The sequence below is a fragment of the Paenibacillus foliorum genome (genome assembly GCF_013141765.1).
In the GTDB taxonomy this organism is placed as follows: domain Bacteria; phylum Bacillota; class Bacilli; order Paenibacillales; family NBRC-103111; genus Paenibacillus_S; species Paenibacillus_S foliorum.
Window position 1 is genome coordinate 1 of record NZ_WHOD01000106.1, and the last position, 57,671, is coordinate 57,671.

General features: G+C 44.3%; 53 protein-coding genes and 1 riboswitch (1 of these 54 running past the window's edge). Of the genes, 13 read left to right on the top strand and 40 right to left on the bottom strand.

Annotated features, from left to right (window positions below; all coding sequences use genetic code 11):
• Positions 1-19: 19 nt before the first annotated feature.
• Positions 20-442 carry a transcriptional regulator MntR gene (gene mntR, locus GC093_RS28485; protein WP_171655330.1) on the bottom strand — a complete coding sequence of 141 codons (423 nt, stop codon included), beginning with the start codon at positions 440-442 and terminating at the stop codon, positions 20-22.
• 195 nt (positions 443-637) lie between these two features.
• Here mntR and splB point away from each other — a divergent pair, with 195 nt between their 5' ends.
• Positions 638-1,699, top strand: a complete 1,062-nt coding sequence (gene splB / locus GC093_RS28490; RefSeq protein ID WP_171655331.1) for a spore photoproduct lyase — start codon at positions 638-640, stop codon at positions 1,697-1,699.
• Here the strand turns inward: splB and GC093_RS28495 are convergent.
• From GC093_RS28495 to GC093_RS28600, 22 genes are all read right to left on the bottom strand, one after another.
• Positions 1,696-2,406, bottom strand: coding sequence for a cytochrome c biogenesis CcdA family protein (locus GC093_RS28495; RefSeq protein WP_171655332.1), 711 nt, complete (start codon positions 2,404-2,406; stop codon positions 1,696-1,698). The genes splB and GC093_RS28495 overlap by 4 nt on opposite strands.
• 133 nt (positions 2,407-2,539) lie before the next feature.
• Positions 2,540-3,343, bottom strand: a complete 804-nt coding sequence (locus GC093_RS28500; protein ID WP_171655333.1) for a metal ABC transporter permease — start codon at positions 3,341-3,343, stop codon at positions 2,540-2,542.
• A gap of 27 nt (positions 3,344-3,370) precedes the next feature.
• Positions 3,371-4,165, bottom strand: coding sequence for a metal ABC transporter ATP-binding protein (locus GC093_RS28505; protein ID WP_171655334.1), 795 nt, complete (start codon positions 4,163-4,165; stop codon positions 3,371-3,373).
• Positions 4,166-4,200: 35 nt separating this feature from the next.
• Positions 4,201-5,190: a metal ABC transporter substrate-binding protein gene (locus GC093_RS28510; RefSeq protein ID WP_171655335.1), complete on the bottom strand. Its 990-nt coding sequence runs from the start codon at positions 5,188-5,190 to the stop codon at positions 4,201-4,203.
• Positions 5,191-5,406: 216 nt separating this feature from the next.
• Entirely contained in the window at positions 5,407-6,480 is a 1,074-nt protein-coding gene (locus tag GC093_RS28515) for a Gfo/Idh/MocA family protein (RefSeq protein WP_171655336.1), read from the bottom strand.
• A gap of 61 nt (positions 6,481-6,541) precedes the next feature.
• Positions 6,542-8,560 (bottom strand): methionine--tRNA ligase, encoded by a 2,019-nt coding sequence (metG, locus tag GC093_RS28520; protein WP_171655337.1) that lies wholly within the window; start codon positions 8,558-8,560, stop codon positions 6,542-6,544.
• A gap of 442 nt (positions 8,561-9,002) precedes the next feature.
• Positions 9,003-9,233 carry a membrane protein insertion efficiency factor YidD gene (gene yidD / locus GC093_RS28525; protein WP_171655338.1) on the bottom strand — a complete coding sequence of 77 codons (231 nt, stop codon included), beginning with the start codon at positions 9,231-9,233 and terminating at the stop codon, positions 9,003-9,005.
• 204 nt (positions 9,234-9,437) lie between these two features.
• Complete coding sequence (locus GC093_RS28530) at positions 9,438-10,253, bottom strand: inositol monophosphatase family protein (RefSeq protein WP_171655339.1); 816 nt, start codon at positions 10,251-10,253, stop codon at positions 9,438-9,440.
• 90 nt (positions 10,254-10,343) lie between these two features.
• Complete coding sequence (gene murA, locus GC093_RS28535; RefSeq protein WP_171655340.1) at positions 10,344-11,633, bottom strand: UDP-N-acetylglucosamine 1-carboxyvinyltransferase; 1,290 nt, start codon at positions 11,631-11,633, stop codon at positions 10,344-10,346.
• Between the two features lie 34 nt (positions 11,634-11,667).
• On the bottom strand, positions 11,668-12,375 hold the full coding sequence (locus tag GC093_RS28540) for an FHA domain-containing protein (RefSeq protein ID WP_246315577.1): 708 nt from the start codon (positions 12,373-12,375) through the stop codon (positions 11,668-11,670).
• Positions 12,376-12,596: 221 nt separating this feature from the next.
• On the bottom strand, positions 12,597-13,076 hold the full coding sequence (locus GC093_RS28545; RefSeq protein WP_312886626.1) for an NUDIX domain-containing protein: 480 nt from the start codon (positions 13,074-13,076) through the stop codon (positions 12,597-12,599).
• Between the two features lie 56 nt (positions 13,077-13,132).
• Complete coding sequence (locus GC093_RS35605; RefSeq protein WP_376768688.1) at positions 13,133-13,522, bottom strand: nucleotidyltransferase domain-containing protein; 390 nt, start codon at positions 13,520-13,522, stop codon at positions 13,133-13,135.
• A gap of 646 nt (positions 13,523-14,168) precedes the next feature.
• Positions 14,169-15,299: a glycoside hydrolase family 88 protein gene (locus GC093_RS28555; RefSeq protein WP_171655341.1), complete on the bottom strand. Its 1,131-nt coding sequence runs from the start codon at positions 15,297-15,299 to the stop codon at positions 14,169-14,171.
• Between the two features lie 89 nt (positions 15,300-15,388).
• Positions 15,389-17,245: a heparinase II/III domain-containing protein gene (locus tag GC093_RS28560; RefSeq protein WP_171655342.1), complete on the bottom strand. Its 1,857-nt coding sequence runs from the start codon at positions 17,243-17,245 to the stop codon at positions 15,389-15,391.
• Positions 17,246-17,331: 86 nt separating this feature from the next.
• Positions 17,332-18,945, bottom strand: coding sequence for a response regulator transcription factor (locus GC093_RS28565; RefSeq protein ID WP_171655343.1), 1,614 nt, complete (start codon positions 18,943-18,945; stop codon positions 17,332-17,334).
• Positions 18,938-20,740: a cache domain-containing sensor histidine kinase gene (locus GC093_RS28570; RefSeq protein ID WP_171655344.1), complete on the bottom strand. Its 1,803-nt coding sequence runs from the start codon at positions 20,738-20,740 to the stop codon at positions 18,938-18,940. The genes GC093_RS28565 and GC093_RS28570 overlap by 8 nt, the downstream gene beginning before the upstream one ends.
• Positions 20,741-20,888: 148 nt before the next feature.
• Entirely contained in the window at positions 20,889-22,265 is a 1,377-nt protein-coding gene (locus GC093_RS28575; protein WP_171655345.1) for an ABC transporter substrate-binding protein, read from the bottom strand.
• A 131-nt stretch (positions 22,266-22,396) separates the two neighbouring features.
• Complete coding sequence (locus GC093_RS28580; RefSeq protein WP_171655346.1) at positions 22,397-23,230, bottom strand: carbohydrate ABC transporter permease; 834 nt, start codon at positions 23,228-23,230, stop codon at positions 22,397-22,399.
• Between the two features lie 36 nt (positions 23,231-23,266).
• On the bottom strand, positions 23,267-24,205 hold the full coding sequence (locus GC093_RS28585) for a carbohydrate ABC transporter permease (RefSeq protein WP_171655347.1): 939 nt from the start codon (positions 24,203-24,205) through the stop codon (positions 23,267-23,269).
• Positions 24,206-24,497: 292 nt separating this feature from the next.
• Positions 24,498-25,376 (bottom strand): aldo/keto reductase, encoded by an 879-nt coding sequence (locus tag GC093_RS28590; protein WP_171655348.1) that lies wholly within the window; start codon positions 25,374-25,376, stop codon positions 24,498-24,500.
• 93 nt (positions 25,377-25,469) lie between these two features.
• The gene (locus GC093_RS28595; RefSeq protein WP_171655349.1) at positions 25,470-27,473 is read right to left on the bottom strand and encodes a GTP-binding protein; all 2,004 of its coding nucleotides are present in this window, start codon (positions 27,471-27,473) and stop codon (positions 25,470-25,472) included.
• The gene (locus tag GC093_RS28600; RefSeq protein WP_171655350.1) at positions 27,470-28,438 is read right to left on the bottom strand and encodes an aldo/keto reductase; all 969 of its coding nucleotides are present in this window, start codon (positions 28,436-28,438) and stop codon (positions 27,470-27,472) included. Before GC093_RS28600 ends, GC093_RS28595 begins: the two co-directional genes overlap by 4 nt.
• Positions 28,439-28,778: 340 nt before the next feature.
• Here GC093_RS28600 and GC093_RS28605 point away from each other — a divergent pair, with 340 nt between their 5' ends.
• Entirely contained in the window at positions 28,779-29,720 is a 942-nt protein-coding gene (locus GC093_RS28605) for an aldo/keto reductase family protein (protein ID WP_171655351.1), read from the top strand.
• 110 nt (positions 29,721-29,830) lie between these two features.
• Here GC093_RS28605 and GC093_RS28610 read toward each other — a convergent pair whose 3' ends face one another.
• From GC093_RS28610 to GC093_RS28620, 3 genes are all read right to left on the bottom strand, one after another.
• Positions 29,831-30,349 carry a hypothetical protein gene (locus GC093_RS28610; RefSeq protein WP_171655352.1) on the bottom strand — a complete coding sequence of 173 codons (519 nt, stop codon included), beginning with the start codon at positions 30,347-30,349 and terminating at the stop codon, positions 29,831-29,833.
• Positions 30,350-30,574: 225 nt separating this feature from the next.
• The gene (locus tag GC093_RS28615; RefSeq protein ID WP_171655353.1) at positions 30,575-32,023 is read right to left on the bottom strand and encodes a stalk domain-containing protein; all 1,449 of its coding nucleotides are present in this window, start codon (positions 32,021-32,023) and stop codon (positions 30,575-30,577) included.
• A gap of 145 nt (positions 32,024-32,168) precedes the next feature.
• The gene (locus GC093_RS28620; RefSeq protein WP_171655354.1) at positions 32,169-32,354 is read right to left on the bottom strand and encodes a hypothetical protein; all 186 of its coding nucleotides are present in this window, start codon (positions 32,352-32,354) and stop codon (positions 32,169-32,171) included.
• A 246-nt stretch (positions 32,355-32,600) separates the two neighbouring features.
• Here GC093_RS28620 and mgrA point away from each other — a divergent pair, with 246 nt between their 5' ends.
• Entirely contained in the window at positions 32,601-33,590 is a 990-nt protein-coding gene (gene mgrA / locus GC093_RS28625) for an L-glyceraldehyde 3-phosphate reductase (RefSeq protein WP_171655355.1), read from the top strand.
• A gap of 90 nt (positions 33,591-33,680) precedes the next feature.
• Here mgrA and GC093_RS28630 read toward each other — a convergent pair whose 3' ends face one another.
• The 8 genes from GC093_RS28630 to msrA all read right to left on the bottom strand — a co-directional run bounded on the left by GC093_RS28630 (position 33,681) and on the right by msrA (position 41,393).
• Positions 33,681-34,439: an SDR family oxidoreductase gene (locus tag GC093_RS28630; RefSeq protein WP_171655356.1), complete on the bottom strand. Its 759-nt coding sequence runs from the start codon at positions 34,437-34,439 to the stop codon at positions 33,681-33,683.
• A gap of 159 nt (positions 34,440-34,598) precedes the next feature.
• Entirely contained in the window at positions 34,599-35,573 is a 975-nt protein-coding gene (locus GC093_RS28635; protein WP_171655357.1) for a DUF4367 domain-containing protein, read from the bottom strand.
• A gap of 24 nt (positions 35,574-35,597) precedes the next feature.
• Positions 35,598-36,392, bottom strand: a complete 795-nt coding sequence (locus tag GC093_RS28640) for a hypothetical protein (RefSeq protein WP_171655358.1) — start codon at positions 36,390-36,392, stop codon at positions 35,598-35,600.
• Positions 36,389-36,970, bottom strand: coding sequence for an RNA polymerase sigma factor (locus tag GC093_RS28645; RefSeq protein ID WP_171655359.1), 582 nt, complete (start codon positions 36,968-36,970; stop codon positions 36,389-36,391). Before GC093_RS28645 ends, GC093_RS28640 begins: the two co-directional genes overlap by 4 nt.
• A 226-nt stretch (positions 36,971-37,196) precedes the next feature.
• The gene (gene fabF / locus GC093_RS28650; RefSeq protein WP_171655360.1) at positions 37,197-38,432 is read right to left on the bottom strand and encodes a beta-ketoacyl-ACP synthase II; all 1,236 of its coding nucleotides are present in this window, start codon (positions 38,430-38,432) and stop codon (positions 37,197-37,199) included.
• Positions 38,433-38,446: 14 nt separating this feature from the next.
• Complete coding sequence (locus GC093_RS28655; protein WP_171655361.1) at positions 38,447-39,469, bottom strand: ketoacyl-ACP synthase III; 1,023 nt, start codon at positions 39,467-39,469, stop codon at positions 38,447-38,449.
• A gap of 659 nt (positions 39,470-40,128) precedes the next feature.
• Positions 40,129-40,407: a YciI family protein gene (locus tag GC093_RS28660; protein ID WP_171655362.1), complete on the bottom strand. Its 279-nt coding sequence runs from the start codon at positions 40,405-40,407 to the stop codon at positions 40,129-40,131.
• Positions 40,407-41,393, bottom strand: coding sequence for a peptide-methionine (S)-S-oxide reductase MsrA (gene msrA / locus GC093_RS28665; protein ID WP_171655363.1), 987 nt, complete (start codon positions 41,391-41,393; stop codon positions 40,407-40,409). The genes GC093_RS28660 and msrA overlap by 1 nt, the downstream gene beginning before the upstream one ends.
• Positions 41,394-41,577: 184 nt before the next feature.
• Here msrA and GC093_RS28670 point away from each other — a divergent pair, with 184 nt between their 5' ends.
• From GC093_RS28670 to GC093_RS28680, 3 genes are read left to right on the top strand one after another with little or no spacing between them, the layout of a single operon-like run.
• Positions 41,578-42,672 (top strand): endospore germination permease, encoded by a 1,095-nt coding sequence (locus tag GC093_RS28670; protein ID WP_171655364.1) that lies wholly within the window; start codon positions 41,578-41,580, stop codon positions 42,670-42,672.
• The gene (locus GC093_RS28675; RefSeq protein WP_171655365.1) at positions 42,669-44,147 is read left to right on the top strand and encodes a spore germination protein; all 1,479 of its coding nucleotides are present in this window, start codon (positions 42,669-42,671) and stop codon (positions 44,145-44,147) included. Before GC093_RS28670 ends, GC093_RS28675 begins: the two co-directional genes overlap by 4 nt.
• Position 44,148: 1 nt before the next feature.
• Complete coding sequence (locus GC093_RS28680; RefSeq protein WP_171655366.1) at positions 44,149-45,303, top strand: Ger(x)C family spore germination protein; 1,155 nt, start codon at positions 44,149-44,151, stop codon at positions 45,301-45,303.
• A 10-nt stretch (positions 45,304-45,313) separates the two neighbouring features.
• Here the strand turns inward: GC093_RS28680 and GC093_RS28685 are convergent, their stop codons facing one another.
• On the bottom strand, positions 45,314-46,012 hold the full coding sequence (locus GC093_RS28685; RefSeq protein ID WP_171655367.1) for a queuosine precursor transporter: 699 nt from the start codon (positions 46,010-46,012) through the stop codon (positions 45,314-45,316).
• Positions 46,013-46,020: 8 nt separating this feature from the next.
• A riboswitch (PreQ1 riboswitch) is annotated at positions 46,021-46,066 on the bottom strand.
• 150 nt (positions 46,067-46,216) lie between these two features.
• A complete protein-coding gene (locus GC093_RS28690; RefSeq protein WP_171655368.1) occupies positions 46,217-46,726 on the bottom strand; it encodes a DUF6886 family protein in 510 nt (169 codons plus the stop codon).
• A gap of 161 nt (positions 46,727-46,887) precedes the next feature.
• On the opposite strand from GC093_RS28690, the gene GC093_RS28695 reads away from it, so the two are divergent.
• From GC093_RS28695 to GC093_RS28720, 6 genes are all read left to right on the top strand, one after another.
• Complete coding sequence (locus tag GC093_RS28695) at positions 46,888-47,904, top strand: metallophosphoesterase family protein (protein WP_171655369.1); 1,017 nt, start codon at positions 46,888-46,890, stop codon at positions 47,902-47,904.
• A 92-nt stretch (positions 47,905-47,996) separates the two neighbouring features.
• Positions 47,997-48,557 (top strand): hypothetical protein, encoded by a 561-nt coding sequence (locus GC093_RS28700; protein WP_171655370.1) that lies wholly within the window; start codon positions 47,997-47,999, stop codon positions 48,555-48,557.
• 78 nt (positions 48,558-48,635) lie between these two features.
• On the top strand, positions 48,636-49,055 hold the full coding sequence (locus GC093_RS28705) for a hypothetical protein (RefSeq protein WP_246315579.1): 420 nt from the start codon (positions 48,636-48,638) through the stop codon (positions 49,053-49,055).
• Between the two features lie 33 nt (positions 49,056-49,088).
• Positions 49,089-50,549: a metallophosphoesterase family protein gene (locus GC093_RS28710; RefSeq protein WP_171655371.1), complete on the top strand. Its 1,461-nt coding sequence runs from the start codon at positions 49,089-49,091 to the stop codon at positions 50,547-50,549.
• Between the two features lie 42 nt (positions 50,550-50,591).
• Complete coding sequence (locus GC093_RS28715; protein WP_171655372.1) at positions 50,592-51,029, top strand: hypothetical protein; 438 nt, start codon at positions 50,592-50,594, stop codon at positions 51,027-51,029.
• A 124-nt stretch (positions 51,030-51,153) separates the two neighbouring features.
• Complete coding sequence (locus GC093_RS28720; protein ID WP_171655373.1) at positions 51,154-51,534, top strand: PilZ domain-containing protein; 381 nt, start codon at positions 51,154-51,156, stop codon at positions 51,532-51,534.
• A 1-nt stretch (position 51,535) separates the two neighbouring features.
• Here GC093_RS28720 and GC093_RS28725 read toward each other — a convergent pair whose 3' ends face one another.
• Positions 51,536-52,438 (bottom strand): LysR family transcriptional regulator, encoded by a 903-nt coding sequence (locus GC093_RS28725; RefSeq protein WP_171655374.1) that lies wholly within the window; start codon positions 52,436-52,438, stop codon positions 51,536-51,538.
• A 277-nt stretch (positions 52,439-52,715) separates the two neighbouring features.
• Here GC093_RS28725 and dapA point away from each other — a divergent pair, with 277 nt between their 5' ends.
• Positions 52,716-53,594 carry a 4-hydroxy-tetrahydrodipicolinate synthase gene (gene dapA / locus GC093_RS28730; RefSeq protein WP_171655375.1) on the top strand — a complete coding sequence of 293 codons (879 nt, stop codon included), beginning with the start codon at positions 52,716-52,718 and terminating at the stop codon, positions 53,592-53,594.
• Positions 53,595-53,682: 88 nt separating this feature from the next.
• Here the strand turns inward: dapA and GC093_RS28735 are convergent, their stop codons facing one another.
• From GC093_RS28735 to GC093_RS28745, 3 genes are all read right to left on the bottom strand, one after another.
• Positions 53,683-54,738 (bottom strand): EcsC family protein, encoded by a 1,056-nt coding sequence (locus tag GC093_RS28735; protein WP_171655376.1) that lies wholly within the window; start codon positions 54,736-54,738, stop codon positions 53,683-53,685.
• Between the two features lie 434 nt (positions 54,739-55,172).
• The gene (locus tag GC093_RS28740; protein ID WP_171655377.1) at positions 55,173-56,306 is read right to left on the bottom strand and encodes an AbrB family protein; all 1,134 of its coding nucleotides are present in this window, start codon (positions 56,304-56,306) and stop codon (positions 55,173-55,175) included.
• A 135-nt stretch (positions 56,307-56,441) separates the two neighbouring features.
• A protein-coding gene (locus GC093_RS28745; RefSeq protein WP_171655378.1) for a Gfo/Idh/MocA family oxidoreductase crosses the window boundary here: on the bottom strand, positions 56,442-57,671 show its 3' portion. 57 nt of this gene lie beyond the right edge of the window; 1,230 of the gene's 1,287 nt are visible here — the last part of the coding sequence; the start codon falls outside the window, past its right edge — the gene reads right to left on this strand; it ends in the stop codon at positions 56,442-56,444.

Below are 57,671 nucleotides of genomic sequence, written 5' to 3' on the forward strand. Positions count from 1 at the left end.
TAAATATCGGATGCTTTTTCTATGTTTCATCCATTTCCTTTTTCAAATTCACAAGGTCTTGGATTCTTGAAGGTTCTCGCTTAAAATATTCGACTAGAGTTTCGATACATGTAATCGAATCCCAGCTTAAGTGATGCTCAATGCCTTCCACATCTTTATAGATCGTATCTTCCGATACGCCAATAACCGTTAAAAATTCCTCCAATAGCTGATGCCGGACAACCAGTCGTTTCCCCATCTTCTGTCCTTTAGATGTCAACACAAGACCACGGTACTTTTCATACACCAAATAATTATCCTTATCCAATTTCTGGATCATTTTGGTGACAGAGGAAGGGTGTACTTCTAAACCTTCGGCGATATCGGATACGCGTGCATATCCCTTCTCGTCTATTAATTTATAGATCCTCTCCAGATAGTCCTCCATACTCGGTGTAGCCATTAGCTTTCCTCCCGTAATTCATAAAACCTGGCAACAAATATTCCCATGAGTGAACCGCAGCGGTTCTGATTAAACTAGGCTCATTATAAGCGCCTCTTACTATAACACAGCCTAAAGGTTGAAGCAAGCTAAGCATTGTGGCTGAAAAAGCATGGCCCCAATAAGCATGAATCTTACACTAGGAGGCAACCAATAATGTCAACTGGGCTGCTCGTTCCCCCTATGCGACAAACGCAGGTTTTTGTACCTGAGCTCGTTTATTTTGAACCGGATGCTTTGAATTATTCCAAAGGGCAGCGCATATTCGAATGGGCACAGCAGCAAGGGCTCCCTATTCACATGACCACTTCCCACAATCGAATTACTAATTTGCCCGGTGACAGTGACATAGAGAAATATAAGATTGCTAAACGGACACTTGTTGTAGGTATTCGAAAAACATTGAAATTCGAACCCTCCAAGCCTTCCGCTGAATATGCAATTCCAATCGCCACAGGCTGTATGGCTCACTGCCACTATTGCTACTTGCAAACTACTTTGGGAGCCAAACCCTATATCCGCGTATACGTAAACACAGATGATATTATGAAAGCTGCCAAGCAGTATATCGAAGAACGTGCTCCCGAAATAACAAGATTTGAAGCAGCTTGTACCTCTGATCCTGTTGGACTTGAGCATATAAGCGGATCATTAAAAGAACTGATAGAATTCATGGCTCAAGAGCCCCTCGGACGTCTAAGATTTGTAACCAAATTCCATCACGTGGAGCCCCTTCTCCATTTAAAGCACAATAAGCACACTCGATTTCGTTTTAGCGTTAATGCAGATTATGTTATCAAAAACTTTGAGCCTGCGACCTCCAGCTTTTATGAGCGAATATCCGCGGCAGGCAAGGTAGCGCAAGCAGGTTATCCTCTTGGCTTCATTATTGCTCCAATAATATGGCATGAAGGCTGGGAGAAAGGCTATCAAGAGCTTCTCGAGAAATTAAAAGAGGCGCTTCCTTCAGAAGCTACCTCTGATTTAACCTTTGAATTAATTCAGCATCGATTCACCAAAACAGCCAAAACCGTTATCCAGCAACGCTACCCCAAAACAAAGCTAGAACTGGATGAAACGAAGCGTAAATACAAATGGGGCCGCTGGGGTCAAGGTAAATACGTATACTCTGATGACCAGGCCAACGCTCTTCGTGAATTCATCACAGAACAGATATTCGAGAAATTCCCGCAATCCAGCATTGATTATTTCACTTAAAATTTCAGGTAGTCGGGGGTTATTTGATTCAACCATATGGTAATTCGTGTCATCTGATCCGTATAAAGAAGAATCGCCATAATGATCATTAAGCCCCCGCCAAGCTTCATAATTAGCGATGAATACCGCAATATCCATTTGGTTGTACCGATAAAAAAAGACAGTATTAGAAATGGAATGGCAAAACCAAGCGAATAAGCTGTAATCAGTGGTACCCACGAATCTGGATTTGTTGCAGCTAATGCCAAAATCGCAGACAGAATGGGTCCTATGCAAGGAGACCAGCCTGCAGCGAAGCCGATACCAACTAGAATGGATCCGAGATAGCCTGCTGGCTTCAGCTTCAATTGAAACTTGCGCTCCCTCAAAAGCCATTGCGGTTGAAAAATTCCCAGCAAGAACAAACCCATTGCAAAAATCAACAGTGCCGCGATTTGCCGCAACAAATCTTTGTAATCAATAAATACATTGGATACAACACTGGCACCCCAGCCTAGGCTGTAAAAAATAATTGAGAATCCCGCGATAAAGCATAACGTATGTAAGATGGTTCTACTGCGCACTCCTGCTCCTGAGTCCGCATTCTTCAGCTGACTGACTGATATTCCCGTTATATAGGATAAGTAGGAAGGATACAGCGGTAAGCAGCAGGGTGATATGAATGATGCAAAGCCTGCCCATAAGGCAATCCACAGATTAATTTCCAATCATTACGCCCCCTAATTCAGAGGATACCCTCTGATCCTATCCCTCATTATATCGAAATATTCAACTCGTACGAATAACCTTTTCGAAAATTATGTGTCTCCTGTACTGTGAAACGAAAAGATCATATGTAAGTTACAAGCGAAAACCTCTTTTTATAAATAAGCTGAGAATCAACAAACCGATTAAAAATAAAACAATAGTAGCACCCGGTGCTAAATCCCACATGCCAGCAGCAAATAAGCCACCTACCACTGAAACCTCAGAGAATAGAACCGACCAGAAGATGGACTTCTTAAAGCTTTTGGCTACAAGCAAGCTGCATGCGACAGGTATAGTTAAAAGGGATGACACGAGCAGCGCTCCCACTATTTTAATGGCAACGCTAATAACCAGTGCAGTAAGCATCGTAATCATAATATTGTAAAAACGCAGCGGCAAACCGCTTACACCTGCAGCATCTTCATCGAAAAACATCAGAAAAAGCTCTTTATAGTTCAATACTATGACTCCAATAACGATAACGGTAACTCCAAAAACAACCCATAGATCGAAATTATCCAATGTGTATATACTGCCGAAGAAATAACTCATTACATTCATATTAAAGCCCTTACCCAATGTGAACAGTAGGGTTGCCAGAGCAACGCCGCCTGACATGATGATCGCAATGGATAATTCTGCGTACGATTTATATGCCTTACGCAGCCTCTCTATTGCAAAGGATGCCAGTAATGCAAACACCAGTCCGACTCCAATCGGATACACATTGATTAAGAAGCCCAGCGCTATTCCTGCAATCGAGACATGCGCTAGCGTATCCCCAATCATGGATAATCTACGTAGAACAAGAAATACACCCATTAATGGCGCCGTAAGACCGATTAATATACCGCCTAATAAGGCGCGCTGAAAAAAATATTCCGAAAAAATATCCAACTGACTCGCTCCTAGCTCCAGCTTTCTTTAAACTAGCACTTCCATTTGCTCCCGCAGCTGCTGGATGGAATGCGTCAAATTCGTTTCTTTGCAATTTTCAGGCTCATGCGTATGCTTGACGTAAAAAGATAAAGCCCCGCTCTTTTGAGCAGGCTCATTTCCAATGTAGGATTGCACCATATCCATGTCATGCGATACAAGAAGAAATGTAATGTGGTGATGCTGGTGCATGTGACGAATCATCCGGAAAAAGCCCGCTTGTGTTTCTGCGTCAATGCCTACCGTTGGTTCATCCAGAATTAGCAGCTGTGGATTATTGATTAGCGCTCGCGCTAAAAATACACGCTGCTGCTGTCCACCCGAAAGCTGACCTATACGTCGACTAGCCAAATCCTCGATACGCATAGCATAAAGGGCATCCTCGCATTTTTGCTGTTCTGCCTTGCTTATTCGGCGAAACATATTTTTCTTGCCGTACAAGCCAGACAATACAATTTCTCGCACTGTAGCTGGAAATAATGGATTGAGGGAATTCTTCTGCGGCACATAGCCGATGCGCTCCCAATCGCGGAATGTGCGGAGAGGCTGGCCAAACAATCGGATCTCTCCTTGAGACGGCTTCAGCAGTCCGACAATCATTTTTAGCAGAGTAGTCTTGCCAGCTCCGTTAGATCCAATGAGCCCGACAAAATCACGTTCCAATACGGTAAAATTAAGATGCTCTATCACTTGTTTATTCTCATAAAAAAAAGAGACGTCATCAACCGTGATGATACTCTGATGACATCCTGCATTCCCTATAGATGTGTCATTAGAATTCATAGATGTTAGCTCCTTCTTCAACCAGGCTCTTCCTTCTATTGTAATGCTTTTATTAAATTATTCAAATTACTATTCATAATAGATATATAATCGGCTCCAGCCTTTAATTGTTCCTCCGTTAAGCCTTCCACCGGGTTCAGTACTGCAGTTTCCACTTTGGCATCCTTGGCCAGTGTTTTGGCTAGCTTATCGGAAACAAGCTCCTCGAAGAAAATAGTTTTGACGTTATTCTTACGTATGAAGTCATTGATTTCCTTTAAGTCCTTGGAGGTTGGTTCAGCATCCGGAGACATCCCCATTATAGGCTTCTGTATCAAACCATATTCCTTAGCCAAATATCCGAATGATTGGTGAGTTACAACAATTTCTTTCTTCGCCAAACTGGATAGTGACTGCTTATACTTATCATGCAATTGGTCAAGCTGGGCTGCATATTGATTATAATTGGCTTCATAATCAGCTTTATGGGCCCCATCGACTTTGATCAAATTTTCTTTGATTGTCAGTGCTATTTTCTTAGCATTTACGGGACTTAGCCATACGTGCGGATCCCAATGGCCTTCATGCACTTGCACCTCTGTTGACTTTTCCTTATTGCTGCTATCCTTCTTCTCAGCCTCATGTCCGTGCTCATCTTCCTCTGCTGATTCTATTAGATCCAGCCCTTTACTAGATTCGACTACCATCAGCTTGGAATCCTTAGGCATGCTGTTCAGCGTATCGTCCACCCAGCCTTCAAAGCCGGCTCCTAAATATAGAAACATTTCAGCTTTTGTAATATTCTGTATATCGCGTCCTTTAGGAGACCAATCATGAGGCTCTACTCCAGCGGGAACGAGATTAATGACATTGACATGATCGCCGCCAATTTTTTTTGTGAAATCATAAAGTGGATAGAAGCTGGCAACAACATTGATTTTGCCTGGTACCAGTGTTGCTTGTGATTTACCACAGCCAGATAACACCATTGACAATATTATAATGAGCAATGCAGGAATCATAGTAACTTTCTTAGTAATAGACATGAATAAACACTCCTTATGTAAATCGTAATTATTTTTATTAACAGATTTGATTATACGTCCGGATTCTCATCACTGTCAACTATTAATAATATTTACGATTAAAAGTTATTTAGACTCCATACAAGATAAAACAGCACCCAACCGGAGGTTGTCCGGAATGGATGCTGCAATTACATGAATACTTATCCTGCAGTACACCTTTTATAATTTAGGCTCCTATTCGATACGAACAGCTTGAAGCTGCGCTTTCACACACAGCTCAACCGCTTTAAAAGCATGCTCTTGAGTCATAGCGTTCTCTGTACGATTGATGCAATCAAGCACAAGCTGACCGAAGAATGGATACCCTACTTGGCCGCGGAGCGAGTAATGCTTTTCTCCTTCATGATTGACCAAATATAGATGATCGCCTGACGGGTCGCGTGCGATATCGATATATTTACGAATCTCAATATAGCCTTCGGTTCCAAGAATCGTCATCCGACCATCTCCCCAAGTGCCCAGACCATCAGGAGTTAACCAGTCAACTCGGAAATAATTGGTTGCTCCATTATCAGCAATCAAGGTTGCATCGCCGAAATCTTCAAGCTCAGGGTAGTTCTTATTCTTGTAGTTCGCTACCTTACTGTTGACGACTGTAGCATCCTTAGCTCCTGTAAAATACAAGAACTGCTCAATTTGATGGCTTCCGATATCACAAAGAATGCCGCCATACTTGTCAGCTTCAAAAAACCAATCCGGTCTGGACGGCGCATTTAAGCGATGAGGACCAAATCCAATAACCTGAACAACGCGTCCGATAGCGCCCTGATCAATGAGTTGACCTGCAAACACGGCGCTTTCAACATGCAGACGTTCACTATAATAAACCATATATTTACGGCCAGTTTCTTTCACTTTCGCTCTAGCTTGCTCTAATTGCTCCAAAGACGTTAGCGGGGTTTTATCTGTAAAGTAATCTTTACCATGATCCATAACGCGAAGTCCTAATGCACAACGCTCCGATGGTATGGCCGCACCGGCTACCAACTGAATGGAAGGGTTGTTCAAAATTTCTGCTTCGGAAGCAGCTGCTTTAGCTTGAGGAAATTTGTTTATAAACGCTTCAACTTTAGCCGGATCTGGATCATAAACAGCTACCAAATCAGCGCCTGCCTCAATCAGTCCATTACACATACCATAAATATGACCGTGATCCAATGCAATTGCTGCGAAAGCGAATTCTCCCTTGTTAACAACCGGATTCGGTTTGCCTTGCGGCGCATAATTCATTCCATCCTTGTTTTGCATAAGAACTAAAACCTCCTGGTAATTAGATCATGATATTAGTAATTGTTAACGTGAACAATCCTCATTTTACCACAGATCCGTTAGGAAGTGCATCAGAAATTGTAGCTAAAGTTAACTGATCTCCATGAGACGCTGCAAGGATCATTCCTTGCGACAATTCCCCTCTCAGTTTGACCGGCTTCAGGTTGGTTACGCAGATAACTTTACGTCCGACCATTTGCTCCGGCGTATAGAATTTAGCGATGCCAGAGACAACCTGGCGCTGCTCCGTGCCCAGATCCAGCTGCAGCTTCAGCAGCTTGTCAGCTCCCTTCACCGGCTCAGCCGACAGTACTTCAGCTACGCGCAGCTCAACCTTAAAGAAATCGTCAATCGAGATTTCTTGGGTTTCCGCGTCCGCGGCAGCGGGCTGCTTCGAAGCTTCAGCAGGCTTCTTCCCTGCTTTCTGAACAGCCTCCTTATCAGTAGTCGCTGAATCTGAGGCAGCCTCTACGGTCCCTCCCATAGCCTCGACGATTGAAGCAACCTCCTTGGCAAGCTCAAGACGCGGGAACATAACCTCGCCTTTCTCAACTCGAGTTCCGCTAGGCAGCGTACCAAAGCTGTGAATAGTGTCCCATGCAGTCAAAAGACCTTCGCTAATACCGAGCTGTGCCCACATCTTATGAGGTGTCAGCGTTAGGAATGGCTGCAGTAAAACTGAAGCTATACGCAATGATTCGGCTAGGCAGTAAAGCACCGAGCCCAATACCGGACGCTTGCTCTCTTCTTTGACAAGTGACCACGGCTGCGTCTCGTCGATATATTTATTGGTACGGCTGACCATCTGCCAAAGCGCGGTTAAAGCTACGGAAAACTCCATTTTTTCCATTGCTTCCTCAACCTTACTTACTGTTGTGCGGATTGTTTCCAGCAGCCCTGCGTCAAATTCGGTTGCGCCTTCGACATAGGGTTGAATCGTGCCGTTAAAGTATTTATCGATCATAACTACGGTTCGACTAAGCAGATTACCTAAGTCGTTTGCCAAATCGAAATTGATCCGTTCAATAAAGCTCTCCGGCGTAAATGCTCCATCCGAACCGAATGGCACCTCCCGCAGCAAATAATACCGCAGTGCATCAAGCCCGTAACGATCAATCAGCATAACTGGATCGACAACATTTCCTTTGGACTTGGACATTTTACCGTCCTTCGTCAACAGCCATCCATGGCCGAACACTTTCTTAGGCAATGGTAAATCGAGCGCCATCAGCATGATTGGCCAGTAGATCGTGTGAAAGCGAACAATTTCTTTGCCGACCAGATGTACATCCGCAGGCCAGAAGGTTTGGTATTTGCTTTCATCCCCACTACCATATCCGAGAGCAGTAATATAGTTGGACAATGCATCGATCCATACATAAATAACATGCTTCGGATCGTTCGGCACCTTGACGCCCCAATCAAATGTTGTCCGAGATACGGCCAGATCTTCAAGACCGGGCTTGATGAAGTTATTAATCATCTCATTTTTGCGGGACTCCGGTTGAATGAAGTCTGGATTTTCCTCATAAAATTTAAGCAATCGGTCCGCATACTTACTCATCCGGAAGAAATAGCTGTCTTCTTTAATCAATTCAACAGGACGACCACAATCCGGACATTTTCCGTCAACCAGCTTATTTTCCAAGAAAAACGATTCACAGGGTGTACAGTACCAGCCTTCGTAGGTGCCTAAATAAATATCTCCCTGCTCCATCAATTGGGCAAAAATTTTCTCTACCGATTGTTTATGGCGCGGCTCCGTAGTTCGAATGAAATCGTCATAGGAGATATCAAGCTTCTTCCATAAGTCCTTAATGCCTGCAACGATATTATCAACGAACTCCTGCGGTGTAACGCCTTTCTCCTGCGCCTTACGTTCGATCTTCTGACCATGCTCGTCAGTGCCTGTCAAGTAAAGTACGTTATAGCCTTTCAGCCTTTTATAGCGAGCCATCGCATCACCCGCCACTGTTGTATAAGCGTGCCCGATATGCAGCTTGTCACTTGGGTAATAGATCGGTGTTGTAATGTAAAAAGATTTTTTTTGCTCTGGCATGTCATTACCTCCTTCAGGTTTAAAAAAAACAAAAAAAGCCCTGTCCATCTTGGGACGAGAGCTTGTGCTCACGCGGTACCACCCAACTTCCCCCGCTTCCGTATAAGGAAGACAAGGCTCAGCAGTCATGTTGCGACTTTCCGTTAACGCCGGAACTGCGACGACCATTTATTCACCGTTTCCCATGCTATTGGGCAATTTCCACGGCAAGCTCACAGTCATATCCTCCAGGACCATCTTCCTCCATTTCAGTCAATCGGCTCTCAACACATCACCGACTCTCTGTATGACCTTCTGCGGAGTACTCATCCGTTCATAGGTAATCCAAATATAAGGTTAAGCCAAATATAGCGGAATAGGCTAGCTCATGTCAAGTTATTGACTTGATTCAAGCGATTTGACAGCTTGCGTAACCTGAAGCTTAAATGACCTGCTGCATGTGTTATTTCTTCTGCCCAGCTGCAGGAGGTACATGATCGATCCCTCCCGGGTGAAATGGATGGCATTTGCACACCCGCTTAATAGTAAGCCACGACCCCTTAGCAGGGCCATGCTGCTCCAGAGCATCCAACGCATATTGAGAGCAGGTCGGGTAAAAACGACAGGTCGGCGGTTTGAGCGGAGAAATAAATTTGCGGTAAAACATTACTATAGCTTGAAGCGCCCGTTTCATAGAATACAACCTCCGAAAAGCGGCAGTCTGGCTGCATGGCCGAACCCTTGGTAAAAATCAAATATGATTCCAGTGGTTCAGACCAGTATAACTCAAACTATTTTCTTCTACAAACCAACGATTTAATAGACGGCTAGCAGTAGAAATAGAACTAAAATAAAGGGCAAGCTCGCTCACCCCAATCCCAACACCTATAAATTCAGTCTAATCAAAATACACACTTTCCGCTAGACCTTCCCTCACCAGCTTAAGCATAGCTTCCTTACGATCTGCAGGACAAGCGATGATGTAGGGCTCGGAGTTCATCCCAGTAAAAGGATTTCCTTTGAAATCAAGAATTAAACCGCCAGCCTCACGCACTAGCAGCAACCCGGAGTACAGATCATCCCCCTCCGAATTGTACAGCACAATTCCATCTAATTGCCCGCGCGCGAGCATACTCCACTGCATCGTAGGAGCCCACAAGCGCATCATCCGCTTCGTATGCTTTTCCACATGCGTTCTTAATTGGACCGCCCGAGAATCCTGCTGCACTTTGTGCCCTTGAATCCAACCTACTGTTAAACGCGCAGGCATAGCCCTAGGCTGTATACTCAGAGCTTGTTCATTGCAGGCAGCCCCTTGATTGTGCACAGCCGTATACATTTTATCAAGAATCGTATCGTATATAACTCCAAGGACAGGCTCCTGCTTATAAATAAGGGTAAGAGAGACGCCAAACAAAGGAAGTCCTACGGCAAAATTATTCGTTCCATCCAACGGATCAACAAGCCATAACCAATCGCTCTCGACTCCTGACCAACCTGACTCTTCACTGCGGATTTGATGATCTGGAAATGCTGCCCCAAGACGCGATAAGATTTCACTCTCTGATTTGAGATCAGCCTCTGTCAACACATCACCGAACTCATCCTTCTCTTCCATCGTAAAGCCTTCATCAAAACAAACTCTCGCTGCTTGACCGGCAGCCTTTGCTGCCTCAACGGCCACTTTTAACGCTCTTTGTATGGTCACTTCCATATCAGATATGTCCCCCGTTCATCTATATTCATAAAAAAAGAAAGCACCCTTTCGTTCCGCAGGTTACTTCCTTAACAGAGTAAATGTTTTTTATTGAAATTGCGACATATTTTCAGCTTCCACATGAAGACTTTGTAAAGAGACATTAGCACCAAGGCTGCGGAACAGCTGGATGGCATTCTCGTATCCCCGTTCAATATGCTCAATACCCGTAATTCGTGTGACTCCTTCAGCGATAAGACCGGCCAGTAGAAGGCAAGTACCAGCACGAACATCCGTTGCATGGACCCAGTTACCTTTGAGCGGAGTTCCCCCTCTAATAAAGGCACTTTCCTTGCGCACTTCCACATCAGCGCCCAATCGCTTCAGCTGCTGAATATGATTAAATCGTTTGGGGTATACCCGTTCTGTTACAATGCTCTTCCCTTGAGCCTGTAATAATAGAGCGGTGAAGGGCTGCTGTAAATCGGTAGCAAATCCCGGATACATACCGGTTCTAATACGGGTAGCACGCAGCTTGCCGGTCGAATGCGCCGTTATGCTCTGATCCGTTATCTCAAGATCCATGCCAATCTCACGAAGCTTGGCCAAACAAGAGCCCATATGCTCGGGAATGACATTATTTACAGTGATACTGCCACCCTTCATACCAGCTGCCATCAGAAATGCCCCTGCAATCAAACGGTCAGGAATTACGGTATAGGTACCTCCACCAAGAAATGGAACGCCATCGATACGAATGTGATCGGTTCCTGCACCAACAATTTTGGCACCAAGCTGATTTAAGAAATTAGCTGTATCAACTACTTCAGGATCCATAGCTGCATTGTATAATCTTGTGCGGCCTTCAGCCCTTACGGCTGCTAGCATCGCATTGATGGTTGCTCCAGATGTAATCATGTCAAAGTAAATGTCAGCGCCGCGCAGTTGCTTGGCTTCTACGATGTAATAATCGTTAAAGAACGTAACCTCCGCTCCAAGCAAACGAAGTGCTTTGATGTGCTGATCAATCGGCCTCGAAACGAAATCATCCCCTCCAGGGAATCCCACCGTAACCTTACCGAATTTAGCCAGAAGGGCCCCAACAAAATAGTAGGATGCCCGATAGGCAGAAGCTTTGCCTGGATCAATAACAGCACTGTGTATGTAACGTGGATCGAGCAGCATTTCACCAGTCGGCATACGGTCTATCTGCAAGCCGATATCTTTGCCGATTTGACGGATGACACGAAAATCATAAATATCAGGAATACCCTCCAGGGTAACCGTAGCATCTGCTAAACATGATGCGGCAAGCAAGGCTAACGAGCTGTTTTTAGAGCCTTGTATGGAAACGGTGCCGTGAAGCGGACCGCTGCCTTGTACTTGTATGTAATCCACGATCGTACCTGCTTTCCTATGGGTTTGGGTTCATTCATTCTTTTTCCAAAACATAGCCGCTGCCTCGGACAGCGCTGATCGTAAAGGTATCTTTTCCGTATTTTTTGCGAATTCGATAAATTAATGCATTGAGCTCATCCATACTTACATCCGGGATGCCGTCATCACCAGTTGATCGCTCCTGCCAGACTGTCTTCTTGATCATATCAAAAGATACAAGCTGATTCGCATGATCGTTCAAAACCTTAATGAACCCATATTCTTTCTCTGACATTACAATCCGTTGACCGTCTACATAGCATTCATGCTTCTCCCAATTGATTGAAAATCCGGATTCTTGGTAATCCCCCTGCCGTGTATAGCTGACTGGTTCGAATTCCAAGGTCTGATCTGCAAACAAATAAGAAAAATGAATAACTACCATTCCTTTGGCAAGCTTTATGATATCAAACGAATGTAAAATATGTGGGGTATAGGGCTCAATCCTGTTTCCGTTAATCTCAGTTCCATGTCTGCTGCCCAAATCATATAAAACCGCTTGCTCATATTCCCTCTTGATCATGAAATGCTTGCGGGAGATGAAGGCGTTAGAGAAAGCCAAATCTGGAATATCATCGTTCGTCATTCGTCCGACAAACAATTCCTTCGCCGACAAATTCACACAGGTGCCTGAACGATGAGGTTCTCCTCTAATCACGTAGAGGCTTGCATATGTCTCCAGCCGGGTACTATCCAATTCCATTGATGTGAGTCCCACCTTCATGAATACATTCATATTACATCAGCTATCCATAGATTACTGTGTGATATGACACATTCTATTGTATCATAAAAGGATTAACACGATAAATGCGCGCTCACTGACGTGTGACTCACATTTCGATGACAGATGAGCTTACTATGAGGAATAACGGACTGAAAAAATAATTCCAATCCATTTCATTTGAATAACTATAGATTATATTACAATTTACCTTCAACGATCGTCCATTCAACTCTATCGTCTGGAGAAAACCATTCAACACGAGCATTTAGAAAGCTATTTTCATTAAGCATATGATTAAGGAAATCTTTATGATAGCCTGGAACCATTTCATTTCTATCAATTCCCTCTAGTTCTACCCAATGTGATGATTGCTTATCCGGTTCATTAGAGAATAGCACTCCATCCACCTTATGCGCCAAGAAAAAAAAGCAGACAGAGTGGTAATCTTTCCTTAGGAAAGTTACAGTTCCTTTCAATTCGAGCTCGGAAACAATCAGTCCGGTTTCTTCCTCTACTTCTCTTATGCAAGCCTCCTCAAGCTTTTCTGAGAATTCTACATGGCCACCTGGCGGGATGTACTTTTGAAAGGTTTTGTATGCTGGATTCAGCTTTTTAATCATGGCAATCTTATTATCTTTTATTGCGAGACAAGAAACTTGAACACGTATTATCAACACAAGTTCGCCCCTTTTAAGAATTTTGTTTTATTGATAGTTTAAGAACATTCATTCGTTTAAAACTTCGGATAGTTAGCTATAATTTCTGCTTTCTCAATTCTCCCAATTTTACGATAGGCATCTGCCTCATAATCCAAGGATAAGACTGGCAGCCGCATATCATTTACATGAATAAATCGCTTAATATTATTGAGGTGAGGTGTTCTTTCCCACTGTCCATCCACTAATTTCTCTATATCACCTATAATCTCTACATCCATTCCATCAACGAAGAGCTTCCCAAAATGAGAGCGAATGAATCCATTCGATGAATAAGAAACGGGTTTGATTACATTTTCCATAAAAATAAGTTCAATTTCATACGCACCTTTTTCGTCAGTCTGAATATCAATATCCTTTGGATCAAAGGGTAAGCCCTGCAATGCAAAACTAGTACTACCCGTCAGAGCCTAATTAATATCTTCTTTTGAAAGACTTGCATATATATTTTTAAGTACCGATAAATGGCTGGCTGCAATCATTTTATACACCGCCTATATCTAGGCTAACACTGGATTATATTGTAACATAAATAGGATTCAAAGAGCCCGATATGACGAACGATAAGAAAAGCTCCTTGCAGCGAAGGAAACTTTCCAATGGGAAGCTTACCTTATTTAACCCTTTTATAGAGCCATCTGCCTACAAAGAAACCACTCCATTTCCTCTCGCGGAACGTGATTCCGCTATTGGTCACTCTACCTCTTAAAAACATCATTTCACGGAACTACGATGCTTTATTTCATCTCCGACCTGCCGAAATGACTACATTTCATCCAAATAGAGGATCGTATTTCCGTTTCACTTGAATGAACACGTGTGCACTTCAAAATAGCGCACCTCAGTTCCTCAACCTACCAATTGATTGATACGACGTGACGTGAAGCGCTTTTGGTTACAGCCTAATTTATTAATAAGATGAAGTAAGCCAACCCCAGAACAATTAAATCCTGACAATACTAAAAAGAGCCTCCGGTTCTAATGAACCAAAGACTCTCCTTAAACAATCCGCCTACTAAAATGTAAGAAATGGATATATCAAAGTTCGCTTCTCTACCAAAACAGCTCTGTTTGGCCTTTCAACCGACTCAAGCCTTCTACAAAGAAATAATCACCATAAATAAGAGGTACATCCACGTTTTTGCCTTCTGGGTAATGGCTCGTACCGTGGAGAATCAAACCTTCCTCCTCCTGATCATTCCATGCACCATAATTTTCATACAAGGAACGCAGAATGGCTTCGCCCGCGTTACGATAGCTAGCTGCTTCCACCGAATCGACTTGATCGGCAATCAACAGCAGACCGCATGCAGCGCAGGCTCCTGCTGATGTATCCCGATACGGAGTGATGTCTGATGGGAGACGGAAATCCCATAATGGCACATGATCCTCAGAAAGCTGCGCGATGAAGAAATGAGCCACTCGCTTAGCTGCCTGTAAATATCTCTCGTCCCGTGTATATTGATAGCTCAAAGCCATTCCATAGATCGCCCAGGCAGCGCCGCGGGACCAAGCAGATTCTGGAGCAAAACCTTGGCCTCCCAATGCTTCTATTCTCTCACCGGTATGCGCATCGAATCGCACGATATGATAGACCGATCCATCAGCTCGAATAAAGTGATTAAGCACCGTATCCGCGTGTTCCATAGCCAGGTGCTTATAGCGCGGGTCCCCTGTTTGTTCCGATGCCCAATACAGCAAGGGCAGGTTCATGAGGCAATCGATTATAGCAATGCCAGAATTGTCCTCTCCTTCACTCCATGGGTTCCACGCACGAATGAAGCTGCCCTTCACATTAAAGCGCGCTGCCAATAAATTGGCCGCTAGCAGCCCGCGGCGCTTAGCATTCTCAGCCTGAAGCAGCTTGTACCGCGCTACACTCGTCAAAGTCCACATAAAGCCAATATCATGATCCAGCTTATAATAATTAGTAATCACTTCATCCAGCATTATTTCGCATTGCTCTGCAATCGATTTAAATTGCTCATTCTTAGTCTCTCTGTATAAAAGCCACAGCAGACCCGGCCAGAAGCCGGCTGTCCACCAATAAGACGGTTCCAACACATAGGAACCCTTCACACTGGCATGCGGGAATTGAGCCCCGATTCTCTGGCTGGTCCTGCTTACTTTATCTACCGTCTGCTGCCATGCTTCTTCTACCCATTGTACCTCTTTAACACTCATCCTATATTCATCTCCTTAGAGTTTCGCAGAACGCTTTCTTCGTAAGCATTGACTCAAAATTCCCCATGAAAACTCGCTTTATTAGCCTCTCACTCAAAGTGAAAGCTTAATTGTACCTTGCACTTCTTATCCAGCTGAAGCAGTTTAAAATCTATAGTGAACACTTCTTTCACCACTCCAAAATGATCTGCAAACTCAAGCTTCTGAACATGCGGCTGTAGTAAATGGTGGTCGTAGCCAATCGTCAGACTTTGCTTCTTGCCAGGAATAACTAAGGAATCGCCCGATAAATCCGGCTCAAGGCAGGTTACGAACCGTTCCACTATGACCTCAGGCACCTCACTGAATTGATAAGAATCCTCAAGCAGAAGAACCGGCTGCTCCTTCTTGAGCCATGTAAAGCTTCGTTCCAGGTTCAGCAGGCTTTCATCCTCATATGCCGCAGTAAGATTAAGCTGCAACCGCTCTTGATCCTTCTCAAGGGCTACATTCAGCACTTGTGCACGATGTGCAGCACCTTCCTTCTGCAAATGACCGTTGATTATCGGCACCGAGTGGCCTTGAGATCCATTGCATAGATAAGAGTAACGCTCCGGTCCGAAATAGCTTTTCGTATACATGCCGGAGCCCAGGTCTGCGAGGAAGGTTTCCCCTTGCGAATGCACAATAAAATGCCCGACATCGTTATGATTATGGGGCTCATTATTATGTCCACCCTTGGCCGCAAAGCAGAAGACACCTTCGTCATTCACATATCTCGAAATCAGCCACTCCGCATCATTCAAGTAATAGGTTGCTTGCTCCCAAGGCTCTCCCAGACTCGCTTTATCCGGCTGGAACCACAGCACATTGCGCAGCGCGGTTGCCCATCGGTTGCAATGATCCTCGGTATAACCCGTCCGCAAAGCAAAATCCGGGATAACCACATCCGGGTAAATCCGATTTAAATAATGAGTTAAGCCCATATGAATACGGGATTCCGGCAACGAATCGGAGAAATTAACGACTGAGGTGCCGGTCATGAAACATTTTTGTTGAAACAAGGCAATCCGATGTATCTTCTCATTAGAAAATAAATTAAGGCATCCTGCGGTTCTTTTTTTAAGTAAATCTGCAAAAAACACAAAAAATCCGAAGCCATAATACCAGTAGCCATAACCTTCAGTAGTGGCACCATCTTCCTCGAAGCCTTCCAAATAACAATCTAAAGTACCGAGCACACGCTCCAATAATAATGCTAAATCGTCCTCATCCTTCATCAAATGGAGAGCCGCTGAGCCGATTGAGCCTGCACAAACTGCTGACCAGTTATGGGTCGCGGTTTCCCATGAGAATGGACCTTGATGAAGATAAGGCCAGAAAATGCGGCGGTATACCTCATGTTTGATTCGGTTGCGAAGCAAGAGAGGCAATCTATTCTCCGTTAACCGCAGCACCTCACTCAGGGCAAACCCCGTTTCAGCAGCAAATAAATCGATGACAGAGGCATTTCCTTGCAGATCCGCTGAGTAATCGTGCAAGGAATACTCTGCATCCTGTGTTGTTTCCTTTGTTGTACCCATATGTGCAGGCAAACACCAAGAATATTCATTACATACCGACCAGATTGTTTCTTGCAGCGCATCTAGATAGTCTTTACTTTCAGGATCAAGCAAAGACATGAGGGTAAACGTGTTCAGCCTCTTTCTCATAACAAAATACACATTCTCGTATTCAAGACGCGATCCATTTTCCCCAAAAATCCGGAATAGAGCGAAGGATAAATCTGGCGCAGGCTGCTCAAGCAGTTGTTGGGCCTCCGCGCGGATTTCATCGATCATTGGGCGGTAGGCTTCAGCCTGGCTCAGCTCCCTCCACCATGCATCCTGCTTACTTAGGTCGAATAAGAGAGATGAATGTTCATCTGAATACTTGCTTAACAGCTGCTTAATCTGATTTTTATTCATCATTAGTTCCTCCATAGTACACGAGTGTGATCTTAACTCCATACTATCGCTTATAACCTTAATAAAATAGAACTTTTTTTACTTATTCAAGCTTTTTTTTGACCTCTATATTCAACAGGTGTAACGCCTACTGACGTCTTAAATATTTTGATAAAATAGCTCTGATTATCATAACCAAGCATCTCGCAAATTTTCCCTACAGGATGGCTTGTCTGATCAAGCAGCTCCTTGGCACGGATCATCTTCATTCGGGTTACATATTCAATAAAGGTTTCCCCCGTTTCCTTCTTAAACAAGCGGCTGAAATAGCTGCTGTTCAAAAACAGATGGTCAGCCACCTCCTCCAAACTGATCTTTCTATCCAGATGCAAAGAAACATAATGACAAGCTTGAACCACTTCAGTCCGTTTGCTCTGCTCCCAAATCTCACCAGACAATGTAATAACCGACTGAAAATGCTCGATTAACCAGTGCTCTAATTCCACTAAGGAATCGATATCGAGAATTTCTTTATGTAAGCTTTCTACAGCGTAAGTGGTACGAAAATATTGCAGAGACTGCAGCTTCAGCTTGAGATCAAGCAGCAGCTTGAGTACCCAGTCCTTAACCTTTTCCGGTGGAAAAGAATGCTCCTTAAGAAACACCATCCAATGCCTAACAGTAGGAATAATCCTATCTGCTTTCTTCTCAATCATCATTTCGCGAAATTCCTTGCTTGCCTGGTCGTACCAAGAGAACAAGTCGATATCGCCTTCAATAAATGGTCGCTGCTTCGTAATGGAACCCTCATCAACATAAAAACGTTGAATTGTACTGGATAACAACCCATTCAACGCGAGCTTGATTTCGTCCGGATGGTAACAGATATCGCCGATAATAAATGACATCGAAATTTTCAAATATTTGCGCATAGCATCCTGAATTGCCTTTATTTGAATGGTTGCAGTATCAAACGGATTGATCTTAAGGGTGGCATGGTAGGGATATAAGAAGAACGACTCTTTGATTCCATAAGCAAAATGAACCTCCGGAGTATCATACCGAGCGCAAACCTCGCTAATCACATTATCCATGGCAAAACGCAAAATATCGTCGCTCATAAAACGCTGCTTGGCCAATCGATATTCATCAACAAACCCTAGAATCGGCAAGCAGGCTTTCCCCTCCATATCGAGATTGAAGGCTTTAGCTTCTATTAACCAATCCTGCGGATCTATGATAGGCTGCTGCATCATTCTGCGGATAAACTTCTCTTTGAGCATTTCTTTATTACGATCGACCATGTGTTGAAGCTGATGCTGATGTGCCTGAACCTGCTCTTCCTGATCCAAGCTTACTTTAAACTGCAAAAGCAGCTTCTCCAAATCAGCGGGGTCAAGCGTGTCCTTGAGCACATATTCCTGCACATTAAGCTTCATTGCCTGCTGTGCATAATGAAACTCGCTGTGGCAGGATAGGATAGCAACCCGCAGGTTAGGCTTCTGCTCCTTAAGCAATCCAATCAGTTCGATGCCATTCATCAGGGGCATGCCGATGTCTGTAATCAGAATGTCCGGCATTTTAATATTGGCATGCTCCAGTGCAACGGCTCCATTCTCATAGCAGCCTTGAAGCTGTAGACCATATGCCTCCCAGTTAATCGTCTCCGATAATAGCTGCAACACGGGATAATCATCATCAACAAGCATCACATTATACATAAGTAGTTGTCACCTCCAAATGGGGAATATACATGGTGATACGCGTGCCTTCCCCCTCTGAGCTGTCAATTCTCATGGTAAATTTATCCCCATAGGTTAGGCGCATCCTTTCATGAACATTTAACAATCCTATACTTGAAAATCCCTTAGGAGATTCTACATCTCCTTGTCCCTGTTCTTCTCCTGACACGAGATTCTTACGGAGCCTGTGCAAAATTTCCTCAGGCATCCCTTTACCATTATCCTCGACAGTTAAAATCAAGGTCTTTTCTTCCATCCAAGCCTTCAGCATTATAGTACCGGCTGACTGCGTCAAACCGTGAATTAACGCATTTTCAATCAAGGGCTGCAGAAAAAAACGAGGAACCTTTATTAAGAGAGCATCGGCTGAAATGTCGGTTTTCAAGGATATTGGATCCTTTTGCCGCATATTCATCAATACGACGTAATCCATCACAATCTCAACCTCTTCGTGCAAGCTGATAGTTTCTTTCTCTTGATTAATTGTCATCCTCAGCAGCTTGGAGAGTGAGCCTATCATTTCCGCGCTTTCCCGATCCCCTCGTAACAGAACCTTCATACGAATGGAATTGAGCACATTGAACAAAAAATGCGGGTTAATCTGAGCTTGTAGCATAGCAAGCTCTGCTGTGCGTTTACGCGCCTGCGTTAAGGAAACCTCTGCAATCATCTCTTTGATCCTGTCGAGCATTTGATCGAACAAATAGCCCAGTCTACCGATTTCGTCCTCGCCGCGAATATTCGATCGCTTCTCAAGATCGCCCTTCTGAACCGTAAGGGCCACTTTGCCTAATCTGACGAGCGGCTTCGTAAATGTGCCTAATAAATACAACAGCAGCAGCAGAAATAAAATAAATGAAATAATCTGGAACACAAACACTTTGTTGAAGATAGCTTCAACTTTAGATATGGCCATTTTATAAGGAGTAATAGAGACCAGCTTCCAGCCTGTGAATGATAAAGAGCGTTGGGTCATCAGATATTCCTCATTGTTAACCTCAACAATATCTGAGCTTATCTGTTGGCTGTCTTGATTAACGTATGGAAATGGGAAGGTTTGGCCGATTTTCTCCCCGTTGTTGTGAGATAAGATTATGTTGTTCGCATCCATGATCATAAATTCCTGATTATTGGGCAGATTCTCGAAATTATGGTTCAGCTGATTTTCCATAACCGTTACAATAACATAACCATATATAGTGGACCCCTCGCCACGAAGCGTGCGTACAACCGATAACTGGTAAGGATTTCTTACCTTCTCGGATTCAAACACAGTAGGAGTGGTTCCAACCCAATAGGATTCAAAACCATACAGGTTTTTCAATTGGGAAAACCACGGCTCCTTCGCCAGATCAAGAGGATTATATTCATATATCGAATAACTGGAATAATAGGTGCCATTGGCTAGAAGGATCGTAACATAGCATTCTTCCCCGCCTATTTTAATATTTTCAATTTGCTTCATTATTTTGTTCTTATCATAAAATTCGTCATATTCCGCTGCCGGTCCCGTATAACGATGTCCTGATACATTGGACTTGAAGATAGAATTCAACTCTGAATCCATCTGAATGGAGTTTGCGATATTAAGCATATATTTCAAAGAATTCGTTACATAGTTATTCACAAGCAGCATAGATTCTTGAGAGTTCGTAATCGCCTGCTCTTTCACTGCGTCTTGTGTCAAATAGTTATACGTCGCAAGAGTAATGCAAGCTGGAAGCAGAATACAGATAATCGAAGCCATCATCAGCTTAAATCGGAATGATCTCATCGATAACCATCGACGTAACGAAAAATGCAGTTGAACCGCCTCCTTGAATCTATTATGGGAATCTTACACCTTATATCCATTAAACGTAAAAAGAGAGGGGCGGCTTTTACCGTCCCCTCATGTTGCTTTATATCTTTAGTATATCAGATTACTTTTTGTTAGAGTCAATAATACCCTTAACACGGTCTTGTGAAGCTTTTACAGCTGCATCAATATCCTGTTTACCTAAGATCATTTTCTCGAATTCCTCATTCACTGCTTTGTAAACCTCAGCCTGGTAAGAAACTGGTGGTACAATGGCAGATGCCTTAGAATTAGCTAGAACAGTATTCAGAGAAGCCTTGTCAACCTTCTCAGGATTTTTTGTGCCGCTTAGAATCGCATCTGTAATTTTACTAAGATCTTCAGCCTTAACCTTATTCCATGATGGAACGTTCTTCCCTTGAATCAAGGCTCCCTCAGTAGTCAACCAGCGAATAAATTTGTACGACTCTTCTTTGTTTTTGGAGTTTGCAGCTACTGACATATAGTCTGTAGTTACTTGAGTATAGCCGCTTGGATCAGCAGCATTGTTCTTAGGGTAAGGAGCAATCGCTACATTGAAGTTCAAAGGAACCTGTTCTGTACCGCCAAGCTCTGTATTCATCCAGCTGCCTGTCAAGATCATAGCAGCTTTTTGATTAAAGAATTGGGTACGGTAGTTAAGCTTTTGGGAAAGCATATCCGCGTATGGAGTAGCTGATTTATCTTCTTTCTCCATTTTCATACGAAGCTCCAATGATTTCTTGAACAGCGGGGAATCCAAATTGGAGGTACCATCCGCTTTGATAAATTCAGGGTTTTCCTTTTGATTTTCCATTGCCAGCTTTGCATAATCCAACCAACCGCCATTTTGTGGACCATGGAAGTACGTACCGTATACTTTAGTATTGCCTTCGCCTTTAGTCAGCTTCTTAGCATAGTCCATGAACTCATCCCATGTCCAATCCTTAGGAACGGCTAGTCCGGCAGCATCCAATGCTGTTTTGTTCAAGATGACGTACCAAGGGTTAAACTTACCTGGCAAGGCATAATATTTACCATTCAGCATGGTATCAACCTTGTAATCTTCACTTACTTTATAGCCATCTTTGGCGATGTATTCATCAATCGGTGCTACCATTCCTAGTGATACACGCTGTGCATAGGCTGCAGGATCACTGAACATTAGAACGTCCATCGCTTCGCCAGATGCCGCGGCCAGATCAAGCTTTTTCAAAGCTTCCTGAGTATCGCCCTTTTCACTCAGACCGATAACATTAACTTTAATGTTCGGGTTCTTCTCTTGGTAAGCAGCTACTGTTTTCTGCCAGTTGTAATTACCTTCGGTACCAAAAGTATAGAAGCGAAGCTCGGTTGTTTTACCAGTTGCTGCACCTTCAGTTTCTTTCTTCTGATCAGTACCCGCACCTGCACCACAACCTGCCAATAGACCCATTACTACCAAACCACTTACTACACTTGTGCCTAGTTTCTTTTTGTTCATGTTGTTGAAACCCTCCTTGTTTTGGGTCAAACTTTTGTTTTGTATAACGCTTACAACGAAATTGTATCAATTCGAGCACGTGAATCCATGCTCGTAAATTGACTTTTTTACAATTTTTTTGACTTTTCCTCTTATCCTTTGACCCCGCCTGATGCAATACCCTCGATAACACTCTTCTGACCAATGATAAATATGATTAACAAAGGAAGTATGGAGGATACAGCTGCTGCCATAATTAAAGAGTAAAATTCACCGCTTAACGAAGTAAACTTTTGCATCGCGAGCGGAATTGTGAACAGCTTATCCGTTCTTAAGAAGATCAATGGATTCTGATAATCATTCCATGTCCAGATAAAGCGAAGAATCGCATAGGTGGCAATGGATGGACGGACAAGTGGCAGCGCAATGGACCAAAAGATGCGAAAGTGACCAGCGCCATCAATTTTGGCGGACTCAATAAATTCATTATGAAGCCCCATAAAAAACTGCCGTAGCATAAATGTACCTAGGACACTAAAGCTGCCAAGAAGAATAAGTCCTAAATGACTGTCAAACAGCCCGATATAACGGTATAAAATAAACTGAGGAACCAAAGTAGCTTGTCCAGGCACCATGAAAGTGGTTAGAACAATTAAAAACAACCATTTGCTTGCCTTAAATTGAACTTTGGAGAAGCCGTAGGCAGCCATACTGGAAACAATAACAGAAATGGCAGTTGTGATTATAGCGATTTTAATCGAGTTCCAATAATATAGATAAAATGGAAATTTACCTAACCATACTTCCGTATAGTTTTTCACTGCATTCCATTGCTGTGGAATCCAATCGATTGGAAAATTGAACACATCCGATTCCATCTTGAAGGATGCAGACAGCATCCAAAAGAATGGCAAAAGAAACAATATGCTGACCACAAACATAATAATGGTCACTATTACCTTTCTGAGGCTAAGAGGCTCCCTCATGTTAGTTCCCCCATTTCCATAAATCTTCGTCGAATTTTAATAATTAACCCATTTTTTCTGACCAATCCATTGAAGCACGGTAATTACTAATACGCATAAGAACAGCACTGCGGCCATAGCAGAGGCGTATCCTAATTTCAAGTTAGTGAAGGCTGCATCATACATATACCATACGAGCAAGCTGGTTGACTGCACGGGTCCACCCTGTGTCAGAACGGCTATCAAGTCAAACACCTTAAAGGTAGAAATAAAGCCGGTAATCATCAAGAAGAACGTAGTTGGGGAGAGCATCGGTAAAGTAACACTTTTAAATTTCACCCAGCCATTTGCACCGTCTATATCAGCTGCTTCATATAGATCCTTCGGTATCGACTGTAAAGCTGCGATATACACAATCAAATTAAAACCAATTGAAATCCACACATAGATCATCATTACAGAAAGGAGCGCATAGTCCGGATCGGCAATCCACTTAGGCGGATCGGAGATTCCAATTGACATAAGAAACTGATTGACAGGCCCCATAGAAGGATGGAATAGTACTTGCCATACGATAGCTACAGCCACAACGCTTGAGATATAAGGCATGAAATAAGCTACCTTAAAAAAGCTTTTGAAATACACCTGCTTGTCAATCAGGATCGCCAGCACCAATGAAATGATCAGATAGGCTGGAACGGTCAGCAGGAAAACGGCATTGTTGCGAAATGATTTCAAAAATGTCGGATCATGAAATAGCTTCTTGAAGTTATCCAGTCCTGCCCATTCAAATCCACCGAATCCCATAATGAAATTCCAATTGGAAAAACTTAGAATGAATGTGGCAATGATCGGAATTAGTACAAGAACTGTAACTCCAATCAACATAGGGCTCACGAATAAGAATCCGGCTAAAGTTTCCTTACGCTGCAAAACGCTTTTGCGTTTTTTGGTTATCCGATTTTCCGCAGGATTAGCGGTTGGATTGGAATTCATGCGTGATCACCTCGACTTCGTTAATGTTGTTTATATTATAATTAATATTGATGTCCTTTTTTTAACGCTATTTTGATCACATTGACAATTATTTTGACTTTTCTTATCAATATCATGAAAGTTGAACACCTTTATCATTCCACACTTGGCAATAAAAATATTACCTCACATTAATAATCACTCTAATCAATAACGGTTTGAATATTATTCGTAAGTCGAAAAATGGTTATTTCAGCACACAACAAATAAACGACCACCCTGATGGATGGCCGTTTGTTTATATGTTTACTTGTTAAGCTATAGAGGTCGGTGCTCCGAACGGTGAGCTGTATCCACTGATACCACTAAGAATCCGCCTAGCCTCCTCATCACTCATCGAACCATATCTTTGAGCTGCGTCAACAATTTTAGGGAAGAGATGAACATCACCAGCGGTTGCAAAACCCGCCACACCTGGGAATGATAATACGAACTGGACGCAGGCGTCGATGATTTGTTGATTATCGAACGGCTCATACCAGGTTGCATAACCACGTTCCTGCTCTTGTGCCCAAGGGCCTTTGGCAATGGCTTTGATAACTCGCACGGCCACATCCTGTTTTCCCGTCTCCTCAATTAATTTGTCGAACGCCTCACGGTAGTCAGGAAGAGAATACAAGTAATAGTTCAAAGGCAGCAGCACGGTATCAAACGAATAACGACGCAAAGCCTCTAAATGTGTAGCTGGAGCTAGATGCCCATGCCCTGTAATCCCAATAGCCTTCACGATGCCTTCTTCCTTAGCTTCGAGTGCAGCTTCCAAAGCTCCGCCCTTCTCCGTACATTTATCCAATTCGTCTAGAGTACCAACTGAATGAAGCTGTAGCAAATCGATATTATCGACCTTTAGCAGCTCTAAAGAGCGATGAATTTGGGCCTTGGCTTTTTCCTTCGTACGTTCGCCTGTTTTGGTTGCAAGAAAAATATCATTTCTGACCTTTGACATCCACGGTCCCATTCTCAGCTCTGCATCACCGTAGCTTGCCGCTGTATCGAAATGATTGACACCTTGCTGTAAAGCATACGAGATTGAAGCATCTGCTTCCTCCTGAGTCACCTTGCCAAGGCTGGCTGCGCCAAACATAACAACCGATCTGGGATTGCCTAGACGTCCTATTCTTCGTTGTTCCATCTTACTTCCCTCCTCCAATTTTCTATGAACTCACTTCTTAAGTGAGTGTTCAAAAAGTCAACTTTTCAACCTCTTAAAGTATATTATCAAAGTCTATCTGGTAGATCCTAATGCGCTTCGCATACTAAGAATGTATTTAGATGTATCAAGTGGATTCACGCCTCTGCGAGTCCTAGCTATTTCCACTCCTGGAGGACATTCTCGGTAGCTGTCAAATCGAGCCGTAAAGGTACCCCGTCCACCGGTTAATGTGCTTAATTTCACTGGGAACTGCAGCGAGCTTGCAACAGGTACTAGCCCTTCCACTGTAAAGCGTTCGCCTGCTATAACTGGATAATCGAATACAGCGCGCATGAGGTTTAACTCATTTAAAATTTTGCCGCTAACTTCCTCAGGCGCTGTAATTCTGAAATGCAGATAAGGTTCCAGAAGTGTTGTCTTTGTTTGTGCCAGTCCATCCATGATCCCCATTGGTGTGGCCAGTACAAAATCCAATGGATGTGTATGCCAAACATGATGCTGCCCTTCTACCAAGGTCACTCGCAGATCAGTAACCTCCCAACCTAGCAAGCCCTGCATCAATGCTTCGGGCACCCGTCTTGCTACCTCATTCTGGTAGCTATACAGCAGGTCTTCCGGTTTCACTTGGGAAGCATATTGAAGTCCGCTGCCTCGCGGCGCTGGTTCAATATGAAACCGCAGTATCGCCCAGCACGGTTTGGGCATTGTATAAGCCACATACCCCAAACCAGCGCTTGATGGAGTCTCTTTGTAGATAACACTTGGCGACCCGAATTCAGCACTGAGTCCGAAGCGGCTATGCAACAGATGTGTTAGAACTTCTAGCTGAATTGGACCCATAATCTTAATGTGCAGCTCCCGCTCCTGTTGATGCCATTGTAAATCCAGCAACGGGTCCTCGTCAGCAAGCTCCTGCAACGCAGCTACAAGCTGAGGGTATTCGGCATCGCTCACCGGGTGCACCTGTACTGTCAGCAGCGGAACCGTCAGGCTGTGCACAGGGGGCACGGATGCAGCGCTCCCGATAATATCTCCAATTCTCACGCGGCTAAGCCCACAGACAGCTGCGATATCACCTGCGTTCAGCACGCCGACATCTTCATAGTGGCCTGCATGAATTACTCGAATTTGCGTTACCTTCTCATCCAGCTCTTGCGTTGTATTGTGAACCATATCGCGATTCTGAATACGTCCTGCATATAATCGGACTAACGCCACTTTCCCCATTACCTTGTCACGTTCCAGCTTAAAAACAACACCAGATAAAGGATCATCCTCCTTGCCGGTTGGAGAAGGTAAGAAGGATAACACAGCATCCATCAATTCCTTTATGCCAATGCCTTTACTCGCCGCGGCAAACAAAACAGGAAAAACCCTTGCTTGTCTAGCCATTACACATAGACGCTCATACAACTCTTGTCGGGGAACCTCTTCCCCTTCTATATAATGCTTCATTAGCTGTTCATCATGTTCAGCCATTCTCTCCAAAACGGAATCATAATCCACTTGCTCCACGGATGGATTAATCTGACTTTTGCCATTTCCAGTACGTGGAAGATCCCACAAGCTATTAACCTTATTAAAATTTTCTTCCTCACCTGAATAACTCTGAACAGGAATAGCGTCAGGAGTTAACACCGAATGGATTTCATTCAGAACGCGCTGCGCCGAAGCGCCCGTCCGATCCATTTTGTTAATTACAATTAGGGTAGGAATCTGAAGTGTCTGCAAAGCATTCCATAATGTTTCCGTATGAGCTTGAACCCCTTCTACGGCTGACACTATTAAGATAGCACCGTCCAGAACACGCAGCGCCCGCTCCACCTCTGAGGAAAAATCCACATGACCCGGAGTATCTATTAAATTAACTTTGATGCCCTTCCACTCGAATACGGTCGTTGCGGCCCGTACCGAAATGCCCCGCTCCCGCTCCACATCAAGCCAATCCGTCTGTGCTGTTCCCATATCAACTCTACCCAGACTGCGGATTCGTCCGCTTTCGTATAACATATGCTCAGTTGTTGTCGTCTTACCAGCGTCGACATGAGCAACGATGCCTATATTCCTTAGCTTCATTTCTCTTCGCTGCGGTCAGTCGCAGGCGGCGGCGTGATCGATAGCGCATCTATCTCCTTACGCCACTCCGGTGTCATATGGATCTCCAAAGCTGCTAACGACGGTTCCAGCTGTTCCAGATTGCGGGCCCCGATAATCGGCGCCGTAACTCCTGGATGAGACATAACCCAAGCAACAGCTAAAGTTGCGGGATGAAGCTCGCGTTCAGCCGAATATTCGGTAAAACGTTCTGCAACATCATAATACAATTGCTCACCGTAACGTTTACCGTACATCGCCTGTTCAACAAGTCGGCCTTGCACCGGCTTCTTATCCTTGCTGTATTTACCGCTTAGAAGTCCACCACCCAATGGGCTATAAGAAATAACACCTACCTGTTCGGATTCAGCCAACGGCAGAATTTCTACTTCAGCCTGTCTTTTAACCAGATTGTACATCGGCTGAATGCACTCGAAGCGCGCTATGCCTTCTTTATTCGAAATACCAAGCGCTTTGGCGATTTGCCAGGCTGCCCAGTTGCTTACCGCCGGATACAATATCTTACCCTGCTGCTGCAAATCGTCCAAAGCACGCAATGTTTCTTCCATCGCCGTATTGGAGTCGAAGTTATGGATGAAATATAAATCAAGCCTGTCCGTGCCCAATCGTTTCAGGCTTTGTTCTACAGACAGCATAATATTGCGGCGCGACATCCCGCGTGCGTTCACATCACTGCCCATTGGCATACTAACCTTCGATGTAAGAACAATTTCATCACGGCAATCAGCAATGCAGCGGCCGAGGATCTCCTCTGAACGTCCCCCCGAATAGACATTGGCACAATCAAAAAAATTAATACCAACCTCTCGGCATCTCTGAAACATGGCTCGTGAGGTTTCTTCGTCTGCGTTTCCCCCAAACGACATCGTTCCAAAGCACAAGCTGGATACCTGAATCCCCGTTTTTCCTAATGTACGATATTGCATTTTTAATAACCTCCTATGGGTTTTACTTTAGCAAGTCCGAGTTCGTAAGCGTTCTCTCAAATTTGCTAAAGAATAACCGTATCGTGATCTCTTTATTGAGTTTAACATCGGCGAAGCTTTCTTTGAATATATGATCTCTGATTCCCTACTTACATATTTTATAGAAAAACTCGTTGAAATATAAGGAGTGACCTAGCCTTAATTAAGTTACCTAGAGGTAAGGATGGCACGGGGGCGTTAGTAAGGCAATATATATTCAGTACTTAACAAACCTCATAATGTTAATTATAATGAGCACTGAATCTATCACGTTCCAAAAAATAGTTGGAGGTGCTTTACAATGAAATATCGTAAGCTTGGAAACAGCGGTCTAAAAGTCAGTGAAATCAGCTTGGGCAGTTGGATGACCTACGGAGGCTATGTTGAAGACGATAAGTCTGTTAAATCAATTGAACAAGCCTATGATTTGGGCGTTAACTTTTTCGATACAGCAAATGTGTATGAACGCGGAGAAGCCGAACTCGTAATGGGCAAGGCACTAAGCGCCTATTCTAGAGATTCCTATGTACTAGCTACCAAAGTGTTCTGGCCTATGGGTGACGGTCCTAACGACCGCGGTCTTTCCCGTAAACACGTGATCGAGCAATGCCATGCCAGCCTGAAGCGGCTTAACACGGATTATGTTGACTTATACTATTGCCACCGCTTCGATCCTGAGACTCCGTTGGAGGAAACACTTCGCGCCTTGGACGATCTCGTGACACAAGGCAAAGTCTTATACGTAGGCGTAAGTGAGTGGACGGCTGCACAAATGGTCGAAGCTCTTTCCATTGCCGATAAATACTTGCTGGACCGCATTATTGTGAATCAGCCGGTATACAACATGCTTAACCGTTATATTGAAAAAGAAGTCATTCCTACTGGTATGTCCAAAGGAATCAGTCAGGTTGTATTCTCACCACTTGCTCAGGGCATTCTTACCGGCAAATATCGTGCAGGCGCAAGCGTGCCAACCGATAGCCGCGCTGCAAGCAAAAGCTGGGGGGATGATAAACTAACCGAATCCACCTTGGCTAAAGTCGAGCAGTTGATTAAGATCTCGGATGAGCTTGACATTAAGGTTTCACAATTAGCTTTAGCTTGGATTCTGAGACAGCCGAATGTTGCCAGCGCATTGGTTGGCGCGAGTCGTCCGGAGCAGGTCACCGAGAACTGTGCCGCTTCAGGAATCGTACTGTCTGAAGATGTACTTAACTCTATTGAAAGCATTTTACAGGGCTAAGCGATAAAGGAACAATACTTCCGCTATGGAGCGCCGCCTATTGAAAAAGCCTTCAGGAATCCCAATCCCTGAAGGTTTTTCTTATACATACAATTCATAAATGACATAGTTTAACGTTTTGTTCTTGAGATCCTTGCTGATCGATTGGCTCCTACACGAGCGATAGGCTTGCTGCTAAACTTGTAGGAACGGTTCTTCTGATTCATGCGGTTCATACGCACACTAGCTGTCGATAACTTCGCTCCACCGCCGAACATGCTGAACATTTTGAATATAGGTCCCATTTGCTGAAAAAGTTTAAACATTTGGTTCGCTTTGCCCATCATGGAAATAATTCCATCAATCCCTCCGAAGCCGCCTAGAACGGATGCACCTGTATTCGCTGGAGCGGCTGCTGCTGAGGCTTCCATGTTTTCTTCCATCTCCGATTGCCGTTCCAGTACATCCTCGTCTTCTATGAAATTCCTATTTGTTCTAGAGGGTCTTGCTGCAAGCTTTTTATAGGGCTTATAAGCCTTTGCTGGGCCCCGACCATTGCGACCTTTAGAAGCTGCTGCTTTCCTTGACGCACCGCCTCTGGTTGAGCTAACAGAAGCCTGCTGAGCCCGCGTCCGTTTCTTCTTGTCCATCGAACTCCCTACCTTCTTTTTAAAAGTATAAATGACCACACAGAGAGCATTCAAAAAATCAACGTTTGAACACCGAGAAGTGAGACTTTTTGAACAACCTCATACAGGATACTTGTCTCTGCTATACTGTATATGTATGTCGAAACGATATAAAAAGGTTGGGATATTCGACTAGGACCCGTTAAATGTGTGTTTGTTTAGTACAAATCTAAGTGACACTTAACCTTACTTCAACTCTAGCGTTGCACGGTATAGCTCCTGATCCCAGCTAACCTTCGCTCCCAGTGTTTCTCCAACAAAACGAAGGGGGATATACAAATGCCCGTCCACTATCGCGGGAGCCTGTTCCAGCTTAATCATCCTGCCATTTACAATAGCCTCCGATACATCAGGTCGAAGCGTCAGCTCAGCTGTACCTCGTTTGGCAGTCAAAACGCGTTCTTCACCATCCCAGTTGAAGTCAGCTCCGATGCGTTCAAATATGCTCCGAAATGGAACCATCGTCACATCCTGCTTAACAAAACCGCGATTTTCATTTATGAAATGCTCATTAACCATTACCTGAACCTGAGGATCTTCATAGCGCTTTACTATTAATGCATTGCTCAGCAATCTGCCAGGAGCTCGTTTCATCGAACCATCCGCATACAACGCTGAACTGGATCCCCCATCCATATTCATCGCCTCAACCAATCCAAGCTCCACAAGAGCTTGAGCCATGTCTACAGCTGTAGCAGAGGATAGAGTTCCCATAACCAGCCGTCCATCCCCATTCACACCAACAAAACTACGTGTGTTGGCAGCTCCAGTAATTTTAGGATCATCAAATCCGTCTCTTTCAAAATCTACATCTACCTGTCCATTGGTTACGAGCTTCGGCCCCACCCCAATGGCTGATTCCCAAGCTTCTGCGACGCTTTCTGTACTCTTGCTGTTACTGTCAGCTACAAGCGCCTCTACTTCAACCTGATCACCCACATGGATATTAGGCAGCAGGTGGTTATCATTATTGGAACTATGTCCAATATATAGCACATATCCATTCTCAGGAGGCGCTGCTGCTTCCTCTGTCATTGACGTAATTCGTCCGGCTTCAACTACAACCTTCATACCGCCAGCTCTGTCAATCTGTTGGGCAAAATCATTTGTATAAGCGACAACCTGATCAGCATCATCACCGTAATAAGTATTTACTCCCCATGGATTTACGGTATACACTTTATTGTTATGTTTCACTTTAAAGCTCAGCTTAGTTTGTAATGGATGAATCTGAGCCGTTTTATCCGTTCGTATACCTAGCGCCACATTTTCTCCCGATCTAACAAAGCTCCCGGACTCAATCATCAATCCGTTTGGATGCCGCTTGCTCTCATCCTCCTCATAAGCATCGAAGAATGTGCCATTAATCCCTGCAACCGCACCACTGCGTTCTATCATACCGGCAAAGCTTTCCACATACCCAATACCTGACTCCGCTGTGATCGGCATAACTCGAAGATAAGGATCCGATAGGTCAATGGTTGTCATCTGTACCGTAAATTTTTTCCCGTTTGCTTGAATTGTAGTTGAGTCAAATATGACGGATTCGCTCGCCTCCGCATGACTCCCTGTCCATGAGATCGCCAGCATCATAACTGTGCTTGCGGTAATCATTCTTTTTCTCCAACGCTTCATCCTGTCAGCTCCGTTCGATCGTTTTACAAATAATAAATAAATGCTCCTATCCCTGAAGGAAAAACGAGTCCTTGCAAAAAAAAAAGACTACTATTGCATAGTCTTTTTGCTAATACGTTTATTCGCCGCTTTAGCTCTGTGCACCCTATCCTTTTTGCTCCGGCAATGTTATCCAACCCGCATAAATGGAATAGTAAAAGAAGAACGCTGTAATAAGTCCAAGCACCAACAACAAAAAACCAAGCTTAAGCTTCTTTTGAAAAAACGCTACTAATGCTCCGCTAAAAAAAGAACCCATCAAAATTAAAAACAAAATGAGAAAAATAATCATGAAGCTGTTATCTCCTTTTTATCCATCTACAACTAATCAACAGTTACTACTTTACCATTTTTGTAACTGAAAATCGAATAATAAACGGCATAGCTTACCTAAATGTTACTAAGTCATAATAAATTCAGTACTTTTCCTTGGACTATGTTTTCCTTATACTAGTTAGAGGAGCTAAGTCTTGTAGCTTAGGATTTAAATGGATATTCACTACAAGATGACAGATTCAACCACCGAAGGAGGTTCATAATGCCTTATCAAGCGAAAACAGAGCGTTACCAATCAATGAAATACAACCGGAGCGGACGATCAGGTGTGCAGCTGCCTGCAATATCACTGGGGCTGTGGCATAACTTTGGGGGCGTGGATACATATGAGAACGGAAGAGCAATGCTCAGAGCGGCATTTGATTTAGGTATTACACATTTCGATCTGGCCAATAACTACGGACCACCCCCAGGCTCAGCTGAAGAAATGTTCGGTTCTATGATGAAAACGGATTTGGCGCCATACCGCGATGAATTAATTATTTCCTCCAAAGCTGGTTATAGGATGTGGGACGGGCCTTATGGAGAATGGGGCTCCAAAAAGTATCTTATCGCTAGCTTGGACCAAAGTTTGAAACGCATGGGTCTTGATTATGTTGATATTTTCTACTCCCACCGCTTTGATCCAAATACGCCGTTGGAAGAAACTATGGGTGCACTGGATCAAATCGTCCGCCAAGGAAAGGCTCTCTATGTGGGGATTTCCAGCTACACCGCCGAGCAAACCGAAGAAGCGGTTAAAATTCTCAACCGCTTGGGCACTCCGCTGCTTATCCATCAGCCTGTATATTCCATGCTGAACCGTTGGGTAGAAAATGGACTGCAAGATGTGCTGAGCGAGCATGGCGTAGGCAGTATCGCGTTCTGCCCACTGGCTCAGGGATTGCTAACGAACAAATATTTAACGGGTATTCCTTCTGATTCCAGAGCCTCCAACCCAACTAGCTTCTTAAAGGCACAGGATGTAACTGAAGAAAAAATAAATAAAATTCGTCAATTGAACGAAGTTGCCCAAGAAAGGGGACAGAGCCTTGCTCAAATGTCACTCGCTTGGGTATTGCGTGAAGGCCGCGTCACCTCCGCATTAATCGGAGCCAGCCGTGTAAGCCAGATCGAAGAAAACGTTGCAGCGTTGTCCAACCTGGATTTCAGCAGCGAAGAGCTTAGTCGGATCGATGAGATTTTAAAGTAAACCATTCCCATAAATAGGAAACGCCAAGCTCACGAACCTGTGCAGCTTGGCGTTTCCTACTTTGTAAATTAGTAATTTGAAATAACGGATTTAATAAGCAGTCCAGCCCGCATCTGCAGTTACTACTGTTCCGTTAACAAAACTCGAATCATCTGATGCAAGGAATAATGCAACCTTAGCAATCTCTTCTGGTTCACCGGCTCTTGGGTTTAAGCTCATTCCAGCCATCGCTCTTTCCATTCCAAACGCATTGGGTTTATTAATGGATGTGCTAATATTAGTGTTTACTCCACCTGGAGCAATAGCATTACAACGAACTCCAAGTGTCGCATATTGAAATCCTACATTTTTAGTTAATCCTACAACTGCGTGTTTGGCTGATGTATACGCGGCTCCTGCTCTTGAACCCATCAAGCCACCGGCTGAAGCTATGTTAACTATGACTCCTTTACCCTTTTCAGTAAATATTGGAAGTGCCTTTCTTATAGCGCGCATGGGTCCAGTTGTATTAATAGCAAATACTCTTTCCCAAAGCTCATCGGTTAAGTCAGCGGCAGGAACAAAATTATCCATTATTCCAGCATTATTAACTAAAATATCTAAAGTACCATAAGTGCTGACAGCCGTATCGATTAAATTCTGAATGTCCTCCTCTTTTGCAACATTCGCAGCTACAGCAATAGCAGTCCCACCACTAGATGCAATCTCTTTTACTGTTGCATTAGCTGAGTCTAAATTAATATCGGATACAACCACTTTAGCGCCTTCTTTTGCATAGAGAATAGCAATGGCTTTTCCCATACCTGAAGCGGCTCCCGTCACCACTGCAACCTTATCTTGAAGTTTCATTCCAATCCCTCCAAATCAATCAGCATCATTCGCACCTGAAGACTTATCTTCCATCTAGAATATGCCTCAAAAGCCTCCTATTTAAACATGTCACTTATAGAAATACTTTTTCAATAACTTGGAAACCCATGGTGCTACAGTAAAGATAGGGCTTCAGCTTTATTTTAAGCTTTTAGCTATTTTTACTAGTTCAGCTTCTTCGAGCTCCCTGCCGGAGATGCTTATATAGGTGTCATTCTCTGTCCAATTTAATTTCACGAAATTATTTTCACCTAACGATGTGATAAGCAGTGCTTTTGTTCCGCGGATAAATACTTCTTTACTCGATTCCGGCCCAAACGAACCTGTAGTAAGTACACCGTTCTTATGAAGCTTATAATAGGACACCCGCAATAAATGTTTCTTATCATTCGTATACACCAGCATGGTGTGATCCGACTTCCTCTGCCCCTGCCGAAGCCACGCCAATCCATTATCAAAAGTATAGCCCTGAGGCAAATAGGCCGGAACAAACATCTTAAAATCAGCGTATTTCTTGACTTCCTGCTCTCTGAGATTCAACTCCGTGAGCGTAACTGGCCCTTCTACGACTGGATTCGCATCTGCAGATCCGTTCGAGGATGATATTCCTGTAGAGGCCGAAACCAGTGTACCCGTAACCGATGCTGTCGTCACAACCATTCCAAATATTAATCCACCTAACACAAGTGCGGTGACCATAAAGCCTACCGAACCGAGACGCGTACTAATTAATCGCTGTCTTCTCTGTTTTTGTATCCGTTTGGAGACTTGTTTCCAAGCTCCAGCAAGCATCATCATTAATTCAGTGGAACTACACTGTTGCTCACTTGGAAGTGTTGTAGATACAAGCTTCAGTTTACAGATGCGCAGCCTTGTGAGCTCTCTTAGTTTGCCGACTATTTGCTCCTCATCCAGCCCTCCAAAGTAACGCCTGTGCTTAGCTGCCCATAGAAATACGTCAGCCGCAACCTGTTGAACAACAATTCTATCTAAGAAACACAGCTCGACTTGTTCAGAGAGAACTGTAATATATTGTTCGAACAATGATCTCTGCACTATTACCGTTAAGGAAAATACGTTCCCTTTAAAAAGCAGCAGCCATTTCCGGTCCATATAATCTCCTTTGACTCAAATCTATTACTTGGCAATTAAGCCGTCGCCGATCCGATTCAATTCCTTCTCATTCAAATCTGCCTTGACAATGATATTGATATCTTGATTATTCCATTCCAGTTCGCTTCCCCCCTTCGGTGAAGCGCTTAATGTGCGCACACCGTCCTGACGATCTGCATTCACACTAAAGGAACGTTTGCGGACCAATATCTGAACCTGATTGTCTGCACTTCCTTGGCTTCCTTGATAAACGAGCTTGGCAGCACTCGCTTTGGACTCTCCCAAGGTAATATGGATAGTAGCCTCTTGAAGTGTGTAGCCTGCAGGTAGATAGCTTGGAATTGGCATAGCAAACTGCATTGCCGAAACGGCCTCTTCTAAAGTAACCTTCACTCTACGGAAGGCTCCTTCATTCGGCAAATCACGGTTGTCCTCGAGCTTCGGTGGAGGGAGCATATCATCCGGTGGTGGTGGCGGAGTCTTGGCTCCTTCGGTCGAAACGCTTTCAGTACTTCGGATGCTCACATTAATCGAGTTGTTCTTCGCTCTATAGACCATTTCATACATCGGTCTGAACGCTTCGGTTGTCTGCAATGTGCTAAACAGCACTGCACCTGCCATTAATGAAGCAGCACTAAGCGAAGCCCATTTCGCTCTACGCATCCAGACTACTTTGCGCTGTTCCTTTCGTAAACGTTGTTGCAGGCTACGCCAAGAACCTGCTGGATCAGGAATAGACTCCGTTGGAAAATGCCCGCTATTTGCCGCTGCTTCGTCAAACAGCCGCTCGAACTCCGCATCAAAGTCTGACTTGTTCATAGCTCATTCACCATCCAATCATCCTGAAGTTTACGTTTAATAGCCTCTCTTGATCGAAACAATGTTTGGCGAATTTTCTCCTCTGAAACATCAAGACGTTCAGCCATTTCTTTGTAGGACAGTTGCTCGACCCAACGCATATGTATCACTTGCCGGTATATAGGTTTCAATTGATGAATGTAATGTACGATGGCCTCTTTCATAAGCTTGGCCTCCACTTCAGCCTCAATTGAAGGGATACCACTGCTCATGAACGAAACAGCATTCTCTATATAGACATCATCAGATAGAAGTTCGTTCCGCTTTTTATTATTTTTTCGTAAATAACTAATCGTTGCGTTATATGCGACCGTTCGCAACCAGGCTATCATTCTTCCTTCATCCACATTATGAGGGCTTTTTCGGATCAGATTGATGAAAGTATCTTGAATAATATCCTCGGCTGCCGGATGATCTTTTACCAAGTACATAATCTTAGGGTATACTAGGCGGTAAAATTGTTCATATACTTGCTCCTGCAGCATCGGGTCGAGAGACCTGATGTCACTGGTTAATAGAACTAAAATAGATTTCGACATGATTCCTCCGCAGCTTCACAAGCCCATTCCTTTATTTGCCATTTTTAAGACTTAAGCTCTATCTTACACGTTTTCGCGTTAAATTTGGAGAATAATCTCATATTTAACAAATTGATCATCTTTAAATTACTACGCGAAAAGCTTCAACGGGGTTCAAGGCTTCGCTCGGCTCACAGGATATTTGGGTTTACACGGCCTGTCGCTGCGGTGGCAGGCCGCTTGAAGATTAAACTTTTTTAAACACGAGAACTGCGTTATGTCCACCAAAGCCGAACCCATTGGAGATGGCCACCTGAATCGGGGACGCTTCAGCCTTGTTTGGCACCACATCCAAATCACATTCTGGGTCTGGTGTTTCATAGTTGATTGTTGGAGGAATCATCCCGTCCATTAAGCTTTTTACCGTAATAACAGCCTCCAACCCTCCGGCAGCACCGAACAGATGACCCGTCGCCGACTTTGTCGCGCTTACCTTCAACTTGTAGGCATGTTGACCAAATACACGCTTGATACCTTTAATCTCTGCACCGTCGCCAAGCGGTGTTCCAGTTGCATGGGCGTTAATATAGTCCACTTCCTCAGGCTGCACACCAGCATCCCTAAGCGCTTCTTTCATAGCCCATGCATTACCCGTTCCTTCGGGATCAGGTGCTGTTATATGATAAGCATCTGCAGACTGACCGTAGCCAACAATCTCCGCGAGAATTGTGGCTCCTCTTGCCTGGGCATGCTCCCATTCTTCTAGAACAAGTACCCCAGCACCCTCTGACATCACAAATCCATCGCGATTTGCATCGAACGGTCTGCTGGCTTGCTGCGGCTCGTCATTACGAGTGGACATAGCTTTCATATTACAGAAGCCTCCAAAGGATAATTCATTTATTGGAGACTCCGCTCCACCTGCTATCATTGCATCCGCAGCGCCGCATCGAATAAGATGAAAGGCCTCCCCGATTGCATTATTTCCGGAAGCACAAGCATTAACAGGTGTTGTATTTGGTCCCTTAGCCCCTAATTGAATAGATAGCTGGGCTGATCCCATGTTAGCGATCATCATAGGAATGAGAAATGGACTGATACGTCGAGCCCCTTTTTCCAGCATAGTTTTATGATTATCGAGTGTGGTTTGAATACCTCCAATCCCAGTTCCAATGGATACTCCTACGCGGTACGCATTTTGTTCTGTGATCCTTAAATCCGCATGATTCAAAGCCTGCTTCCCCGCCGCTACAGCAAATTGTACAAAACGGTCCATATGCCGCAGCTCCTTGGGCTCAAAGTAAGCCTCGGGATGAAAATCAGTTACAATACCCGCTATTTGTGTGGCGAAAGACGATGGATCAAACACCTCAATACGTGAAATTCCTGATTCTCCCTGAATTAAACGACTCCAGAAGGATGTCACATCCGACCCCAATGGGGAAATAACTCCTAAACCTGTAACGGCTACACGTCTTGACATATAGATACAGCTCCTTATTGATAAGATATTAAAGGCTCATTGATTTGCGGATCTAGCTGAAGCTTTAGCAGCAAGCCGGCTTGTACGAGTCCGGCTCCAAATCCGTAGAGCAGTAACCGGTCTCCATTCTTTACTCTGCCATCCCGAATCCCCAAATCAAGTGAAAGCGGAATGGTTGCCGCTGAAGTATTGCCGAACTGCACGAGGCTGTAAAGAGTTCGTTCAATGGGGACACCACTTCGCTCACATACAGGCTCAATAATACGAAGATTAGCACTATGCGGAATAAACCAATCTACCTGATCCATGCTCCGCCCGCCTTTTTCAAGCAGTGCCTTCATCCCCTCTGGAACCGTACGGACCGCCCACTTAAACACTTCCTTGCCATTTTGCACAAGTAATTGACTGTCCTTAAGCTCCACACCATTCAGCTTGTTGGCTAGGCCGGTTCGGTAAACATGGCCGCCGCCTTTACCTTCTGTTCCCAAATGAAAGGCCTCAAAGCTTGAATGCTCAGCATCCTGCTCCACTAATGCCGCACCGGCTCCATCCCCGAACAACACACAGGTTGTGCGGTCAGTGTAATCCGTTATCTTCGAAATCGTATCGGCTCCGATAACCAGAATCTTGCGGTGAAGCCCAGATGCAATGAAGCTGTGGGCGGTATGCAGCGCATAGGCAAAGCCTGCACAGGCCGCACTCAGATCAATAGCTCCAGCTGCAGCTTGTATACCCAAACGGTCTTGAACTATAGCCGCAACACTAGGAAAGGGAAAATCCGGGGTGCTTGTAGCAACGATAATCAGATCAACGTCGTTAACCGTCTTGTTGTATCTGTGCAGCATATCTTGAACCGCCGCCACGCATAAATGACTAGTATATTGATCAGGGCTGCTTATTCTGCGCTCACGAATTCCGGTTCGTTGAACGATCCATTCATCACTTGTCTCCACCATGTCTTCGAGGTCTTTATTCCGTAATATACGTTCAGGTACATAGGTGCCAATAGCTGTAATACGGGCTTTTTGTAGATACATAGTTCTACTCTCCTCTGTATTGTTATCTAGTATTAGTACCTAGTACTAATTTACTTCAGTATAGCCTCCATAGCTTGTCCTTGTCAATCAAAGATAAACAGATGAGTAACCCATATACATTTGAACTTCTGGAGGGTTGAAAGTGGGATTATAGGTGCTTTTGAAGTTGTTAATCGGATGATTCGCGTTTAAGAGATCTCAAGGAAACCTGAATATGTTTTAACCATAGCTGCTGAATCCGTGGTTCGAGGTCATAGAGGAAGCGCTCGTTCCGTTATTTTCAAAAAAGATCATACAACAGGTGAAATAAAGCATCATTTGTTCCGTTATCTCTTCGGCTCCACATGCAAATATCCCCAATTCCCCTACATAGAGGAAGAACGAGCTCCGCTATTCGGGATAATTGGACTATCCAGATTAATTAGCGGAACTTTTGGTTCCGCAAAGGTACTAATAGCTGCATATTCCCTATCATCTCCATTCATCCCAAATATAAGCTACTGCGCAGTCCTTGGAGACATGTGCGTTTGTTAAACTTGAGCGAAGCAAAGTTTACAGCTGACACTCTATTTAACCCAAAAAACCGACCCCTTACGTACTGTCATACGCTTGGGATCGGTTCTCCGCTCATTCAATATGGATAATGAAATAATACTCTTTTATTGAGGAAGGATGGCTCTCGTAACCATTTCCCATTCATGTATTTCATAGCCTCTTGCACCGCTGGATACGTACGGATCCTGTCTGACTGTTTCCACAACCTCATCCGTTGATTCGGCAATATAAATAACTAATCCTCCAGATCCATCAGAAAACTTCCCATTAGCAAAAATTTTGCCTTCATTACGGCCCTTTTCTAAAAATTCAAGATGCTGCGGGCGGAACTGCTGGCTTTTCTCAATATTAATAATAGGTAAAAAAACGGCATAATATTTCATCAAATTTTTCCTCCAAATAATTCAAGATAAGAACCATAGCCTTCCGCTTCAAGCTCATTCTTCGGTATAAAACGCAGTGCCGCAGAATTGATGCAGTAACGCAAGCCTCCTTCAGACTTGGGACCATCATTAAACACGTGGCCTAGATGGGAATCCGCCTCTCGACTGCGTACTTCAGTCCGAATCATAAAGTGGCTGAGATCCTGCTTATCCTTCACATTCGATGCAACCAACGGCTTGGTGAAGCTCGGCCAACCGCAGCCGGAGTCAAACTTATCACGGGAGCTAAACAGCGGCTCGCCAGATACGATATCTACATAAATGCCTTCACCTTTATGGTCCCAAAACTCATTTTGGAACGGAGGCTCCGTTGCATTGTTTTGCGTCACTTCATATTGAATAGGAGTCAGCTTCTCTCTCCGCTGCTCTTTATCCTTCACAGTGTTCCAATGAGCGGCTATGAAGCTATCACGGCCTGAGCCTTTTCTGTACATTTTGTAATGCATCGTTTTTTTATGATGATAGCCTTGATGGTACTCTTCTGCTTCGTAAAAGGGTCCAGCCTGGACGATTTCTGTCGCAATCGGTTTGCTGAACCGTCCGCTTTGCTCCAATAATTGCTTGGATGCCTCCGCCAGCTGCTTCTGCTCATCACTATGATAAAAAATCGCAGTTCGATAAGAACGCCCGCGATCATGAAATTGTCCTCCCGCATCCGTCGGGTCGATTTGCTGCCAGAAAATATCGAGCAACTTCTCATAAGGAAATAGCTGTGGATCAAAAGTAATCTGCACCGCTTCCGCATGCCCCGTCATTTCCGAGCAAACCTGCTCATACGTTGGATTTACAGTGCTGCCACCCGTATAACCGGAAACCACTTGCTGAATCCCCGGCATTTCCTCAAAAGGAGATACCATGCACCAAAAACATCCTCCCGCAAACGTCGCTAGCTCGTAACTGCCCTTCTTTTCGATCTCATCATTCATCCGTATCCCTCCACCCTGTAGGAAATGACTTGCCACTCCCTATCATATCAAGCTTTCATACAATTTCCAAATGAGAAGGAAGCAACCTGCTCTTGAATTCAGCTCAAATGTAAAACTCTGCATATTTATGATATCGCTTGGAAATATATAACGAATACAAAACTATAGTTTCAGGTGGATGGCAATGGATAAATTATTCAATAAAATTAGCTTTTTACAGATTTGCATGATCCTTATGTTAATGAATGGACTCACAAATCATGTCATTGTGAACCCGATGCTCCTCGATGCCTCTGGAAGAGACTCTTGGATCTCTGTTTTATTCACTGGCGTATTATTTATACCTTGGTGTGCTCTTCTTGTATGGTTTATGAAAAAATCAGGTCAACAGAGGCTCCAGCCTTGGCTAGCCAGTAAAACTAGCCCGTTGGTATCGTGGATGATAGTAATTCCAATCTGTTTACAGCTGTTCCTAATCGGAGGCTCCACTGTATTACATAGCGCAACATGGACAATAACTAATTACTTGCCTACCACTCCGAAGCTCGTTTTGGTTATTGCTTTATGTGTGGTTTGTTATTATTACGCCAAATCAGGCATCAGCATGATTGCCATAAGTGCGGGAATCTTACTTCCGATTGTCGTTCTCTTAGGCTATTTCGTCTCCTTCTCAAATGAGCCACGCAAAGACTATACGCTTCTCCAACCTATAATGGAGCATGGATTGCAGCCAGTCATTCATGGAATGGTCTATGCTGGAGCTGGTTTTATCGAGATGTTTATGATCATTGCCATCCAGCATCGATTGAAATCAACCCTACGCCCCTGGAAGCTCATGATCTTGGGAGCAATTATGATTTATATTACCGTTGGTCCCCTTATTGGCGGGATTACAGAGTTCGGACACGAAGAAGCTGCTAAACAATTTGAATCTCCATTTGAGCAATGGCGGTTGGTGAAATTAGGCAATAATATCGAACATGTTGATTTCTTATCCGAATTCCAATGGCTATCCGGTGCAGTAATACGAATTAGCTTCGCTCAATTTTTACTTGCGGAATTATTGACCTTTCGTAATCTGAAGCAACGAAGCCGATTTATTCTCGTCATTACTATCAGCTATGGTGTACTATCGATGCTCCCTATTGATAGTTATACCTTCTATTTATGGATGTTTCACTTCTATATGCCCATCTCACTTGCAATAGCTTTATTTTTATCGATTGTTTGCATTGCCATCTCTTTTTTTTCGAAGACGGTTAAGGAGGAAATTGCATGAATGGGAAGATCCTTGAACCCGTAGAAAGTTGGAACGAGCAAAAAATAAAGGCTCTATTCCCTCAATCAGCTGATGTTCAAATAATTAGCTATCGTTTTGAAAATGATACTTCATCAGCTGAAGTCATTCTTATCTATAGCGATGGATTATGCCAGACCAGTCAGATCGGGGACTTCATCCTTCCAGAGCTCGAACGTTTGTTTCGTCAAAATGGATTTAATGAATTAATTCAAGGCCATGCTTACGGCAGCTTGCCATTACTATCGTTAGAAACCAGAGTTACGTCAGAACTTATATCTGAATTAATTTTTGAAGGTAATCTACTGGTGCTGTTCCCCCCAACGAATGCTTTATTCAAAATATGTATTTGCAATCGTCCTCAGCGTACTCCCGCGGAATCAAGCACGGAGGTTTCCATCAAAGGACCGAAAGATGGATTTATAGAGGATATTAATGTCAACGTAGCTTTAATCCGCAAACGTATTCGGAGCCATTCGCTCTGCTATGAAACCTATACACTGGGAAAGCGGACAAAAACAAAGGTCGGATTATTGTATTTTCAAGACATTATTGCCCCTGAAATATTGAGCAAAGTCCAAAATAAAATCAACAGGATTGAGATCGACGGACTGTACAGCATTAACCAGCTTGAGGAGCTGATTACAGATGCCAAGTACTCTCTTATGCCCTTGCTTGATTATACAGGTCGACCAGATAAGGCAGTCAGCAGCTTACTTGCTGGGAGATTTGTCATCATAGTTGACGGGAACCCGATGGTTTTAATCGGCCCGGCTACCTTCTTGCTTCTACTGAAATCGCCTGAAGATCTTTACTTTAGCTTCCAATATATTTCATTTGCCCGCGTTATTCGGATATTCAGCTTCTGCTTATCCGTGTTACTTCCCGGTGCATGGGTGGCACTCTCTTCATTCCATCCGGATCAGATTCCATTTCGGCTTATGGCGACCATTTCCTCTGCGCGTATTGGCCTCCCATTTTCTGGACAGGTTGAATTATTTATTTTGCTGTTGCTGTTAGAGATATTTAGAGAAGCGGGTTTGCGACTTCCAAATTCACTTGGGCAAACCTTAACTGTTGTCGGTGGATTAGTTATAGGGGATGCCTCCATCCGGGCAGGCTTGGTCTCACCAAGTGTTGTTGTTGTAGGCGCAATAACTGCAGTAAGCGGCACGACACTCGTCAGTCAATCGTTAAGCTCATCCGTTAGTGTCATCCGACTTTTGCTTTTTTTCATTTCGTCCTTTCTAGGGATGTTTGGCCTGCTCCTAGGCATCCTACTCTTAGTAGGATACATGTGTACTCTCCGATCCTTCGGAGTTCCTTATATGTCGCCTATCTCACCTTTGACTATTAAGGAGCTATTAGGAGCTATCCTTCGGCTTCCTTGGAGCAGAAATAAGACAAGACCTCAATCCTTACACACCGTAGATTCGGACCGACAAGGGGAAGATTAGTGTGAAATTATGGCCTAAACTGGCTCTTATTTGTGCAGTGCTCGTATCTCTAGCCGGCTGTTGGGATTCCAAACCCATTCAAAATATGGCTTATGTGACGGCTATTGGGCTCGATTATAAGGATAACCAAATTATTTTGTATGCGCAGGTATTAAACTTCTTAAATGTGGCGAAGAGTGAACATTTCGAAATTGGTAAAAATGTGCCTGTGTGGATTGGAAGAGGTACCGGGAAAACCATTTCTGAAGCTATGACCTCCATATACGAGACATCACAATTAAGAGTGTACTGGGGTCATGTCAAGGCGATAGTGTGCAGTGAAGAAATATTAAAAGAGAAAGAGACGCTGCGTCAAGCCTATGATGGGATTAACCGTTACCGTGAGATTCGTTATAACGTTCTACTCTATGGAACGAAGATGCCATTAACTGAAATTCTTTCTCAAAAGTCCATATTTCACTTTTCGCCTTTGGACACGATATTGGATACCCCCGAGGACATCTTTTCACAAAGATCTTTTGTTCCGCCCCAATACGGCTATAAAATAATTTCTGAAATAAATGAGCTAGGACGAACTCCCATGCTTCCTTCAATCACTATAACCAAAAAGGTTTGGACAGAGGATCAAACAACCGCACCTATGTTTCTAATTGATGGTGCCTTCTTAATAAACAAGAATACAAGGACACAATGGTTTTCGGAGGACGACCTTAAGGGAGTTAGATGGATTCAGAAAAAAATGAAAAGGTCTCTTATTAATATTCCTGACAGCAAAAAACCGCTAGCATCGCTTATCTTATATAAACCTCGTCATTCGATACAATATTACTTTGAAAATAATGAATTGCGTTTTAAAGTTATTATTAAAGTTAGCTCATATATTGATGAAACGATGTCTGACATCTCCATTAAAGCCATGGAGAAACTAGCTGAAACTGTAGTTAGGGATGAAGTGATTTCAACGTATGAAAAGGGACTCGAGACTCAAACTGATACGCTCAATTTACTTGGTGAGTTGTATAGAAATGCTCCCCGCAAGTGGCGTGAACTACAACAGGAGGAAGGCAAGCTGGAATTAAAAAAATCGACCTTGGGTAAGGTCGAAGTTCATGTGAATATCATGCATACTGGAAAATATAAAGGAAGATCTAATTAATCGAACCCGATTAGTCAGCTGCAGGTTTGTCTTCCTCACGAATAGGAAATGAGCGAGCGATATACAAGACTGGCGTTCCTGCAAGCGATATGACAAACTTCAGCACATACGTCGTCAACAGAATCTGCCACCACACATCAATTGGGAACACACCGTAGAATGCGATTGAGCAAAAGACCAAGGAATCAACGAATTGGCTGAGTCCGGTGCTTCCGTTGATACGCAGCCAAAATTGTCCGCGGGCAGGGAATCGACGCTTCAATGCACTAAATACATACACATCCAAGAATTGGCTGACCAAGTAGGCGCACACACTGCCGAGCGCTATTTGCGGAGCTAAGCCGAATATTTGCTTCAATGCTTCCTGAGAAATGTCACTCTCTTGAGGAATGAACACGAGCACCATCTGCATAATGATCGTCGAAGCGAACAAGGTGAAAAATCCGAACCATACGGCTTGTTTGGCCGCTTTGGCACCGTATTTCTCATTCAACAGGTCAGTGGTCATATAAATCGACGCATAGATCGAGTTACCCAGCGTCAAGACGATGCCGAATATTTCGATGGTTTTGATGACCTGAATGTTGGCCAATATGGTTGCGATACCTACCCAGGCATACAGCCCCTTACGGCCAAATAACCGGTAACTGAGCAGAAACAACACAAAATTGACGATGACGAACGTACAACCCCAAGCTAAATTAAACATGTTTATCTTTCTCCTTAGTTTTGATTACGCGGGAGGATTTCGAACCGCGACCAGCGACATAGAGACCCGCCGGTTAAGCCTCTTCGGTACTTCAGAAAAAATACCGAAGCGTTTATTCTACCATGGTATTTTGAAACCAGCAATACCTGCAGCAAGGCAATTAATTAAAGTCATTGCTATGTGTACAAGTAATTTTTACACGCTTCATTCCCTTGCATGATTAAACCGGTGTATCCCGAAATCCAATACAGTGGATGCAAGAATTGCATCTCTTAACGGATATAAAGTAGGCGTAAATCTCAGTTCAATACCTGTGTCTAGTAGTTTATCTATCAAATGACTAACCGGTTCAACTCCCTGGGGATTAACCGTTTGATGAGAAATATAGTAACCCGCCGTTTTGTCAAACAGTTCAAAGCCCTGCTCATCAAAAGCATACTTGTAAATGGTAAAATTCTTCAACTCTTTGTACCAGCGGCTCTCAATTGTAACGATAGTGGTAGCAGAAGTATCTCCGAAAAAACGGTCTTTATCCGATTTACTAACCTCCTCAGATTTTTTATAGACGATTCTCGGACAGTTTCTTGGAAAATAAAACGTAAACTCATGCTCCTTATCAATAGCCCAAACAACCGGAGGCATATCTTGTCTGTTTTGCTTAATCCTTGGCACGAAAACTTCTATAACAGGTTCTTCACTAAAATGGTAGAGCATCTATCAGACCTCCAATTTATTTGGTAATAGTGTTGAATCATACATAAATCTGCATTTCTTCATCATCTGCTTTATTACCTACTATTATAAACCACAACTTTAATATTGGACTTTGAGAATTGAATATCATATAATAGGCACAATTTTAGGAGGGGATTAGGATGGGAAACAAAATGATGACCCTATTTACATATAAAACTTGGCTTTCCCTACTCATTCTTGCTTTCATCTTATTGACTGGCTGTATGTCCAATGCTCCTTTGCCACAAACAGCACCACCATCAACTGAAGCTACCGCGCCTAAACATATACCCGATCAAGCCGCAGATACACCTTACCGGTTCGTAGTTATGGGGGATAGCCGAGGTTCTTCCAATGGAACGAACGAGACAACGCTTCGTGCATTGATGGAAAACATCAAGAAGCTGTCTCCTCTACCTCAATTTATTCTTTTTACCGGTGATCAGGTTTCTGGCGGTTCAGATGTAGGCAAACAACTGGCAGATTGGAAAAATATTGTTGATGATTATTATCCTATTACATCTATGTACCCAACACTAGGCAATCATGAGCATGATGAAGCTATTTTTACGCAATCATTCCCTACGCTTCCTAAAGAACAGCTACCTGGATATGGAAAAACAGTATATTCGTTTGATTATGGCAATGCTCGATTCATCACACTTAATTCCGATAGACTCAATGCAAAAATGAAATATATAATCGAGAAGGAGCAGCTCGACTGGTTAGAAAACCAGCTCAAAACAAGCAACAAAACACATACTTTCGTGCAGTTTCATGTGCCAGCCTACCCGGTCGGCGCCCATCTTGGTAGCTCACTAGACGGTGATCCAGCCTCCCGTGACGCCTTATGGTCGATTCTCGACAAGTATAAGGTTAGCGTGGTATTTGTAGGTCATGAACACAATTACAATAGGAGATTAGTAGACAGCGCCTTTAATGGAAGCGGTTATCAGTTTAAAAACAAGATTTATCAATTAACCGTTGGCGGAGCTGGAGCCCCCTTATATTCCGGTAATAAAGAAAACAAACAAGTGGTTGTAGGTCCAAAAGCCAGCTATCACTACATGGTCGTGGACGTTGATGGCGCCAAATTGAATTTTAAAGCGTATGATCTTCAGCAAAATGAGATCGACTCGTTTACTGTAGAGCGATGAACGATCAATAAGTCAATTTCAAGATACAAATCAAGCTTATGCTTACGAAGTAAGTTTTCGCTACAGCGAAACTCTTAGGAGGCTCACCAATAATGAAAAAAGGTTCTCCTTATCGTGATATAGCGGTTGCCCAAGGGATGATTGCAATCCTTTTTTTCCTGCTCATCCCACTGGCAAATGCGTTCAGTCCAGGAAGCCAACGTTTATCCGGCGTGCTGCATGGTCTTGGAGCATCGCTAACCTTGATAGTGGCTACCTATACTTGGCATGCTTATTATACCTATGCCAAAGGGAACAAAACTGCAAAAGCTAAGCTGGAGTGGCGGCTTCTTATGACCAATTTGCTAACCATAGCTACCATAGTTGCAGGAAATTGGCTGTATATCGGATATCAAGCTCCTGAAGGTGCCTCAGAGTGGTTCAAGCTTCATGCCCCATTCGGACATTGGGTTATCATGGAATACAAAGAATTTGTAAGCCTAATGACCTTCCCTCTGGGAGTGGCGGCAAGTGTACTGATTCGGCGATTTTCAGGCGGTAAGGGGCTAGACCAAATTCGCTGGGTGGTTGGTATCTTACTGACATTTATGTGGTTTTGTTTGTTTATCGGATTTACATTCGGCCTTGTGCTCGCAAAGTGGAAGCTTGCATAGGAAGGAATTGCTTGAATGAATAAATGCAAAGCAAAAATCCGCTGCCATATGCAATGAGAACACGTAAGGAGGTCATTTATGGAAACGGATCAAGAACAAGCAGAGCCTCAGCTAATTATTGCGACCCCGCGGCGTACGGAGACATCCAAGCAGCCACGATCAGGCGAAGCTGTTGCCGCGATGGCAGCTATCATTCTAGGTATGGGGGCGCTTACTGCCACTCATTGGTGGAGCGTAACGGATGCGTCTCATGCCAATCCGATACTGCTCCAATGGGGCTCTTGGCTTCCTTATGGGCATCGGATCGGACCTTTTGCAGGAAAACAAGCCGCTGCCTTAGCTGTATGGCTCTTCAGCTGGCTGCTATTGCTTCCGCTATTGATGCGATTTGATTTCAAGCTTCGTTCGTGGACCTATGCTTTTATCACATCTATGTTGATTCTGCTTGTACTCCTCTGGCCGCCTGTATATCATGCCTTATTCGGCTGGCCCGCTTAAACGATATTTATTATTAGGGAAGGAGGCGGCCGGATGGAAAGTGATCGTAAAGGAAGCATGACCGCTTTTCCAATAACATTGCTATTTATGTTATTGCTTGTATGCTTGACGGTTACACTTTTGATATCCAAGCCTCCTCTCACAGGGGTCATGGAACAGAGCTCAAATGTGAACAGTTCACCAGCATGGACATTTGGCTACTTGATTGGACAGCAGCCTGTTAAAGAGCCGAGCCGATTACAAAATCAGCTTGAGCTTCGTAAAGATATTATGTTTTGGGCAGGGGCAGCGAGTCTAGCCGGCGATACGTCAAATAACCAAGCTGGTGCCAACAGAAAGCCCGCTTCGCGGCTTTTTTTCCCGGTTTGGGATGATGGTACTCCAGCCTTCAAAGATCAGTATGGAGAGCTGTTCCCCCATATCCCTGAGGAACAGCTGAAGGGGTATGGCAGAACCGCTTACTTCGTCGATTATGGCGAAGCGCGGTTCTGGTTTCTTAACTCCGCGAAGCTGGCGGAGGAGCCATCTACGCAGCTCGATTGGCTGAAACGAACCGCGGCGGAGAATCCGCAGCTGCATCGGATCGTGCTCCTTCAGAAGGAGCACGATCCAATGCAGCCTGAGGTATGGGATCGGCTCGCCGAGAGCGGCGCCGATCTCGTGCTGATCGGCGCGCGGCTGTACGCGCCGGAAGCTGCGGTAACCGCTCGGCCGCAGGCCGGTTACCGCAGCTCCGCCCACCCCGGTTGGGCGGAGTGGACGATGAGCAGCCCTTCGGGCGGGCTGCTCATCGTCCAAGGGCAGGGCAGCCGCCTGGAGGCGGCGCTGCCCTTGGACCAGGCCGGTCGCGCCGCGGACCGGCTCGAGCTTGATGCAGCCGCGCTGCGCCAGCCGGCTGCTGTGCAGGAGCGGGCGCCGATCAGCATCGGCGCCATGTGGCGGTACCGCGCGGGCGGACCAGAGGTCCGCGCCGAGGTGCCGCCAGGGCTTGACCTGACCGGGGAGACTCCGACCCGGTCAACGGCCCGGCTGCCGCGCGAAGACTGGCGCAGCCCGGAGTACAACGACGCCAGCTGGCGTTGGGCAGCCGCGCCATTCGGCCGCTCCACGGACAGCGCCCTGAAGCGCAGCATCCGCACCCCGCTCGCTGTCGAGCTTCAATCGCCAGCTTATTACTTTCGCAAAAGCTTCGTTCTTGACGAAGGAGAGGCTTCCCAGGCCATTACAGAATGGCTGCTGCATATATCATTTGAAGACGGCTTTATCGCCTATCTGAATGGAGTTGAAATTGCCCGAGATTCGATCCGCGAAGGACTTGTCGACTACCGTTCGCTAGCCGTGCCTCATAATGGAGGATTATATGAAACAATCTCCCTGGGCAACCATAGAAATCTTCTTGTTCAGGGTGCTAATACTTTAGCCGTAGAGATTCACACCAGCCACCCAGACTCGCCTGATATGTGGTTTGACCTAAGCTTGTCCTACAAAAAATAAGCTTGCAATTGCTTGATCCCCAGAAGGAAAGGAGTTAGCCCAATGAATAAGACAAACGTATTCAAATCAACAGCTCTGTTCTCGCCGTCACATCATTTTATAAGAACAAGCCTGTTAGCTAACCGATGGTTGTACTTGAGCTTAGGCATCCTACTCCCTCTCCTCTCCTTCTGTGCGGGCTGCTCTAACCAATCCCATTATGCTACAGAACCTCAATTGCTTGCTGCGCTTTCGTTTGCACCCCGACATCTAATAATCGATAACCAGAATGATTATGTCTGGACTAAGGTAACAATTACGCTCAATAGCAACTTCACTTATCAAACCCCTATTTTATCACGCGGCCCCTCCAGCATCCCTCTGGCCTCATTCCTTGACCCGCAAGGTGAATCTTTCAATCCGGACAAAACTCAACCCCATCATTTAAAAGTGGAGGTACTAGAGGGCATTAATGGAAAGCCTGGACAGTTCATTTGGTAAAATTATGCTTAAGTTACTATAAAGATTCAATCAAACGCATTGTCCTTAATCAAGAGAGGTATTATACTATTCACATAATCGAAATCTAGTATTTGCTCATGCATATTTTTTAGGAGGATCTATTATGGCAACTCAAACTAAAAGAAAAGAACCTTTCAGATACATGCTGACTAGCCCAACGGAATGTACATTTGAAATTGTTCAGATCAATGAGAATCCTATCTCAGCCAAACCCGCTATAGCTGCAATTATCGATTTAAGCAAGTCCGGATGTAAGCTCTATACGAAATTAGACTTAAATGCCAATGATAATCAGATCAAATTGCTCGTCAATCTAACCTTGGATGGTCAATCCATGAAATACCGTGGAACCATTCGCTGGCAAAAGCAAACTGACGACTCCTTCTATTACGGAATTCAATTGGAATTAATCGATTCTGAAAAAGATCAAATCCTTGCTGATATCAGAAGCTTAGCGACTCACAATAAAGTAGAGGTCGTTTAGATCAACTATCCCTTCGGCTCGGCAATCGTAAAGGCTCTCCAGTCAGCATCTTTATAAAAGCAAGCAGTGCTTGAGACATCCATTTTTTGGGGTGGATAATAAGTTGAAGCTCAAACCGGAGAGCCTCATGAGAAAAAGGAATCACAGCAACTCTTCCCCGATTCACTTCCTCTTGAGCCGCAATTAGCGGCATTAGCGCAATGCCTAGACCGTTAGCAACGCATTGCTTGATTGCCTCTAAGCTTCCCAACTCGAAACCAATACGAAATTGAATACCATGATCCTTAAGCAGCTTTTCAAAAATCCCCCGATAAATACAACTCTCCTCAGAAACGATTAATTCGATATCATCGAGATCTGTAATCCCTACATTAAGTTTCTTAGTCAAAGGGTGCTCCGGAGGAGCAATCAGAACCAGAGGTTCTTCACGCACCGAAATACAATGAAGGGATGGATCAGCAGGATACCGATCAAGCAGTAACCCTACATCAAATTCTCCGTCCCTCACCTTAGCTAACAGCACCGATTCACTTTCTGGAAAAAGTTGAACCGTTAGACCCGAAATCTGCTGCTTCAGCTGCTGCAAATATCGCGGCAAATAATAAGCCGCTAACGAATCGATGGTGCCAATAATTATCGAACCTCCGACTTGATTAGCAATTTGTTCCTTTGACTGATCATACAGATCCAGCATTTGCACCGCCAGCTTCAGAAGTTCTTCTCCAGGTGGGGTCAGGCGAAGCTGTCGTCCATACCTCTCTATTAAAGGCACCCCGTATTCCCTCTCTAGCTTCTGAATTTGCATTGTAATACTCGACTGGGCATAACCTAGTTCTTCCCCAGCTCTGGTAAAGCTCTGCCGCCTTGCAACCTCGCGAAATGTACGCAGATAGGTCAAATCCATAGCTCCCTGCACCCTCCCCTTCATCTAAAGCTCCTCTATATCTCCAGCTTATGCTCATAGCATCTCAATATAGCCGACGCCTCAAAGTTGGCAGGGCTATTTAGACTCCTGAACTGTTACTGCAATTCTTGAAGCCTTTAAATGGTTCAACCAGCTGTATGCTGTCATATAGTATCATCAAAATAATTGATGACATCTATCACTTATTATAGATAACGCTGATGATTAAATCCATGCTAAAGTATCCATACACACTTAATGAATGGAGTTGGATGCCATGCTGAAATCACATGAGCTTCGCGGAATTTTCGTCCCTATCGTAACACCTTTTGAAGCAAATGGAGAGCTCGATCTTGAATCCTTTGGAACGTTCGCTCAACATTTAATCACAGAAGGCATACATGGTCTAGTTGTGAATGGAACAACAGGTGAGTCGCCTGCTATCGAATCAAATGAAGTGCTCATGCTACTAGCAGCAGCACGTAAAGCGATGGAGTCCACTCGTCGAATACCGATTGTACTCGGAACAGGAACGAACAGTACAGCCTCTACCCTCAAAAGAACCGAGCAAGCCGGGCTTCATGGAGCAGATGCTGCTCTCGTTGTTGTACCTTATTACAACCGCCCCTCTCAACAAGGGATTATCGAACATTTTCGCAGCCTAGCAGACGTAGGTCTTCCCGTTATTCTGTATGATATCCCTCACCGTACTGGGGTTGTGCTTGAGCTCGACACCGTACGTACTATTATGGAAATGGATCACATGATAGGCCTTAAGGACAGCACTGGCAGTATTAAATTAGTTACGGAGCTGTCCCGGATTGGATCTAAACCCGTGCTGTGCGGGGATGATGAGCTCTTCTATGCGTCACTGTGCTGCGGTGCTCAAGGAGGTATGCTTGCTTCAGCTAATGTAGCAACCAACCGATTTGTTCGATTGTATCAGCATCAAATGGAGGACCAAACTCAGGAAGCCAGGCATATGTTTGATGACCTCCTGCCATTAATCCGCCTGCTGTTCACCGAACCCAATCCCGCACCTCTTAAATGGCTGCTAGCACAGCAGCAGCAAATAAAATCCGATGAATTACGGCTTCCGATGACTCGCATAAGCTCCCAGCTACAGCAACAGCTGGCTTCCATACAGGTTAGATAAGTCGGCTATCTAGTATGCGCGTATGAGCGCATACTAGTGCCCTTCAATCCACAATAGATGCGATATAGCTCCCGTTTTCCATCCTATGTCAAACAGGTGTCTCCTCTAATTGACGTAACCGCTCCACAATCCTACGTTTACGATAAAGCATCTTCCCGGTCTCTGCTACCTGATGAAGTGATTCGCGGTTCGAATATGCACCGAATAGTGTTCCAGCTATGGGTACCAGCTGGAACAGCTTCTTCATACCGAAGCTATCTCGGTAAGCGGAGACAACCTCACGCCATCCTTGCAGCTGGCTCATGACCTGAACAGACATATCTTGGTTATCGTATTCGGCAAGCTCTTCGAGAATTGCCTTCTTTCCAACAATGTCGGAGGAAGAAAACTGCAAGCACTTAATAATGAAGGTGCGTTCTCTCGGGTCCCTTGGATTAAATCCGTAGCATAAAGCAAGCTCCTGCAATACCTTCAGTGACAGTCCCAGCATGGCGGGAATGTCTGCTACTATCGTAAACAGCCCGCCGAATCCGGTTGCCGCTCCTTGAACAGTCGCCATATTTGTTCGGCTTTCCCCAAGCTCATCAGCTACCCGATCCATCACAGCGAGCGGAAGCTCCTTAACCTCCCTAGTCTCCTTAGTCTCTCTACTTTCTTTTCCTTCCTTACCTTCCGTATTCTCCTTACTCTCCTTAATCTCCGTACTCTGTATAGTCTCATTAACCCCCGTACTCTCTTTACTCTCCCTGCTCTCGATAGTCTCATGAACTCCCGTACTCTCTTTACTCTCCCTGCTCTCGATAGTCTCATGAACTCCCGTACTCTCTTTATTCACGATAGTCTCGGTAATCTCTATGGGTCCAGCAGTCTCCGCCTCAAGCGAGCGCTCCTCCTTACGAAATTCCCGTTGAAGCTTGTCCTGGATTGTCTTCTCGGACACAAGATAGTCTCCTCCGGTTTGAATGAATCGGCCTATTTCATTCAGCGCCATCTCTATTTTGTCCTGAATTAATTTCGGAGTCCATTTATCCAGCAAAACGAAGGGTAACCGGCCGAGCTTCTCCCAGAACCATAAATCCTTCTGCCCTTTTTCCCATCGAATTATAGTTTGAAGCTCCTGCAGCAGCTGTTCTTTATTTTCCATACTGTTTAATCCTCTCCTCTTTACTTCCAATACGTAAGATTAACGAAATGAGATTCATTTATTAAAACTTGCGTATTTTTCATCTAAGAAGATAGTTAGATAAATTCTACTAGTGTATCGCACAAATGAATTCGACTCCTTACGCATTAATCCAGGTATATTCCTATGCTTCTGAAGAAATGTATAAATATGGGCTTCCTTAGCACTCTAGCACGGTGAAATGCTCCTATTATTTCCATGCCAAGAAAAGCCTTTGGAAGGATCCAAAGACTTTTTTGTATGGCTATTTTTATTAAGACCTCGAGCTGACCTGAACAAGTATATGAAGAGCGCGTTTGGTAACGATTATGTAACTTTCCATGGTCTTCTACCAAGGAACACCCACAGAAGCATCTTAACTACGCTAAGGCAAATCACTCAACTCTCATTGATGTTCAACTATTTCCGTTCGAATGTGCAGCAGTATTTCTGCGGAAATATCGGAATCCCCATCGCAGAATATAGGGAACAATAAACAAAATAAATAATATACGGAACATTTGATAGGCAACTACTAAAGAAACATCAGCACCTACAAGAGTAGCGGTAACTCCCATCTCCGTCATCCCGCCTGGGGACATTCCTAGAAAAGCCGTCAACAATGACATCGGAAGGACTAAGCTGAATACGTAGGACAGTCCTATGGAGAATCCGATTACAGCAACATTACCTAAAATGGTATAGGGCAGCAGTCGTCTCCAATTGCTAAGGCTGCTCAGCTTGATCCCTAGTCCCATATAAATGCCTAAGCTCCACTGGGCCACCAATACAAATAAAGAAGGGAGATGTGGCGGCTCTAAGCCTGACACTGTAAAAGTAGCAGCAGCCAAAATAGGCCCGAGGAAATAGGCTGTTGGGAAACGAAGCTTCACAGCTATCCAAGTAGCAGCGGCCACGCCTACTACAATCAGACATGAGAATATAGGCCGGGAGATCACCGCCTCACTCCAGCTTATGAGAGAACCAACGAGCGTATTCCCAGCGCCTCCATTCGCTATACTACTCCCTACACCTGCGCTTCCTGCTACAAACCCATCAGCAGCCAAGCCATGGACAGCAACAAAAGGAATCACAAATACTACCATCAGCAAGCGTATAGTTTGCATAAAGGCGACTACCGCTTTATCTGCCCCTTCGATTTCTTCACTGAGCACAATCATCTGCGATAAGCCTCCGGGTATACTGCCGATGGCACTGCTTGCCGGGTTTACTCCGGTTTGGCGGGCTGTAATAAAGGCAATACCCAAGCTAAAAGCAATCGTCAGCAGCGTTGCGATAAACATGGATGGCAGCTGGGAGGAGATTTGCTTGGCACTGTTCAATGTGAAGGAGAGCCCCATACTGTAGCCTAGCAGCAGCAGGCCCCCATTGCGCAGCCAGATCGGCCATACCAGGCTTCGGCGTGTACAAGCAGTCCAAAGAAGTACCGCTGCTAAGGGTCCAAGCATCCAGCTCAGCGGCACATTCAGAAGCGTAAACAGCATCCCACCCACAAAGGTGATGAGGATCGTTTCCAATATCCGTTTCATGTTGTTTTCCTCTTTTCGTAGAGCCTACATTCATTCATTCTACACATTCTGCTATTATATCAAAACAAGACCGTACAGCACATGAAAGTGTTGTACGGCCTCCTCTATGAACTTCTTTATATTTGGCTCTATCCTCTAAAATTTCACCAAATCCGCAACATTTACAGCTTGACCTGTACGAAGTGAACGGTTTCCTGCAATACCTGTAAGTATGGACATCGCGCCATCTACATGTGATGCTGCACGATTGAATCGGTCTGGTGTAGGCTCTCCGAACAAATCATTAAGCAATACCGGATCCCCGCCGCCATGGCCGCCCTTGCCTTCTTCTACTGTTACTTCATAAGGCTTATCAAACAATGGATGAACCAGGATTTTCTTCCCAGTTACCGCACCTTCCAGACCCTGCTCGCCGCCTGAATTGACGTATGATTGCTCAACTACATTCATCTCAATGCGTCCTTTAGTGCCGTTAAAGCAAACGCGGAAGCCTTCCCATGGTGCATATGCATACAGATTGTAGGTTAAGAATGCATTGCTGCGATATTTTACCATAACGCCCATCGTATCTTCTATATTAATGCCATCACCGAATACGCTTTGGTCACGGTAATAACCGTCTTCCTTTTCAGCATCCAGATACATACCTTTTAAATTCCCGTTATCCTCCATGTGCAGAGCGAATGGATCATCCTTAGCATATTCGCTGCCATGAGCACGAGAATAAAACTTAGTTACTCCACGTTTCTCAGCATTCTCGCGGCCATAGAACATTAAGTCGCCAAGAGCGAAAACGGTAGCAGGCTGCGTACCCAACCAGAAGTTAACCAGATCGAAATGATGCGTTGATTTATGAACCAGCAGACCGCCGCTGTTGCGTTTATCACGGTGCCAACGACGGAAATAATCCGCTCCATGCTTCGTATTTAGCAGCCATTCGAAATGGACGGAGTTTACGTCACCGATAGTTCCATCAGCGATTAGCTCACGAATTTTCGTATTGTGCGGGGAGTAACGATAGTTAAAGGTTACCCGAAGCTTGCGCCCGGTACGTTTAACGGCATCCAGAATTTCCTGGCATTTATCTTCATCGACCGTCATCGGTTTCTCAGAGATGACATCGCAACCAAGCTCCATTGCGCGGATAATATAAGTATGATGAGTCCGGTCAACGGTTGTAACGATCACGAAATCAGGCTTTGATTCCTCAATCATACGATCGAATTCTTCTGATTTGTAAGTAGGAAGGGGTCCAACTCCATGGGCTCCTATTTTTTTATTAGCAAAATCCATACGAGTCTGGTTCACATCGCAAAATGCGACGAGTTCAGATGATTCTTTAAAATCCTTGACAATGGCGGAATA

Excerpts from the sequence above, each read along its gene's own strand:
- GC093_RS28575 (WP_171655345.1), bottom strand. The coding sequence starts at position 22,265 with ATGAACAAAAAGAAACTAGGCACAAGTGTAGTAAGTGGTTTGGTAGTA.
- GC093_RS28690 (WP_171655368.1), bottom strand. The coding sequence starts at position 46,726 with ATGCTCTACCATTTTAGTGAAGAACCTGTTATAGAAGTTTTCGTGCCA.
- mgrA (WP_171655355.1), top strand. The coding sequence starts at position 32,601 with ATGCCTTATCAAGCGAAAACAGAGCGTTACCAATCAATGAAATACAAC.
- GC093_RS28590 (WP_171655348.1), bottom strand. The coding sequence starts at position 25,376 with ATGGAACAACGAAGAATAGGACGTCTAGGCAATCCCAGATCGGTTGTT.
- GC093_RS28695 (WP_171655369.1), top strand. The coding sequence starts at position 46,888 with ATGGGAAACAAAATGATGACCCTATTTACATATAAAACTTGGCTTTCC.
- GC093_RS28740 (WP_171655377.1), bottom strand. The coding sequence starts at position 56,306 with ATGAAACGGATATTGGAAACGATCCTCATCACCTTTGTGGGTGGGATG.
- GC093_RS28510 (WP_171655335.1), bottom strand. The coding sequence starts at position 5,190 with ATGTCTATTACTAAGAAAGTTACTATGATTCCTGCATTGCTCATTATA.
- GC093_RS28645 (WP_171655359.1), bottom strand. The coding sequence starts at position 36,970 with ATGTCGAAATCTATTTTAGTTCTATTAACCAGTGACATCAGGTCTCTC.
- fabF (WP_171655360.1), bottom strand. The coding sequence starts at position 38,432 with ATGTCAAGACGTGTAGCCGTTACAGGTTTAGGAGTTATTTCCCCATTG.
- GC093_RS28560 (WP_171655342.1), bottom strand. The coding sequence starts at position 17,245 with ATGAATAAAAATCAGATTAAGCAGCTGTTAAGCAAGTATTCAGATGAA.
- GC093_RS28720 (WP_171655373.1), top strand. The coding sequence starts at position 51,154 with ATGGCAACTCAAACTAAAAGAAAAGAACCTTTCAGATACATGCTGACT.
- GC093_RS28630 (WP_171655356.1), bottom strand. The coding sequence starts at position 34,439 with ATGAAACTTCAAGATAAGGTTGCAGTGGTGACGGGAGCCGCTTCAGGT.
- GC093_RS28515 (WP_171655336.1), bottom strand. The coding sequence starts at position 6,480 with ATGCAAAACAAGGATGGAATGAATTATGCGCCGCAAGGCAAACCGAAT.
- GC093_RS28660 (WP_171655362.1), bottom strand. The coding sequence starts at position 40,407 with ATGAAATATTATGCCGTTTTTTTACCTATTATTAATATTGAGAAAAGC.
- GC093_RS28605 (WP_171655351.1), top strand. The coding sequence starts at position 28,779 with ATGAAATATCGTAAGCTTGGAAACAGCGGTCTAAAAGTCAGTGAAATC.
- GC093_RS28735 (WP_171655376.1), bottom strand. The coding sequence starts at position 54,738 with ATGGAAAATAAAGAACAGCTGCTGCAGGAGCTTCAAACTATAATTCGA.
- msrA (WP_171655363.1), bottom strand. The coding sequence starts at position 41,393 with ATGAATGATGAGATCGAAAAGAAGGGCAGTTACGAGCTAGCGACGTTT.
- GC093_RS28610 (WP_171655352.1), bottom strand. The coding sequence starts at position 30,349 with ATGGACAAGAAGAAACGGACGCGGGCTCAGCAGGCTTCTGTTAGCTCA.
- yidD (WP_171655338.1), bottom strand. The coding sequence starts at position 9,233 with ATGAAACGGGCGCTTCAAGCTATAGTAATGTTTTACCGCAAATTTATT.
- GC093_RS28570 (WP_171655344.1), bottom strand. The coding sequence starts at position 20,740 with ATGAGATCATTCCGATTTAAGCTGATGATGGCTTCGATTATCTGTATT.
- GC093_RS28580 (WP_171655346.1), bottom strand. The coding sequence starts at position 23,230 with ATGAGGGAGCCTCTTAGCCTCAGAAAGGTAATAGTGACCATTATTATG.
- GC093_RS28670 (WP_171655364.1), top strand. The coding sequence starts at position 41,578 with ATGGATAAATTATTCAATAAAATTAGCTTTTTACAGATTTGCATGATC.
- GC093_RS28530 (WP_171655339.1), bottom strand. The coding sequence starts at position 10,253 with ATGGAAGTGACCATACAAAGAGCGTTAAAAGTGGCCGTTGAGGCAGCA.
- GC093_RS28600 (WP_171655350.1), bottom strand. The coding sequence starts at position 28,438 with ATGCAATATCGTACATTAGGAAAAACGGGGATTCAGGTATCCAGCTTG.
- mntR (WP_171655330.1), bottom strand. The coding sequence starts at position 442 with ATGGCTACACCGAGTATGGAGGACTATCTGGAGAGGATCTATAAATTA.
- GC093_RS28595 (WP_171655349.1), bottom strand. The coding sequence starts at position 27,473 with ATGAAGCTAAGGAATATAGGCATCGTTGCTCATGTCGACGCTGGTAAG.
- GC093_RS28710 (WP_171655371.1), top strand. The coding sequence starts at position 49,089 with ATGGAAAGTGATCGTAAAGGAAGCATGACCGCTTTTCCAATAACATTG.
- GC093_RS28565 (WP_171655343.1), bottom strand. The coding sequence starts at position 18,945 with ATGTATAATGTGATGCTTGTTGATGATGATTATCCCGTGTTGCAGCTA.
- GC093_RS28635 (WP_171655357.1), bottom strand. The coding sequence starts at position 35,573 with ATGGACCGGAAATGGCTGCTGCTTTTTAAAGGGAACGTATTTTCCTTA.
- GC093_RS28655 (WP_171655361.1), bottom strand. The coding sequence starts at position 39,469 with ATGTATCTACAAAAAGCCCGTATTACAGCTATTGGCACCTATGTACCT.
- GC093_RS28640 (WP_171655358.1), bottom strand. The coding sequence starts at position 36,392 with ATGAACAAGTCAGACTTTGATGCGGAGTTCGAGCGGCTGTTTGACGAA.
- GC093_RS28675 (WP_171655365.1), top strand. The coding sequence starts at position 42,669 with ATGAATGGGAAGATCCTTGAACCCGTAGAAAGTTGGAACGAGCAAAAA.
- dapA (WP_171655375.1), top strand. The coding sequence starts at position 52,716 with ATGCTGAAATCACATGAGCTTCGCGGAATTTTCGTCCCTATCGTAACA.
- GC093_RS28620 (WP_171655354.1), bottom strand. The coding sequence starts at position 32,354 with ATGATTATTTTTCTCATTTTGTTTTTAATTTTGATGGGTTCTTTTTTT.
- splB (WP_171655331.1), top strand. The coding sequence starts at position 638 with ATGTCAACTGGGCTGCTCGTTCCCCCTATGCGACAAACGCAGGTTTTT.
- GC093_RS28725 (WP_171655374.1), bottom strand. The coding sequence starts at position 52,438 with ATGGATTTGACCTATCTGCGTACATTTCGCGAGGTTGCAAGGCGGCAG.
- GC093_RS28705 (WP_246315579.1), top strand. The coding sequence starts at position 48,636 with ATGGAAACGGATCAAGAACAAGCAGAGCCTCAGCTAATTATTGCGACC.
- GC093_RS28505 (WP_171655334.1), bottom strand. The coding sequence starts at position 4,165 with ATGAATTCTAATGACACATCTATAGGGAATGCAGGATGTCATCAGAGT.
- metG (WP_171655337.1), bottom strand. The coding sequence starts at position 8,560 with ATGCCAGAGCAAAAAAAATCTTTTTACATTACAACACCGATCTATTAC.
- GC093_RS28555 (WP_171655341.1), bottom strand. The coding sequence starts at position 15,299 with ATGAGTGTTAAAGAGGTACAATGGGTAGAAGAAGCATGGCAGCAGACG.
- GC093_RS28585 (WP_171655347.1), bottom strand. The coding sequence starts at position 24,205 with ATGAATTCCAATCCAACCGCTAATCCTGCGGAAAATCGGATAACCAAA.
- GC093_RS28685 (WP_171655367.1), bottom strand. The coding sequence starts at position 46,012 with ATGTTTAATTTAGCTTGGGGTTGTACGTTCGTCATCGTCAATTTTGTG.
- GC093_RS28540 (WP_246315577.1), bottom strand. The coding sequence starts at position 12,375 with ATGGAATTGGATAGTACCCGGCTGGAGACATATGCAAGCCTCTACGTG.
- GC093_RS28615 (WP_171655353.1), bottom strand. The coding sequence starts at position 32,023 with ATGAAGCGTTGGAGAAAAAGAATGATTACCGCAAGCACAGTTATGATG.
- GC093_RS28715 (WP_171655372.1), top strand. The coding sequence starts at position 50,592 with ATGAATAAGACAAACGTATTCAAATCAACAGCTCTGTTCTCGCCGTCA.
- GC093_RS28700 (WP_171655370.1), top strand. The coding sequence starts at position 47,997 with ATGAAAAAAGGTTCTCCTTATCGTGATATAGCGGTTGCCCAAGGGATG.